This window comes from Eisenbergiella tayi (genome assembly GCF_001881565.1).
Taxonomy (GTDB): Bacteria; Bacillota; Clostridia; order Lachnospirales; family Lachnospiraceae; genus Eisenbergiella; species Eisenbergiella tayi.
In genome coordinates this window covers 183,637-241,307 of sequence record NZ_MPDJ01000001.1, presented here as the reverse complement: position 1 = coordinate 241,307, position 57,671 = coordinate 183,637, and the positions used below count along the sequence as shown (strand labels likewise).

Below are 57,671 nucleotides of genomic sequence, written 5' to 3'. Positions count from 1 at the left end.
ATCAACAGCCATCATCTGCCCGAAACAACATCATAAAAGCTGCTGCAATGTTACAAAGATTGTATAAAAACCACCTATTAACCCTAAAACAGTAAGAACAGCAAAGAATATCAATATATTTTTAATTGTATGAATATCACTGCAAAGAGCCAGAAACGCGCTGTCCTTATCCGGCATTACGCCCATCCCTGCTCCTTCCTTCCCATCCACTTTTTCTTTTTCCGCCTCGTTTTCCTCTCCCCGCTTTATACTTTGATAATAATCCGATCTATCTGACTGCAAAACAGCAGAAGCAGCCCTCATAGCCGTTTCAGTATACCCATTCTCCGGTTTAATAATTTCAGAAAGCTCTTCATCAGACTTTTTACTATATTGCTCAAACAAACGATTAAACTCCGCATTTGATCTATCTGCCTGTGACATACGACACCCTCCCTTTTTTATTTACTAACATTTTATCACAACACCAATAATATCCACAATTATTTTCAAACAACTATTCATTATCACGATCCCCCAGGTTGCTATTCCCAGTCCTTTTATGCCGCTGCCTTATTTGTACCGCGTGCCCGGCCTGGTGCCTTTCCCTTTCTGCGGGCGGCGGGGCTGTAAGGATTCCTGTAAGGACCGTCATAAGCACGCCGGTCCTTAGGCTGTGTCCTTTACAGCCTTAGTACCGCTGCGTGCTTATCCGAGCGAAAGCGTGTCCTGCAAGGAACCTTACAGCCCCGCCGCCCGCAGAGAGGGAAAGGCACCAGGCCGGGCACGCGGCACAAATAAGGCAGCCGGCATAAAAGGACTGGGAATAGCAACCGTCAGCTAAAAACCGTCAAGCTTGAAGGCTTTTAACCGATGTGCTATGATAAACAGGTAACACGCGGCACCCATATAGGAGACAGCTCCATGAATGATAAATTTTTTGATCTGAAGAAGGACAAGCAGGACAGGATTATTAATGCGGCGCTTCAGGTTTTTGCATTAAACGGTTACCGTCATGCCAGTACGGATGATATTGTGAAACTTGCTTCTATCAGTAAAGGGCTTCTGTTCCATTATTTTGAAAGCAAGCTGGGACTTTATGTTTTTTTGTACGAATACAGCAGCAGGTTTATGCTGTTAGAGTTCTCAAGGGAAATCAAGGAGACGGACAATGATTTGTTTCTGCTGATGAAGAAAATGGAAACCGGCCGTATGCGGGTATTGAAAATGTATCCTTATATGAGACGCTTTCTTGATATGGCCGAAAAGGAAGAGTGGCAGGCTGCGGTGGATGCCGTGGCGGAGGCGCACAAAAATTATGAGGATAAGATAAGAAATTATCTCGGCCAGGCGGATTACAGTGCGCTGTCACCCAAGGCAAGCAGAGAAAAAGTAATAAAATGTGTGGAGTATACGCTGAAGGGACTGACGGAGGATTTCAGCAGCCGGGTGGATTTTAAGCCGGAAAATCTGGAAACGGAAATCGACAGTTATCTGCAGATGTTTGCAGCTGTGTTCCAGTAAAGACAAATACATAGTTTAAAATGAAGGGCCGCTGCCTGACGGCCGGAGAGATCCGGTCTGAAAGGCAGCGGCCCTTTTTAAAAGGATCCGGTTCCCCGGATCCTTTTACTTTAATCGTCAGCCTATTTAACATCCGTCTGCGGAGAAACCGCTTTGACCGCAAGTTTCCCGTCTCTTTCTTCCATCTCATAAAAAGCCGGCCGTTCCAGCGGCGTTTCATTGGGAGAATGGAGGGTGAGCATGAGTTTACCATCCAGAGTTGCAAACAGCATGCCGTGGCCGCCGTCCCGCTCAAACAGCAGTTCTTCGTCAGGAACCCAGTTCCCTGTAATATCGTTATTGTCGGAACGAGAGATAGCTTCCACATAGCCATGCTCGCCGAAACTGGACCAGAGCATAAGAAGCTCCCCGCCTTTCAGCCGGTAAAGGAACGGACCATCAGTTACATAGTTATCTCCCGGAAACCGGTCATGTACGATTTTACGTACCCAGGGGCGGCCCTGGGAGGCGGTGAAAAGGGTACGGACATCACCTGCCGGACGTTTTAAATCCTTTGTCAGCTCCACACAGCAGACAGCTCCGTCGCCGATATCCTGCCATTCATGGCAGAATACCATGTAGGGAATGCCTTTCGGGGATACATATAAAGTGCCGTCCAGGCAGTTCCATGCATCAGGGGTGATTTTGCCTTCGCTGTGAAGGACAAAGGGGCCGAGCGGATTGTCCGCTTTCAGGATCATTGTTCCCTTTCTTTCAATAGCTTCGGAGTTAAAAGTAGCGAACATATAGAAGGCGCCTTCATAGAAATGAACCTCCGGAGCCCAGTAATTTTTGTCAGCCCAGAAGCCCTCCGGGCGGTGGAATACTTCAAAAGGCCCTTCCCAGTTTTCCAGATCAGTCCCGACGTAGCAGTCAAAACCATCTGCTTTTCCCCAGCACGTTTTGGCGCGGGTGCCATAGAGATAATAATGTCCGTCATGGACAAGGACAAAGGGATCCCTTATATTGATTTCCTTGTTTTTCATACATTCTCCTGTCTGTGCCAAACAGCACAAAATATAGTTGATGCCCTGCTGCTTGCGGCGGGGTATTTGACTTCTGCAGACAACGGAATGGATACATACTGGCGGACCGAAGGGTATCAGGACTTCAGGTCTGCGTAAGGATCCGGTACTCCGGGCCTGCTGTTTTGTGTATGGCTTTATACAAGGCGGCGTTAGATTTATGGTTGTAGTGTAGGTGATTGCAGGGAATATGTCAAGAAGGAAAGCTGGGCGGAGCCAACGAAAACACGCAACTGTAATTTTTGTTGACGAAAAAACTGCCATGCAGTAGAATTGCTTTTAATTTAACAGGGGAAAGAAGGGAGGAGCTGGGAATGAAGGAGCTTGTTTTTTCGGGGGCATGCCGGGGTATCGGCGTAAGCCATATTATCCGGGACTGCGATTTTACGGAAACGACAGGATATTACAGGAATGAGTACCAGATTCATTATATTTGTGAAGGAGAGAGGTTCTTTTTTATCAGTCAGAGGGGTTATAAGATGGTACGGGGAGCGATTGCCTTTATTGATAAAAGGCAGATTCCCACAACCAATGTGGTGGGCGGTAAGTTTCATAACCGCCTGCTCATTGAACTGGAAGAAAGCTGGCTTCTGTCGATGGGAGAGGCTGTTGGATTTGATCTTCTCCGGTTCTTTCAGGATTATCATGGGGTTTTTCTTTTGAACGAAGAGGAGCAGAAGTATATGCAGAAAAACATTTCTGTTCTGGAGAATTCCGTGGGAAAAGAAGGGGAGTTCTGTGAAGCCCAGGCCAAAATTGCGGTGATACAGATGATTCTGCGGGTATGCGCGGGCATGGGTGTAAGAGCTCCGGAATGCCGTTTCCCTCAGGAAAAAATGATGCGGTATATGAAGGTGCATGATATAACCGACTATATTGTGGGCCATTGTGAAGAAATCAGCTCCCTGGACGAGCTTGCCCGGCTTTTCTATATTGATAAGAGTTATCTGAGCAGGATTTTTAAAGAGGTAACGAACTTTACGGTTAATGAATTTATAAACTGCCAGAGGATTGGAAAGGCGAGGCTGCTTCTTGCGGAAACGGAGAAAACAATGGAGGAGGTGGCAAAAGAACTGGGATATGACAGCCTGGCGTATTTTGACCGTGTGTTTAAAAAATATACGGATATGACGCCGCTGCAATACCGGAAAATGAAGAAAAAGAGATAAATAAATGGGTCCCATATGGAAGAAGTATTTTCCATATGGGATTTTGTATTATGTATGGGCAGAACCTTTTCCGCCAGGCAGTCAATATAGTGCAAAAATGCACCGTATTTACTAATAATTGGCGAATTGCATAAAAATATTGATAATAAAGCGCTTACATAGTACAATGTGTACACAAGACGACGTAAGATTTATATTGCAGCTGCAAGCAAAAGGTCTGAACATGTAAGAAAAAGGAGGATGTTATGAAAGGAAAGAAGATTTTAGCACTGGTACTGACAGGAGTACTGGCACTGGGAATGACAGGCTGCGGGAGTAATTCCGCACAGACGGCACCGGCTTCTACCGCAGCCGCTGAAAATACTCCGGCGGAAGAAAGCAAGGCAGCAGATAATACAGACGGGGAGCAGGTAACCCTCAGGATGGCCTGGTGGGGCTCCCAACAGAGGCATGACGCCACACAGGCAGTGATTAAGATGTATGAAGAGCAGAACCCCAACGTAAAAATTGAAGCGGAATTTTACGATATGGATGGTTATCTCAATAAGCTGAATACATTGGTGGCAGCCAATGATGTATGGGATATCTTCCAGCTCGGCGGAAACTTTCCCACTTATCTGGAAAAAATCGTTCCCATAGATCCGTATATCGAAGACGGTACTATCGATGTATCCGATACGACCGAAGCCATGCTGCAGACAACGCGGTATGAGGGGCAGCAGGTAGGCCTTTCCAATGGTGTCAACACCTACGGCATTGCTTATGATCCGGCCATGTTTGCGGAAGCAGGCGTTGCGGAACCGGCAGATAACTGGACATGGGATGACTGGAAGGATGCATGTCTGACTATCCATGAAAAGCTGGGGATTTACGGAAGCTCCAAAATGAATGATTTTATGGCAGGCGCTTCTGTAAGATGCGGCCAGGTGGATTTTCATACCAGCTTTTTCAGCACGGATCTGAGCGGTCTTGGTTTTGATGATTATAAAATCCTGGAGCCCTATTTCGAGATAAAGAAGGAGCTTGTGGATGCAGGAGCTTATCCGGATCCGGGAGCTATCAGTGAAATTAAGGATATTGAGGGCGATTATCTGGTAACAGGCGAAGCGGCCATGACCTGGGTGGCAACAAACCAGCTTATTTCCCTGGCTAATGCGGCGGGAAGAGAGATTAAGCTCGCAGTCCTCCCCAGAATTGGTGCGGATGATCCTTCCGGTTCCGTAGTGCAGTCTTCCCAGATGCTGTGTATTTCCAAAGATTCCCAGTACCCGGAAGAAGCAGCTAAATTTATCAGTTTCTTTGCCAACGACGAAGAAGCCAACAAGATTCTGAATGGTGAGCGCGGTGTGCCGATTATGGGCAAAATCCGTGATATGATTCTGGAAAGTGCGGATGACATAACGAAAGTGACCTACAGCTTTGTGGATAAGGTAGGAACCTTTGAAACAGCGGATGAAATCAATGTTCTCAGCCCGCCTCAGCAGGTGGAAATAGAGGATAAGTACAATACGCTGATGGATCAGGTTATTTTCGGGGAAATCACACCGGATCAGGCGGCAAAGGAAGCCTATGATTTTGCGAAGGCTGCGTTTGAGTAAATATGCAGCAGTGAAATAAGTGCCCGGCAGCGGGGACTATTATGAAACAGGCAGCAGCCGGAGGAAGTTTACCTGGTATGCTGCCTGTTGCCGGATAAAGTGACAGGAGGCAGTATTTATGAAAAAAGGCAGTGGAAAGGGACGGTCGAAATGGAACCGGTTCCTGTATAATGACAATGTGGTGGGGTACGTGTTTTCGGCGCCCTTTGTCATAGGTTTTCTTGGGTTTACCATTATTCCCATGATTGTGTCCATGTATTATTCCATGACCGATTATAATCTGGTCAATAAGGAAAACTGGGTGGGACTGGCAAACTATGCCGCTCTGCTCACAGACGCTCGTTTTCAGAAATCGATTCTTGTAACCTTTAAGTATGTTCTCTTTTCCGTGCCTCTTAAGCTGGCCTTCGCTCTGTTTGTGGCCTATCTGCTTACAAGAAAAAGAAAGGGAATCAGCTTCTATCGTTCGCTGTATTACGTCCCCTCTCTCATAGGTGGCAGTATTGCGGTGGCTCTTGTATGGAAGGAGCTGTTTGCGAGGAAGGGACTGATAAATTCCATGCTGGGACAGCTGGGCGTGGAGCCAATCAGCTGGTTCGGCAATCAGAAAATGGCGTTGGTGCCGCTGATTATTATGTCGGCATGGCAGTTTGGATCGGCCATGATTATCTTTGCCGCAGGTCTGAAGGAGGTTCCCGTGACGTATTATGAGGCGGCGGATATTGACGGAGCCAGCAAGTGGCAGAGCTTTCGGAAGATCACGCTTCCCTGCCTGTCGCCCATTGTCTTATATAACCTGGTAATGCAGACGATTTCCGGCTTTATGATGTTCACGCAGGCTTTTGTCATCACTAAGGGAGGCCCTAATGACGCAACCCTTGTATATGCTCTGTATGTGTATAATACGGGCTTTAAATATTACAAAATGGGTTATGCCAGCGCCATGTCCTGGGTCATGCTGATAGTGATGAGTCTGATTACCCTTGTTATTTTCAAAACATCGAAGCTGTGGGTATTCAGTGAAGCGGATGAAGGATAGAGGTGAGCATAATGGGAATGAATGTGAAAAAAACAATGGGGACGATTTGCTATCATGTGTTTGTGTGTGCTTTCGGTCTGGTTATGATTTATCCGGTTTTATGGATGATTACCGGTTCGCTGAAAAATAATACGGAAATACTGAACGGCTCTTTGGGGCTGATTCCGCCTAACTGGCGGTGGGATAATTATGCGACAGGCTGGAGGGGCTTCGGCGGCGTGGGGTTCGGGAACTTTTTCAGGAACTCCTTTATCGTAACCGTGATATCCACAGCGGCGACAGTTATCAGCTCAGGCTGTGTTGCGTATGCGTTTGCCAGGATTAAGTACAAAGGAAGGAATATCTGGTTTGCCCTGATGCTTGCGACAATGATGCTGCCCGGGCAGATTATCATGATTCCTCAATATATCATTTACAATAAACTGGGGCTGGTGCCTTCCTTTGTTCCGTTGGTGCTCCCCCATTTCTTCGGGCAGGCATTTTTTATTTACCAGATGATGCAGTTTATGGCCAGTATCCCCAGAGAACTGGATGAGGCTGCAACGATTGACGGATGCAGCAAATATTCTATTTTTACAAGGATTATCCTGCCTCTTTTAAAGCCTTCCATAGTGACTACCATTATTATCCAGTTTTACTGGAAATGGGATGACTTTATGGGCCCCCTGCTTTATCTGAGCCAGCCTAAGACTTATACGGTATCCCTGGCCATCAAGCTGTTTGCGGATTCCACATCCACAACGGATTACGGAGCCATGTTTGCCATGTCAACGCTGTCATTGCTTCCGGTATTTTTGATTTTCCTGTTCTTTAACAAATACCTGGTAGAAGGAATCAGTACCAGCGGGCTGAAGGGCTGATTGTGATGAATGGAACCGCTGTGGAAAGGAGGATTTGAAAAATGGATTGGATACATGTAAGGCTGGACGGCCCCGGCGGAATCGCTGTGGAGCAGCAGCTGAAATCGGTGTACATATCGGGAATGGATTTTGAACCGGAGGAACGCAGGCAGAGGATTCTGCCGGATGGTATGCTGGAAATTTATAACCGGAAAAGTCCGTATATGGTACACGCCAAAATGAATCTGCCGCTGTATGGGAATATCTGGGTGATGGCCCATAATCAGGGAGAGGGATATACAGGGGATTTCGTTGATTTTGTTTCAGAAGCTGTGCGTACTTATCTATATGAGGCGGACCGCCTGTCACAGGGGCTGGAATTGTCAGCACAGGCCCGGGGGCATCTGGATGCGGCCCGGGAGTACGAACATCTTGCAGACAGAGGCGTTGATACACCGGAAAACAGGCTTTATGCCCTTTCCCATGCGGTTTATGCGGCGGAAATGGCATTGCTCGAAAGGTCACAGAAACAGCTTCGGGAAGCCCCTGGAAGGGATCTGAAGCTGGGATGTAATTTTTTCAAGTATTCATCGCCTAATGCCAGGTATGCCAAATATTTTAAGGAAGTGTTTGATTTTGCAACCCTTCCTTTTTATCCCCGGGACACGGTGCCGGAAAAGGGAAAATATGAGTATGGGTATATCGAACACGCCCTTTCTTTCCTGCAGGAAAACCATATTACGCCCAAGGGACATCCGTTATGGTTCGGGCATTCCGAGGTGAACCCGGAATGGCTGAAGAAGCTTTCCTATGAGGAGCTGAAGGAGCAGGCGAGGGAGATTGCCCTCCACCATGTATCTGCTTACCGGGGAAGAGTGTCCGTTTGGGATGCCATGAATGAAGCCCATGACTGGGCAAACTGTTTTGAACTGAATCAGGATCAGCTGACGGAGCTCACCAGGATATGCTGTGATGCCCTGAAGGAGGCGGATCCGAAGGCGGAATCGGTGGTGAATGTATGCCTGCCCTTTGCTGAATATGTGGCGGGAAGATATAACTGCTATGGCTCCCTGCCGGAAAAACTGACATCCCCTCTGGCCTATTTCCGGAATCTGGAGGAGAAAGAGATCGCTTTTGATACGGTGGGAATCCAGCTTTATTTTCCCGCAAGGGATATGGTGGCGCTCTCCCGGCTTCTTGACGCTTTCAAACAGCTGGGAAAGCCCATCCATATTACGGAAATGGGCGCGAACGGAGGAGTCAGGAGCCTGACGCAGGCCGGGGCGGGAAGCAGCTGGTCCCAGCTGAATATGTCAGAGGGGATCTGGCATGAAGGCTGGGGAGAAAGGACCCAGGCGGACTGGATGGAGTATATGTATACTATCCTGGCTGCACGGGATGAAATCAAAGCCCTTACCTGGTGGGATTTCATAGAGCCTTCCTTCTTCGGAAACGGTGCATTCCTGTATGAAAATGAAATACCCCGGGAAATCTTTTTCCGGCTGAAGGCGTTAAAAGCGAATATAACGGGCGCTTCCCGAAGGAGCCCGGACAGGGAGGCTGCAGATGGGCAGAATTGACAGAAAAAAGGTGGTAAAAAGGCACAATCCGATTCTTACCGCTATTGATTATGAATCTCCCCTGACAGTCGGAAATGGATTTTTTGCCTACACCTTTGACATTACCGGGATGCAGAGCCTGGGAAGGTATTATGCCCGGAACAGGAATCCCCTGTGTACCATGGCGGAATGGGGATGGCATACCACTCCCTTCGGCACCGATAAATTTGCCTGCAGCTTCGGCGAGGTAGAAATGACGGAGTATGATTTCTGCGGCAGGAAAGTGGCCTATGCGGCTGAAAAAAAAGAAGGCAATGAAGAGGTTTATGAATGGCTGCGCCATAATCCCCACAGGTATAGCCTGGCGGAAGTGGGACTGTTATATGACGGAAAGGAAATCATGCCGGAGGACATCGGCTCAGTCAGGCAGGAACTGGATTTGTATGAAGGAACCGCTGAAAGTGAATTTGAGGTGGGAAAAGAAGCCTGCAGCGTTCTGACCGCCTGCGGGGACGAGGATTGTGTGGGATTTTCCCTGCGCAGTCAGGCTTTGAAGGACGGAAAAATAAAAGTAAGGATCCGGCTGCCCTATCCTGGCACCAAGATTTGCGGCGCGGACTGGGAGGCGGGGGACAGGCACACCACGGAGCTTTTACAGCAGAAGGAAAACAGTGTGCTGCTCGTTCACAGGATGGACAGGGATGCCTGTGAAATCAGGATCGGCTGGGAAGGAAACGGTGTCCGGCTGGAGCGGGCAGGCAGCCATGAATTTCTTCTTTCTTCGGAAGAGGAGAGCCTTTGTTTTTCCCTGTGTTTCAGGAACAGAAGGAACAATCCATCCGTATATGGAAAGCGAAGCCAGGACGCTCAGTTATTGTCAGAAGAACTTACGATTGAGGAGATCTGTATGGAGAGCCGCAGGCGCTGGGGGCAGTTCTGGCAGAAGGGCGGGATGGTGGATTTTGAAGGGACAACGGATGTGAGAGGGATGGAGCTGGAGAGAAGGATTATCCTGTCCCTTTATCTCACCGGCCTGCAGTGCACCGGCTATATGCCGCCTCAGGAAACCGGGCTGACCTGTAACAGCTGGTACGGAAAATCCCATCTGGAAATGCATCTGTGGCATGCCGCCTATCTGCCTCTGTGGCATCGGGGAGAGCTTTTGGAACGCAGCATTCCCTGGTATACCGATATCCTGGATAAGGCAAAGGAAAATGCGGCAAGAAACGGTTATGCCGGAGCAAGGTGGCCCAAGATGGTGAGCTGTGACGGGATGGAAAGCCCGTCGGTAATCGCCACACTTTTGATCTGGCAGCAGCCGCATATCCTGTATATGCTGGAACTGCTGTACCAGGAGAAAAAAGAACAGGATGAAAATGAGGCGGAGGCCTTTCTGGAGAGGATGTTCGGCCTGGTAAAAGAGACGGCTGATTTTATGGCTGATTTTGCTGTGGAAAACAGAGAAAACGGAGAATACGACCTTCTTCCGCCCATCATACCGGCACAGGAACGGCATGCGCCCCAGGATACGGTGAATCCGGCGTTTGAAGTGGAGTACTGGAGATTCGGACTGAGCATTGCCGTGAATTGGGCAAAACGGAAAAAAGAGCCTCATGAAAACTATGCGCTATGGGAAAAGGTGGGAAGCCATATGGCAAAGCCGCCGGTAAGCGGAGGGCTTTACATTGCCCATCAGCATTGTCCGGATACCTTCCTGCATTACAATACGGATCATCCTTCCATGCTGGGGGCACTGGGGCTGCTGCCGGGAGAAGGCGTTGATTGTGAGGTGATGAAGGCGACACTTGACAGGGTGTTGGAGTGCTGGGATTTTGATTCCATGTGGGGCTGGGATTTCGCCATGATGGCTATGACCGCGGTCAGGCTGGACTGTCCGGAGCTTGCTGTAGATCTTCTTCTCATGGATAAGCCTAAGAATTCCTATGTGGCCAGCGGAAATAATTATCAGAAGACGAGTGATAAACTGCCTCTGTATCTTCCGGGGAACGGCTCCCTCCTTCTTGCTGTTCCGCTGATGCTGGAGGGAATACATGCGGCCGGAGAGGAAGCAGGTCAGGAAAAAGGAAGGAATACGGGACAGAAAACCAGGCAGGGAGAAAAGGGAGCCTGGCCCGGATTTCCGGGAGACGGAAGCTGGAAAATACGGTATGAGGATATCAGCGGGTTCCCGTATTGAACAGAAATGGACAAAAGGTGCAGAGAAGGCAGTCTTTTCTCTGTACCTTTTTTGCCCTTTTCGGAGGCGGCATGATATAATAGAACCGCAGCAGGAAAGGCCGGAAGGTGCTGCTGCAAATAAGAAAAGAGAGCTGGGAAAGCATATGGACAGGGAAGCCTTTCTTACATTATTTGATGAGGCAGAAGATATAGATTTATACCGAAAACTGTATTTTTGCTGTCCTGCGGCTTTTGAAGAGCCGGTGGCAAGCTGGGAAGAATTCTGTACACGTTTCCGTGAACTGGACGGAGAAGGGGACAGGGAGCTTCCTGACGCCCCGCCTACGCCGATTGCCGCTCTTTTTACGGAAGAGGAATATTTTTCCCGGGAGACCTGGGGAGAGGTGAATGTGATAACGAATGCAAGGTATTGTCCTGCATTTCTGCATAAGCTGGAATTCATCAAGATCATATATGTATTCCGGGGAAGCTGCCGGTTTTATATAGACGGAAAATGGCTGAGGATGACGGAAGGAAACGCTTGTATTGTGGCGCCGGAAGTGGAACAGACTGTTTTTTCCTGCGCTGACGAGGATATTGTTTTGAATCTGTTGATCCGAAGAAGTACGTTTGCCGAATCTTTCTGGGATCTGCTGGAAACGAAAGACGGCGGTGTGATTGCCGATTTTTTCTGGAAGATGCTTTATCATAAGCCGGGGGGAGAAGTGCTGCTGTTCAGCAGCCGTCCGGATGTACTGCTGGAAGAAAGTGTGATGGAGCTTTATGAGGAAGCTTTGCTGCAGCCGGTAAAAAGCCGTCTGGTGATGAAAAGTATGATGATGTCCATATTTGCCTATATTCTTCGCTGGGATGAGAAGGATGTGGTGCGGCTGAAAAAGAAAGGGGATAAAGGGGAATACCTTCTTGCCAAGTATTTGCTTTATATGAAGGCAAATCTGGAAAGTGTTTCCCTGGCATCCCTGGCGCGTGAATTCTATGTGAGCGAGGGATATTTAAGCCGTTATTTCCATCGGGAAACAGGCTCCACCTTCAGCCATTTGCTGATGGAAATGAAAATGAAGAGAGCGGCTGAACTGCTGCTTAAGACGGAATGCAGCATTGAAAAAATTGTGGCATTGATAGGTTATACGGATCAGAGCAATTTTTTCAGGAACTTCAAAGCAATATATGGAATGACTCCTCTTGTATACCGTAAAAAGCAGGGACAGGCTGATTTTATGAGGGTATTATAGAGTGGGACGGGGGACATGATGAAGCTCAGTGATGAATTGGGAAAGGAAGAACAATTATATAAAAGTCTGTATCAGCAATGCTGCGGGCTATGGGAGAAGCCGGTAACGGACTGGGACGAACTGGTACACAGATACCATAAGGCCGGAATCAGGAAGATACCGTCAGAACCGCCTTCCAAGATGGGAACCGTGCTGACGGAATCGGACTTTTTTACGGAGAATGTGAAAGAGGTGGTATGCTTCAATAATCTTCGTTATTGTCCTCCGTTTCTTCATAAGCTGGAGTTTATTAAAATTGTTTATATTTTCAGAGGAAGTGTGACACTGTATCTGGATGATGAAAAATATGAGCTTCAGACAGGAAATTTCTGCATTATTACTCCGGGAGTCCGGCATACGGTATTTTCCCGGCATGATGAGGATGTGATTATCAATATATTAATGAGGGTAAGTTCTTTCGCCAATGCTTTTTCGGGGATTTTGATGGAACAGAATATTCTGTCGGATTTTTTCTGGAAGATACTTTATACCAAACACAGCAACCGGGTTTTAGTGTTTGTATGCAGTAACGATGCGAAGCTGGATCGATGGGTGGAAAAAATGTTTGATGAGTCGGCGAGGCAGCAGAATGCCAGCAATCTTCTTATGAAGAGCTATGCTATGATTTTCCTCGGGATTGTCATGCGGGAGCATTTGAAGGAGCTGCATCTGAAGGAGGAGCTGACAGAGGAAGTATATGTGCTGCCGGCTATTATCCGGTTCATGCGCAAAAATATGAAGACCATTACGCTTGATGAACTGAGTCTGCAGTTCCATATGAGTGAAAGCGAATTAAAACGTTATATTGTGAGAGAAAGCGGTTATACCTACAGATACCTTCTTCGCGACCTGCGTCTTCGCAGGGCGGTGGAGCTTCTGCGGAATACAAAGCTGAGCATGGAACGAATTATGGAGGAGACGGGCTACAGTAATATGAATAATTTTTACCGGAGTTTCAAGGAGCATTTGGGGAAAACTCCGTCAGAGTTCCGTAAAAGCAGAGAAGAAATTCTGATTTGAAGGAAAATGGAGAGGAAGAAAAACCACTGCCGGCACAATCGATGGATTGTGCCGGTTTTATTTTGTATTGCGGTTTCTCAAATTAAAAAGAAAAGTCATATAAAGCAAGTTTTGTGTAGAGTGATATATTTGGACTGCAAATATATAATGTAAATACGCAAAACATACAAAGTGTATTTTATTAAAAGGGGATTGTATTGCAGAAATCACAAGGAGGAATGAAAATGGCTAAAAAGATGTCAGCAATTGTTTTGGCCGCAGTAATGTCGGTGACTTTACTGGCTGGCTGTGGGAGCAAGGGAACGGATACGGCGGCGCCGGCAGACAGTTCGGCAGCACAGATCACGGAAAATCAGGGGAGTACGGATGCAGGAACGGCCGGTGAGGAAGGGCTGATTCCCATCACTTTCAGCAGGGCGCAGGATTCCCTGATGGAAACGGATATTTTTGCAAGGATGGAAGGGGCAAGTTATGAGGACAATCTCTGGACAGATCTGATCGCGGAAAGGCTTGGCTATGATGTGAAATATCTGTGGATCGCCTCCAGTGCGGATCTTCAGACACAGAAATTCAATGCGGCTATGGCGGCAGGGACGATTCCGGATATTGTGTGTGTGAACAAGACGGATCTGAAGCAGCTCGTGGAAGCCGGACTTGTAGTGGACCTGAAACCTTATTTCGACGAATATGCCAGTGATTTTGTGAAGGATTTGATCGCGGCAGGCGGGGATGCAGCGATCCAGGCCTGTACCTATGATGGCGTGCAGTATGGAATCCCGTATGTGGACTGTGATATTGAAACAGCACAGATGCTTTGGCTGCGCCAGGACTGGATGGATGAGCTGGGACTGAAAGCTCCGGAAACACTGGATGAACTGAAAAGTATCCTGAAGGCTTTCCAGGATCATGCGGGCAGTGGCGGTACAGGTCTGGCTCTCAGCTCCGATATCTACGGAAACAACTTTGATATCAAGGGTTGGTGCAATGCCTATGGCGCATATCCCAAATATTGGATTGATGACGGCAGCGGAAATCTGGTATACGGAAGTACGACACCGGAGATGAAGGAAGCGCTGGGAAGCCTGGCGGCTCTTTTCCAGGAAGGATTGATAGATCCCGAGTTTTACGTAAATGATAACGATAAAGCAAAGGAAGCTCTCGTGAACGGAAAATGCGGAGCTATGTACGGCTATCATGCAGGTTCCCTGTGGCCGCTGCAGGATGTGGTGGATGCGGATCCGGAAGCGGACTGGCGGCCCTATGCACTGCCTGTAAAAAATGCAGGAGACACTATCCGGCCCGGTATCCATATGTGTACGGCAAACTGGTATGCAGTGAGCAAGGACTGTGCCCATCCGGAAGCTTTGATAGAGATGCTGAATTTATATTGTGAAAAGGTGCTGGATCCCGAACTGAATGAATATGCGGTATACGCCAATCCCGGGGACGGGCTGGAAGGTGTATGGAGACTGACACCGGTAACGATCAACAGTCCCAACAAGAACCAGGTGACGGCAAAGGCGATTGAGGAACCTTTAAAAACAGGAGATCCCGGTGATCTGACAGGAGAACAGTACAGTATGTGGGAATACAGCTATAAAGCACAGAACGGCGATACCCAGCTTTGGGGATGGAACCGGGTATTCGGTGCGGACGGTTCCCAGCAGCTGCTGATGTCCTACCAGAATGACAGTAATGTGGAATTAGTGTACGATCAGTTCTTCGGCGCTCCCGGCGAGGTTATGACCACCAAGAAAACCACGCTGGACGATATGCTGGATCAGGTATTTATTAAGATAATTGCCGGTCAGGAACCTCTGGAATCCTTTGATTCCGTTGTGGAACAGTGGAAAACTGCCGGCGGACAGGATATGACAGATGAAGTGAATGAATGGTACGCTTCCAGCAAGTAAGAAACCATATTAAGTGCGGTGTGGGAGGGATATACGTATTCCTCCCACTTTCCATGAATACGCAGGAGAAGAAATTTCCTGCGGATTTATGGAAAAGAGCGGAGATTATTATGAGGAGGAACCGAATGGCTTCAACAAATAAAAAAGGAAAAAGCAAGTATACGATTGCCGTATTTAAGCGGGAGCTGCCCCTGCATCTGATGCTCCTTCCGGGCCTTATACTGGTGGCTGTTTTCAGCTATACGCCTATGGCCGGGCTCATTATCGCTTTCCAGAAATTTATTCCCAGCAAGGGAATGTTCGGTGACCAGCAATGGGTGGGGCTGGGAAATTTCACATATGTGTTCAGCCTGCCGGGCTTTGATCAGGCGCTGAAAAATACAATAGTCATCGCGTTCTGGAAGATCGTTCTGGGGCTGATTGTGCCTATCGTTTTTGCATTGATGCTGAACGAAGTGAACCGGAACGGCTTTAAAAGAACCGTGCAGACTATCGTTTATCTGCCGTACTTTTTATCATGGGTGGTGCTGGGCGGTATTTTCCTGGACATGCTTTCGCCCAGTTCCGGGATTATTAACCAAATCATTACGGCGCTGGGAGGAAAGAGTATTTTCTTCCTCGGAGATAACCATTATTTCAAGCCTACTCTGATTGTGACGGATATATGGAAAAACTTCGGCTACGGAGCTATCGTCTATCTGGCGGCGATTCTGGGAATTGATACGGATTTGTATGAGGCGGCACAGATAGACGGAGCCAACCGATGGAAACAGGTATGGCATGTAACGCTTCCGGGCATGCGGATGATCATCGTACTGATGATGGTGCTCAGCCTGGGAAATGTTTTGAATGCGGGCTTTGACCAGATTTTCAACTTATACAGCAAAGCCGTGTATGAGTCCGGGGATATTCTGGATACCTTCGTATACCGCCTGGGACTGATAGATGCCCAGTATGGGCCGGCCACCGCTGTGGGGCTGTTTAAGTCGATCATATCCACCATGTTTATTTCGGTTTCCTATTGGCTGGCCTATCGGTTTGCGGATTACCGGATTTTTTAAGGGAGGGCATTACATTGAAAAAAATGACAAAGGGACGTCTTGTTTTTCAGATTATTAATTATACGGTTCTGATTTTTTTATCTCTCCTGTGCCTGTTTCCGCTGCTGAATATCCTGGCCATGTCTTTCTCCAGCGCCACGGCAGTTTCGGCAGGGAGGGTATCTGTCTGGCCGGTGGAGTTTAATACCTATGCATACAGCTATGTTATCGGTAAAAGGGATTTCTGGAATTCCCTGCTGAAATCTGTGGAAAGGGTATGTATCGGCGTGCCTTTTTCCATGCTGATAACCATTCTTGTTGCCTATCCGTTATCCAAGGAACGGACCCAGCTCAGATTAAGAAGCTTCTATTCCTGGATCTTCTTTTTTACCATGCTTTTTTCCGGAGGGCTGATTCCCGGATATCTGCTGATTCAGAATCTGCATCTGATGGATACCATCTGGGCGCTGATTCTCCCTATGGCTGTTCCTGTTTACAACATTGTACTTATGCTGAATTTTTTTCGGGGAATACCCCGTGAACTGGAGGAAGCGGCGCTTATTGACGGAGCCAACCAGTTCCAGACCTGCTTCCGGATTTATGTGCCCTGTGCTAAGCCGTCAATTGCAACGCTCACGTTATTCTGCTTCATTACCCATTGGAACAGCTATTTTGACGGATTGATTTTTTCCAATTTCCCGGAAAGCTATCCTCTGGCGTCTTTCCTTTATACCGTAGTGGTGCAGAGGGATATGAGCCTTTTGAGTATGGAACAAATCAGGGAGCTTTCGCTGGTGGATGACAGGACTATCCGCTGTGCACAGATTTTTATTGCGCTGATACCGATTATGCTGATATATCCCTTTGCCCAGAAATATTTCGTAAAGGGAATGACAGTCGGATCCGTCAAGGGATAGAGTACATATCACAGAAAGCCCGGAAATACGTTGAAAATAAGAAAGGATTTTGCCATGAAGCTCACAAACCTTATGACACAGAATATGCAGGATCCCATAGGCCTGGGACACGGAGTTCCTGCCTTCAGCTATTTGCTGCAGTCGGATCGGAGAGGGGATAAACAGACCGCCTATCAGATAATCGCCGCTTCATCGAGGGAACTGCTGGAAGAAAAGAAGGCGGATTTATGGGACAGCGGGAAAGTCAGGGATGAGCAAAATTATGCGATCGCCTACGGCGGCCTTCCTCTGCAATCCCGGCAGCAGGTTTTCTGGAAAGCGCGGGTATGGGATTCTAAGGATAATCCGTCACCCTGGAGTGAACCGGCATTTTATGAGATGGGGCTGCTGGAGGAAGAGGACTGGAAGGCTGTCTGGATCGGTCAGGGAGATGATTTTTACGGTGATAAATCGGCGGCTCCGGCCCTTGCGAAAGATTTCATTCTCAAAGGTAAAAATACAGTCACGAAGGCCCGGCTCTATATCAGCGGCCTGGGGCTTTTTACGGCATCTGTGAACGGAAAGCCTGTTTCGGAGAACCTGTACGAACCGGGTGAGAGTGAGTTTAACCGGCGGGTATATTATGTAACCTATGACATTACCTCGTTCCTGCAGGAGGGAAGAAATGTGATAGGGGTACTGCTGGGAAACGGCCAGTATGTGAATTTTGCAGTGGATCCTGTGATGAAAAAAGGGGATGGTACACTTTCCCCCAGGCATCGTTACCAGAAGGATGACACGATTTTTCTCAAGGACGGTATCTGCGGAGATAAAAAGCTGTTAGCCCAGATAGAGTTTACCAGAACGGACGGAACCGTTGAAATCGCTGCAGTGAGTGATGAGTCCTGGAAAATCGGGGAAAGTCCGGTGACCTTTCAGAATTGGTACGGAGGCGAAGATTTTGACGGGCAGAAGGCACAGCGTCTTAAGGGATGGGATACACCGGAGGCTGATTTTACCGGGTGGCGGAATGCGGTGCGGATGCAGCCTCCGAAAGGAAAGCTTTCCGCTAAGGAATTTCTTCCCATACGTATCTGGGAGCATTGGACGGCAGAAAGTGTGAAGGCGCTGCCCAATGGGAACTGGCTGGTGGATATGGGAAAAAACAGCGCCGGTTTTGTACGGCTCCGGCTTTGGAATACCGGGAAGTATGAGGGGCGAAAGGTGGAAATGTATCCGGCGGAGGTGCTGAAGGCGGATGGAAGCGGTGTGGATCAGGCATCCTGCACACAGAGCTGTGATACTTTGTGGCAGTGTGCGGTAAAGGATTCCTATATCATAGCCGGGACAGGAACGGAGGAGTGGCATCCTTCTTTTTGCTACCATGGATTTCAATATGTGGAGGTAGCCGGATTCCCGGGAATACCAACTGTCCGTAATTTTGAAGGCAGTGCGGTCCGGCTGATGAACGAAAAGCATTCGGACTTTGAAACGGATAATGAAATCTTAAATCAAATTAACCGGATAACCGATCGTTCCATTGAAAGCAATATGATGTGCAGCTTTACAGACTGTCCGCAGATTGAAAAGCTGGGATGGCTGGAAACTACTCAGCTGATGTTTTCGTCTGTGGCAGCAGGTTATGATATCCGCAGCTGGATACCCAAGATTATGGGAGACATGCGGGATGCCCAGGTAAGACCGGAGGATGCAGAGGGAGTATCTATGGAGGCGGACAGCCGGAAATATCCGGGCTTTGCCTTTGATAAATTCGAGAACAAAGAGACAGAGGATCCGGGATTTGTTCCGGGAATCGCGCCGGAATTTTTCCGTATCGGCGGACTGTTTAAAGATCCCAACTGGGGCGGCGCCTGTGTGATGACACCCTGGTATTATTACCAGGAGTATGGGGATGTGAATATCCTCCGCCAGAATTTCGGACTGATGCAAAGCTATGTGGATCATCTGGAACGCCGGTCCGTGAACGGTGTTTTGAAGGGATATGCCCAAATGGGGGAATGGGGACAGCTGAATGAAAATACTCCCGCCGCGCTTGTTGCCACCTGCGCTTTTTATCAGCAGGCCGTAACCCTGTCCGGGATTGCAGGTATCCTGGGAAATATACAGGAAGAGGAGCGCTACCGGGAAATGGGAAAGCGGATACGGGAGGGCTTCCATGCGGATGCTGAATGCTGGCAGCCGGAAAAAGAAATCTACGGAAACGGCAGCCAGGCCAGCTATGGATGTGTTCTGTTTTCCGGAATTGTAAGGCCTGAAAAAAAGGAAATGGCGCTTCAAAAGCTTCTGGCGGCGGTTGAAGAGCGCGGCTGTCACCTGTCCTCCGGTGAGGTCGGCCTGAAACAGGTATTTCATGCCCTGGCTTCCAATGGGGAAAACGATATGGTCTATCGCATGGTAATGAACCCCACGGCCCCCAGCTACCGCCATCATATTGAGCAGGGATTGACGACCCTTCCGGAATTCTGGAATTATACGGAGCTGTGGAATGGATTCGGCCGCTCCCGGAACCACGCCATGATGGGACATGTAAAGGAATGGCTCTGCCGTTTTGTATTGGGAATCCGGCCTCTGGAACCCGGTTACAAAAAGCTTCAGATCAAGCCTTATCTCCAAAAGGAGATCACCCGTATAAAAGGCTCTGTTTTTACTGTACATGGGACGGTAAGCCTGGATTGCAGCAGGCACGACGGAATCCTTGAAATGAAAACAGAGATTCCGGTAGGAACTGAAGCGGATATTTATCTGCCGTTTGCGGAGGGAAAATGCTGTTATCTGGACGGAGAGGAATATTCCCGGTATGAAAAAATACAACAGGGTTATATCAAACTTGCAGCGGTTTCATCAGGTACTTATCTGTGGTATATAAAATGATTTGTAATAATATTGGGTGTAGATAAAAAAACGTCCTACAGATGAAGGGGACAGGCTGAGGCGGTGTCAATGTTTTTATTTATATCCATATTTATATCCATACTTTTCGAAAGGTAGACGCAAGCCCTGTTTTATAGTATATTAAAAATAAAAAGGTAGGAGAGGAAACCATGGATTTACCAATAGGGATATTTTTGATAATTGTGGGACTGGTTGTTTTGTACCTGGATATTTTTAAATGGGGCTGGTTTTCTGAGAATCAGCACAGGAAGCCGATTAGCATGTATGATTGGATTGAAGATAAATGGGGAGAAAAGGGAGTGAGAATCACTATAGGCATTATTGCGGGTTTAGTAGCTTTTGCGGGAGTAATGGTGGCATTGGGGATGTAAAAGATGATAGGGTGTTTTTATAAAACAGATGATATAAAAACGGATAACTGTTTATATAATTCATCCGGAACTGCGGCATACGAAAAAATGTATGCCGCTTTTTAATTGTGAGCCTTATCATATAAGACTATTAATGTTTCAGGATGCGGGCTTTGAATCCCCTGCCATAATAAAAGATGACACAAAAAATATCGTATTGTCTTTTCACAGCTCTAAAGATATAATCAGAACCATAATTCCGGCTGGGAGCCAAAAGGAGAGTAAAGAACATGTCAAAACCAGAGAAATTTCTAAACATTGGAATCAGCATATTGGAAGCGCGGGGAGAAAAGCCCGGCTGCAGCGGAAAGCAGCTGTGGAGCATGATCCGGCAGGCACGGAACCTGCTGGAGGAGCAGGGTATTATTTATTCTGATGAGGAGCCGGGACAGAAGACGATGGGAACCCTTCGTGTGCTGGTTCTGGACGAGAACGGGAATCCCACACCCGCCCAGGTGAAGCTGTTTCCCTTAAAATCCGGGGAATCTGCCAAGACCTTTCACAGGGTCAACGGACGGATCGATATGATACGGGAGATGACCGGTGAAGACGGAAGCCTGGACAAACTTCTTCCCACAGGCGCCTATATGCTGGAAATTTCCAAAGGCAGTGAATATATCATCCTCATGGAGGAAGTGAGGGTGACTGAGACAGAGATGACAAAAAGCTTCCGGCTGGAGCGCTTCGTTCATCTGGGGGAACGGGGCTATTATGCCGGGGATCTGCATCATCACAGCATCTACAGTAGCCCGGTTTACGGAGGAGATGATGATGTGTGCGAAACCCCGGAGGAGGTGAGCTGCTCCATGCGGGCTATGGGGCTTTCCTATGGAGCTCTCAGCGATCACCATAACACACTGAATCACGACAGCTGGCGGGCACAGGAGAAAGAGGATTTTCTGCCGATCGTCTCCAAGGAAATATCGACTACCAATGGCCATGTAATGGCAATGGGAGTGGAGAAGGATGTCATTTACCATGCCCCTTTTGGGGAAGAGCGGACGGAAGAGGCGCTGCGTGCCGAGTTCAGGAGTGTTACCGAACAAATCCGCAGGGAAGGCGGTCTGCCTCAGCTGAATCATCCGAGGGATTACAGTGTTTCCACTTCTTTTAATCCGGCCTTTTACGACATGCTGGATATATTCCAGACCATGGAAATCTGGAACGGCTCCCATCCCATGTACTATGGCACCACCAATGCCGATGCGGCGAAGCTGTGGAGGGATTTGCTGGAGCAGGACAGGTATATTCCGGCTGTAACGGGTAGTGATACCCACAATATACGGGCGAATGATTACCATGAATTATTCCGTGAGATCATGTGGCTCTGCGAAATGCTGGAGGAACACAGGGAAATCAGGGAAAGTCTGGCTGAAGAATATCAAACAGAATGGGACTGTCTGGAGCTGCTGCACAAAAGCCTGCTTCCTGCCATGGAAAAATGGGCGGAGAGCAATCTGACCAGCAGCGGTGTAAGGACGTATGTGAAGCTGGAGGGGAAACCCACTGTACCAAAGGTATTGGATGCACTGCGCAAGGGGCAGAGCTTTCTGACCAATGGCCCAATTCTGTATGCGGAGCCGCGAAAGGAAGGGATGGCGCTTGCCATTCTTGGAAACCTTCCTCTGGAACAACTGTATATTTATGGCAGCGGCGGATATGAGAGAAAAATGGCGTTGACGGAACGGGAGGAAACCCGGGGGAAGAAATATTATGATTACAGCCTGATACTCCCCTGGAATGAGGAGATCAGGGAATGCAGATGGCTCTTTTTTGCAGCGGCATCTGATTTTACCAACCTGGCGATTACCAATCCAACGCAAAATATGCAATATTTTTGGTGATTTAAAAACAATTAATACATAGACTGGGAAACCATATATGGTTATACTAAAAACAATCAATGAAACGATCAGTGTCTTAAAGGTTTAGGACGTTCTACGAGAAGCCGGCCTGTTGATTGGCTCTTTCGGTATTCGGAAGGAGATTCGTTGCAGAACTTATGGAAAACCCGGTTAAACTGTGAAAAGCTGGTGAAGCCGCAGGCGGAAGAAATATCGGTTATCTTGTCTTCCGTATTCAGCAGCAGGAACTGGCAGTTGCGGATCCGGACCAGGTGGATATACTGGGTAATCGTATAGCCGGTGACCTCCCTGAACTGGTGGGAGAGGTAAAAGGGATCCATGTAAATGCTTTTCGCAAGCCCTTCCAGAGTGAGGTTATCCATATAATGGGTATGGATGTGGTTGGCTACGGTGTAGATACGTTCTGAAAGGCGGTCCTGCGGATTCTCTGTCTCATAAATATTGTAATCGTGGAAAGCTTTCAGGTAATACAGGAACTGGGTAAAAAGGCTGTGTACCATGAGTTCATAGGCGCCAGTCATTTCCTGGGCTCCGGCCTGACGGGACAGCGCCACGATTTCATTGAGAATCCGCACCAGAACCTCCTGCTGGGATTCCGGAAAACGGAAAATGGGCACCGTGTCATGAAAGGGAGTCAGGAGATTTTCATAGGTATCTTTAAAGCCGTAGCCGTCGTCGCGGTACATAAAGGTGATGACCAGCCTCTTGGAAGGGGTGTCACTGGGGTAAAAGGATTTATGAAGGCGGGAAGGCTCCAGAAGAACGAAATCGTTGGTCCGGATTCGGTAGGGGATTCCTTCGATGAAATGTGTGGCCATCGGGCTTAACAGGATATGAATTTCATAGTAGGAATGAAGATGCTCAAATTCCATGTTCTTTTCCGTAGAACGGACGTCAAAATCAAAAAAATAAAATAAAGAATTTTCAATATCATTGATAATGATAAAATGTTTTTCTTCATATTCAATTGTCTGAGGCATGGAGATAGTACCTTCTTTCTGCTGCGGCAGCATTAAGTCAATTTTTTCACTATTATATTATATCAGGGCAAATGCTAAAAGACAAGCAATATGGGAAAAGATATTCAGGAGGATAAAGGTATGTTACAAGAGGTAGACAGAAAGCTCCGGCTGTTGATAGGAGCCTTTACAGGGATCTTGTACGAGGATGACGATATATTCATGGAGAAGATGCGCAGGAAGAAAAATCTTCCTGAGGAAGAGCTGCAGAAATATGCGCACTGGGAATGGACCCAGGGAGTAGGGCTTTACGGTATCTGGAAATTGTTTGCTGCTTCCGGAGAAAAGGAATACCTGGAAATACTTACACGGTATTATGACAGACAGCAGCAGGTAGGCTTTCCTCAGTGCAATGTGAATACCATGACCCCTTATCTGACCATGTCCTATCTGGCGGAGTACCTGCAGAGTGAGGTTTATATGAAGCCCTGCCGGGAGGCGGCGGAATGGGTTATGTACCAAATGCCCAGAACCAGGGAGGGCGGGATACAGCATATGACTTCGGATGATGTCAATGAGCAGGAGCTTTGGGATGATACCCTGGTGATGACCGTACTTTTTCTGGCAAATATGGGAAGAATACTGGATCGGGAGGATTACCGGAATGAAGCCCAGTATCAGTTCATGGTTCATATGAAATATCTGCAGGATCCCAAAAGCGGCTTCTGGTACCATGGCTGGACCTTCCTGGAACGGAATCATTTTGCAGGAGCCTTCTGGGGACGGGGAAATTGCTGGATAACCATTGCGATTCCGGAACTGCTGAGCAGCATCCCCTGTTCTGAGCCTGTGGAGCGTATTTTAAAGGAAGCCCTGTGCAACCAGGTGGAGGCCCTGGCGGAGTGTCAGGCGGAAAGCGGTATGTGGCACACGCTGCTGGATGATCCGGAGTCTTATGAGGAGGCCAGCGCCACCTGTGGTTTTGCTTATGGAATCCTGAGAGGCGTACACTGCGGGCTTCTGGAAGAAAAATGGCTGGAGGTGGCGGAACGGGTGCTGAAGCCGGTTCTGGCCCTGATATCGGAGGAAGGCGTCCTGGGACAGGTATCCTATGGAACCCCTATGGGCAGAGAAAACAGGGATTTCTACAAAGAAATTCCGCTGAGGCCCATGCCCTATGGACAGGCGCTTGCCATTTTGTTCCTGGTGGAATGGATGAAGGGACATACATAAATTCGACGGAAGGATTGGATTTATCAAATCAACAGGAGGACATATGAAAGGGAAGAACACACCGTCCGGAGCGGACTGGAAAAAAACAAACGGAAAGCTTTACCTCAGAAATAACTGGCAGCTGTATGCTATGCTGCTGATTCCCGTCATCTACATGATTTTGTTTAAGTACAAACCTATGTTGGGCGTAGTCGTAGCATTTAAAAAGTTTAATATCTACCAGGGTATCTGGGACAGTCCATGGATTGGGCTGACACATTTTAAGGAAGCCTTCACGTCCGGGGATTTCTGGGATGCATTGAAAAATACGCTGATCCTGAACATAGGGGATTTGATTATCGGCTTTCCCATTCCCATCTTCCTGGCCATTTTTCTGAATGAACTGCGCAGCGGGAAAGTGCGTAAGGTGACGCAGACACTGCTTTATCTGCCGAATTTCCTGTCCTGGGTTATTATTTCCGGCATTGCCACCCAGCTGTTAGCCAATTCCGGCATGGTGAACAATATTGTGAATGCCTTGGGCGGTGAGAGTATTCCGTTTCTGAGCAGCAGCGGGATATGGCGGTTTGTATACTGGTTTTCCGGGGTATGGCAGGGAGCCGGTTATTCTCTTATCGTATATCTGGCGGCCCTGATGGCTACGGACGCTTCCCTGGGAGAGGCTGCCTATATAGACGGCGCCACACGGCTGCAGCGCATCTGGCATGTGACTCTGCCGCAGATTTCTTCCACCATTACCGTACTGCTGATTATGCAGATTGGCAAGCTGGTGTCCATCAGCTTTGACAGGCCTTATCTGATGGGCAATACCATGGTGCGTAATGCATCCAACGTAATCAGCACCTATGTATATTCCATTGGTCTGGCATCCGGCCGCTTTGACTTTGCTACGGCGGTAGGCCTTTTCCAGACGGTAGTGGGCGTCGTGCTGGTTCTGCTGGCCAACTGGGTGATTAAGAGAATAGGACAGGAGGGTATTGTATAATGAACAGCGGAATTAACAGCAAAACAGAAAAAATATTCCAGTTCTTCTGGACGGCATTCTTTATACTGATAACGGTGATCGCAATGGTTCCGATTCTGCGTGTTATCTCCGTATCCTTCAGCTCCAAAGATGCGATTACGGCAGGCAGGGTGTTTGTATTCCCTGTGGGCTTCAACACGGAAGCCTATAGCAGGGCGCTGCAGAGCGGAAGCTTCGTACGGGCCTTCGGTTATTCCATCGTGCTGATGCTGGGTTCCACCGCAGTGAATCTTCTGATGACCGTACTCGCGGCATATCCGCTTTCCAAAAAGGGATTGAAAGGCGGCGGCATCATTATGACTCTGTTTGTGCTTACCATGTATCTGAATCCCGGCATCATCCCGGAATATTTGAATGTAAGGGACTTCGGCATGATTGATACGGTGTGGGCTTTGATCATTCCCGGTGCGCTGAGTGCCTACAATATGATTATCATGTGCAATGCTTTCCGCGGGATTGATTCCGCAATCTATGACGCGGCCAAGATAGACGGCTGCAGCCAGGTTACCACACTGACCAGAGTGGCGCTCCCCTTGGTGTACCCCACCATGGCGACCCTGGGCCTGTTCTATGCGGTAGGCCGCTGGAACGGTATCAGTGATGTCCTGTACTATATTAACACCTCATCACTTTACACGGTACAGATGGTTTTGAAGCAGTTTGTGGAGGCGGTGAATGTATCCGTAGAGGAGGGTATGACTACAAATCTGATAGCGGAAAATATCAAAGCGGCAAGTATTGTGATTTCTATGCTCCCGATGCTCATTGTTTATCCGTTCGTACAGAAATTTTTCACCAAGGGTATCATGATTGGCGCTGTAAAAGGCTGAGAGGTATGGTTTACGTTAAACGATATCCGGCAAAAACCTGGATATTTTTAATAAATGGAAGCATTAATAAATTTAAGATGGAGGAATAGCTATGAAGAGAAAAGGTATTTTCAGGAAGACACTGGCAGTTGCCCTTGCCGCTGCAATGACTTTGGCGGCAGCAGGATGCGGCGGAAAAGACACAGGCTCCGGCACCACAGGCGGAGGAACGGCTCAGACGGCTGATGCCGGCACGGAATCTTCGGCTGCAGCCGGAACAGAAGCTGCGGAAAAAGGGAAAGAGGTAACCATCCGTGTGATGGCATGGGACAGAGGAAATGCGGCTCCCGGAACCACAACGGAGAATAATACGCTGACAAAGTGGATTCAGGAACAGGTGAAGGAGCTGTATAATATCAATGTGGAATATGTATCCGTTCCCCGTTCGGAGTCCGATGACAAGCTGAATATCATGATGTCCGGCGGAACGGCACCGGATATTGTATTTACCTATGATCAGTCCTTGTTCTACAGCTATGCAAGCAGCGGCGCGCTTAATGAACTGACGGATGCTTATAACCAGTATGGCTCCAATATCCAGACCTACTGCGGCGAAGCCCAGGATATCAGTATGGTGGGGGATCAGAAGTATGCGGTGATGAAGCAGAGAGGTACGGAAGAACCCCGCCACATGGCATATATCAGAAAAGACTGGCTGGATGAGCTTGGAATGGAAATGCCCACTACAAAAGAAGAACTGGGCGAATACCTCTATGCCGTAAAGGAAAAGAATCTGGGCGGCAGCACCACCATTCCCTGGGCTATGAGCGGACGTAATGATACCGAGAAGATGTATTTGAATTTCCTGGGTTCCTATGTGGATCTGCCGGATGACCGTACCGCCTATACTTACAGTGAAACCTTCATGGCAGTGGCTCCCGGTGCGGAGGAAGGCCTGAAGCAGCTGAACCAGTGGTACAATGACGGCCTGATAACCAAAGATTTCCCTACCGATACGGCAGAGGATGTTTTCATGGCGGCCATTTCCAACGGCAGCGTGGGCTTCCTGCTGGATGATCCTTATCATCCCCATGCAAGCTTTGAAATACTGAATAACGCGGTGGGACATGAGACCTTTGTACCCGTACAGTGCTTTGATCTGCCTGACGGCAGCTACAGGACCCCTTTTGAATATCGTTATGCCATGTTTGTCATGATTCCCTCCAGCGCAAACGAGGAGAAGGTGGCAGCCTGTATGAAGTATCTGAACTGGATGGCGGATCCCGAGGTTGCCCTCAATATCCGTTATACTCCGGAACATAAGGTAGATGATCTGGGCGTAGCTGTAGAGCCGACCGAAGCGGAAAAGAATGAAAAAGGCTATCCCGGAACCTGTGACGATCTGTGCATCATGAACTTGAACTTTGAATGGGCCAACGATCCCGAGATACTGGCTCAGACCTCTTTCAACAATCAGGCAACCGAGTGGGCAAGCCTTGAATGGTATCAGGATTTCCAGACAGTGAAGGAGATAGGGAAGTTCCGCTTCCCGGTATATTCCTATATCACTGAGGATGAGCAGACCTATGGTACGGATGTGAAGACCCGTATGGTTGAGTTCGTATACCGCTGTATCGTAGCTCCCGCAGATCAGTTTGATGCAACCTATGAATCCGGTTATAATGAATTGGTAAATGCAGGCCTGCAGAAGATTCTGGACGGAAGAATGGAATATTTCGACAGCATGAACTAATGTGCGGCAATACGGGAAGCGGATTCCCGGTGCAGCGATAGTTATAATCACTGATAGCAGAATAAGCCTGTTACTCCGGTAGCAGGCTTTTCTCAGGCAGTCAGGGCAAAGGCAGTGCCTGGCAACAGGAAAGGAATGGACAAAATTTATGGAAAAACATTATAAGAAAATATTGAAGGACACCGAGGATCGGGTATTCAGCCGTCTGCGGATCCAGGAACTGGATGAGAAGAGCCCCTGGTACGGAGGCTTTTATGACAGGGACCGGATCGTTCAGGCCAAGTATGCCATTATCTGCGTGGAACCCATGATTACTCTGTACTGCAATCCGGACAGCCGGTATTACCGCAGCTCCCTGCTGGCACAGCGGGCGGAGCTGGGCCTTTCTTATATCCGCAGTGTACAGCATGAAAACGGCCTCTTTGATTATGTTACCTGCAATTTTTTCTCCGCGCCGGATACGGCTTTCTGCATCGGCTTTTTTATCCCGCTGTATGAGTATCTGTGCAAGAAGGAGGATCGTACCGGACAGGAAGAGGATTTCCTTCGGAAGGTGGGGGAAATTGTGCATGACGGTGCATATGGCCTGCTGGAGGGCGGCTTCCATACCCCCAACCACCGTTGGGCCATCGCCTCCGCGCTGGCAAAATGCGGGGTGCTTTTCGGAGATAAAAAACTGGCGGAATCCGCTGAAATCTATCTGAAAGAAGGGAGCGACTGTAATCAAGACGGGGAATTCGCGGAGAAATCCGCCGGTAATTATAACAGTGTAAATAACGATGCCATGCTGATGCTTTCCGATGCCTTCGGAGATGCCCAATACGAGCAGCATACCATCCGGAACCTGCATATGATGCTCACCTACTGGGAGCCGGACGGAAGTATTTTTACTGCCAATTCCACCCGTTTTGACAAGGACCGGCTGGTGTATCCGCTGAGTTATTATATGGAGTACCTGGCTATGGGCATGAAATATGACATCCCTGAATTCCTGGGGATGTGCAATACGATTTTTGATATCATAGAGGAAAAGAAGATACCATCCCCGGAGTGCCTGATTTATCTGATGCTGCACCCCGAATACCGCAGCTTTGAATACGAGGGTCGTTACGAACAGCCGGATTTTGCCAGGTTTTACGAAGATTCCGGAATCCTGCGGGCCAGGAAGGGGCATTACAGCTACACGGTAATGCGGGAGAAATCCAATTTCCTTTATTTCCATAACGGAACCAGCAAGCTGGAGATGAAGGTCGCGGGAAGCTTCTGTGAGCATCGGGCGTTTAAGGCGGAGACGATGGAAATCCTGGCCGACGGGACGGCTCATCTGCACCAGACCATGAAGGGCTGGTATTATCTGCCGTTCGAAGAGAAGCCGGAAACCAGCGATTGGTGGAAGATGGATCAGAGCAGCCGGAAGAAAAAACTGGGGCCGGATATGGAGATCGATGTGTACGTGCAGCCCGCGGAGGGCGGCATTGATGTGCGTGTGGTGACTGACGGTGTGTCCGGGGCGCCCTGGAGGGTGGAATTGGCTTTTTCCGGCATTGAATTCATGGCAAGCGAACATGTGATGCTCCCTGTGAACGGCAGTGAAGTGCTGGTAATCAAGGATCCGGAGCTGGAGGCTTACAATGAAAAGGACAGCCTGCTGATCGGGCCGGGCTTTGGAGAGCATCGCTTTACGGAAGGAAAAGAAGACAGCGAGGCCAAGACGCCGGGAGCCGTTACGGTATATTTCACGGATTACACGGCCTTCGATCATACCATCCGGATCCGCAACCGCAGGGATTTGGAGGAAAAAATGTTTTATACAAGCTGAAGGTCATAGAGCTTTTTATACAGCCCGTTTTTGGAAAGAAGCTCCTGGTGGGAGCCGGATTCCTCAATCCGTCCCTTGTGCATGACAATGATTTTATCCGCATGCTGGATGGTGGACAGGCGGTGGGCAACCATTATGGTGGTACGGCCCTCCATCAGCCTGGAAAGCGCCTGGGTTATCAGGGCCTCGGTTTCCGTATCGATATTGGCCGTGGCTTCGTCCAGCACCAGGATGGCGGGCTTATAGGCCAGCGTCCGGGCAAAGGAAAGGAGCTGCCGCTGCCCGGCGGAAAGGGTGCTGCCCCGTTCCGTGACCGGTGCGTCATAGCCTCCGGGGATTTTGCTGATAAAAGGATCCGCATGGACGATACGGGCGGCCTCCTTTACATCCTCCAGGCTTATGGCTTCATTGTTCAGCGATATGTTGCTTTTGATATCCCCGGTGAAAATAAACACATCCTGCTGTACCTGGCCGATGGCCGCACGCAGCACGTCGGTATCAATATCCCGTATGTTAACGCCGTCAATGAGGATTTCTCCTTTCTGGATATCGAAATAGCGGCCTATCAGGTTAAGGATGGAGGATTTCCCGGCGCCGGTTGCACCTACAAATGCGATTTTTTCTCCGGGACGGATCGTAAAGCTGACATCCTTCAGGATATAGTCGTCCTTCTCATAGGCGAACCAGACATGGCGGAATTCGATCCGGCCCTGGATCTGTACGTTTACAGGCCTGGCGGGCTTCACGATTTCCGGCTTCTCATCCAATATGGAGAAGATTTTCTCTGCGGAGGCCAGGGAGGACTGCAGGGTTCCGAACTGCTCCGCCAGTTCCTGGATGGGTTCAAAAAAGGAGCTTATGTAGCTGATAAAAATGAACAGGGTGCCCAGGGAGAGAGTGCCCTTAAGCACATAGGAGCTTCCCGTCCCAATGACGATAATCATAGCCAGGATGGAGAGCATGTAAATGGAAGGGCGGAAGATGGCAAAGGTCATGACCTCTCTCCAGTTTGCCTTGTACAGCTCCTGGGATTTCGTTTCGAAGGCTTTGTATTTTTCCTCCTCTTTGGCGAAAACCTGAATCAGCTTCATGCCGGAAAGGTGTTCGGACAGGAAGGTGTTAAGCTCGGTAATTTTGTTTCGGGTCAGCTGATAAGCCTTGCGGGACAGAGAACGGAAAAAGAAGGTTAAAACAGTAACCACCGGCAGCAGAAGAAAGGATACCAGAGCCATGGCGGCATTGATGGAAAGCATGACTACGGCATAACCTATGATTTTCACCACGTTCTTAAACAGCTTTACCAGGATGGAGGAGAACAGCTCGTTGACGGCTTCCGTATCGTTGGAGACCCTGGTGACCAGCTTTCCCACAGGCGTGGTGTTGAAAAAATTCAGGGAAAGGCTGTGGATGTGGCCGAAAACCTCCTCGCGCATCCGGTAAATAATGCTTTGTCCCATTTTCTGCAGCATCCAGGTATCCGCGGCATTGAGGACAAAACCCAGAAGAAGCATGAGAAGATAAAGGGCTGCCGCCATCAGGATTCCGTTAAAATCGGAGTGCCGCAGTATTTTTAAATCATCAGGGGCAAGAGGCTGCGCCCCGTCCTTCACGTAGGTTTCCAGTATTGCATTATCCGCCCCTTCCAGCTGGCGGCACTGTTCCCGGGAGAGGCCTTCCGCCATATAATAGGTGTCCTGATACAGGAACAGCTGATACCAGGACGAAGGGTTTCCCTGTCCGGCAGAACGCTCCGCCGCCGCTTTTGTGAGCCATAGATCCTTGTAGGGAACGGCGCCCGGCGCGTCCTGTGAGGAGACCTCATAGGGATGGTAGTAGCCGTTAATATAGTCGTCTATGGCATCACCGATGATGATGGGGCGGTAAAGCTCCACTACGATGATGAAAAGCACCAGGAGTGTGGCCGCCGCCATGGTCCATTTATGCGGTTTCAGGTAAGCAAGCAGTCGCTTCATCCGTTCATTCCCCCTCTTTCTGTATCATCTGCGCCGTTCTTCCAGACGGCCTGTTCTTCCCCCATGGCAGCTTCCAGCTGCTGCTTTTCGAACATATCCCGGTAAATGCCGTTCTGTGCCATCAGGCTTTCGTGATTCCCGATTTCCTTTGCCTCCCCGTCCTCCAGCACCATAATAACATCCGCGTTCTGGATGGTGGATATCCGGTGGGCGATGAGCAGGGTTGTTTTCCCCCTGCGGTTTTCTTTCAGATTCTTAAGGATACGTTCCTCCGTGTCCGTATCCACGGCGGAAAGCGAGTCGTCCAGTATAAGGATGGGCGAATCTTTCATCAGCGCCCGGGCGATGGAGCTGCGCTGCTTCTGCCCGCCGGAAAGGGTTACGCCCCGTTCACCCACAATGGTTTCATAGCCGTCGGGGAAGGAAACGATGTTTTCATGGATACAGGCCACCGAGGTGGCGCAGGTTATGGCATCCATGTCTTCCTCACCGGTACCGAAGGCGATATTGGCCTTCAGGGTATCGGAAAAAAGAAAATTGTCCTGGGGCACGTAGGCGATATTTTCCCGGAGGGCCTTCAGCGGGATGGTATTGATATCCCGCCCGTCAATGAGGATCATGCCGGGCTTGGTATTGTAAAGGCGGAGAAGCAGGTTTACCAGCGTTGACTTGCCGTTACCGGTGCGGCCGATAATGGCAAGGGTGGTGCCTGCAGGGATCTCCAGATTGATATCCTTCAGAGTGGGCTCGCTGTGTCCGCGGTGGATAAAGGTCAGATGGGAAAAGGTGATATCCCCCCGTATCTCATCCGGCGGCTGCACATCCTTCCGGTCATATATTTCCGGCTTCTCATCAAAGATTTCCTGGATACGGCGGGTGGAAGCGGAGCCCTGGGAGAACATGTTGATGGCGTCCCCGCAGGCCAGCATGGGCCAGACCAGCATATTGATATACTGGTTGAAGGCTACAAAACGGCCCAGGGTTATTTCTCCCACGAGAGCCAGATAGCCGCCGTAAACAAGCGTGATGAGGCTGCTCAGTCCGATGATGACGTCAAGAAGCGGCATGACCACCGCCTGCAGGCGTACCACATTCAGGTTTTTATCCATGGTGTGCCGGTTTGCCCGGGCAAAGGCGCGCATCTGGGAGCGTTCTCTTACAAAGGCCTTGATGACGCGGACGCCGGAAAAGCTTTCCTGCACAAAGTCCGTCAGATCGGAAACGGCCTCCTGGCGCTCCCGGAACCTGGCGTGCATGATTTTGCCGTAGTAAATTTCCCCGGCGCAGATGAGCAGCATGGGGATGATTGCCAAAAGCGTAAGACGGATATTGACATAGTACATCATCTGGCATATGACCATTATTGTCATGACACTGGCATCGAACACACAGATGACAGCGGGGCCGATTGCCATCCGGATCGCATTCAGATCACTTGTGAAGCGGGTCATCAGATCCCCGGTTTTATGTTCGTTATAATATTCCACGCTCATTTTTTCCAGATGGCGGAACATATCGTTGCGAAGCTCTTTTTCAATGGAACGGGATGCCCCGAACAGGAAAAAACGCCAGAGAAACCGTCCCAGCGCCAGCGTCAGGCCCAGTCCGAAAATGGCCAGAAGGCACAGCCTGATGCCATTCCAGTCCAGTGAATGGGCGGTGAGCCCGTCTGTGATCGTTCCGGTAAGCCTGGGAATGAAAAGATTGGCGAAGTCCACCACAAAGAGGGTGATAATACCAGCTGTGTACTGGTATTTATGCCGCTTTATATATTGGAAGAGAAAGGTAAAGGAATTCAAGAGAGTACCTCCTTGTTTCTGATGCAGGAATGAATAGCGGGGACAGCCCCTTAATCAAAAAGCGGCAGCATAATGGATTCGGCCTCGCGGATACCGCCGGTGATGAGCTTTTCTTTTCCGGCCTTAAATATATCAAGGGCCAGGCACTGCAGCTGTGACGCAAACAGCCCCGCATCCTTTTCTTCCAGGCTTTTCAGCAGCATGGAGGTTGACCGGGAATCAAATCGGAAAGCATAGGGCTTCATATCATTCAGAGGATATCCCAGATACTGAAAGTACATCAGCCCGCCCAGTATCTGCCTTAAGGCCGGCGACTGTGCCTTCTCGTTCAGCAGGCCGAAGCAGACGCCGAAGGTCATGTAATAGTCCCCTGAAATTTGAATACTCTGCAGCCAGGATATCGTTTCCTGAATGGAACGGTCGGGCAGCCCGGGAAAAACGGACAGGGCTACGTCTTTGCAGATGATCAGGATGATCTGCATGCTCTGCAAATACTGAAACAGCGCTTTTTTTAAATTGGGGGAAGTGAATTTGGAAAGCGGCGCCGGGTTATCCAAACCTACCAGCACCCGCGTCCCTTTCCCGGGTATGGCCTCCACAATTCCAAGATCACTGAGTATTTTCACGGCGCGGCGCACGGTAATTAACGGCATGGAATACTGTTTGGCCAGGGTCCCGTACGATGGAAGAAACTCCTGGTTCCCGTAGGAAGAATAGATTTTCCGGAGAAGCTTCATTGCCAGATTAAAATTGACCAGCGGGCGTTCCGAAAAATAATTCCACTCATAGGAAATTGGTTCAACCGGACAATCGGGCACAGGCAGCGAATGGTGATACAGGCGTATCTCCTCAATCTGTTTTTGGTAAAGGCTGATCAGCAGAGCTTTCAACGGACCGTAATCGGATGCCTTACAAAGGGAAAGTATCTGTGCTGTGGCCCTTTTTAAATAAGTCATATAGCCATAGACGTATGCCTTATCCCCCAAATGCATAATCGAAGGGTGCCCAAAGAAAATGGTGCTTTGATACAGGTTGACAAACAGAGGGTTTCCCAGGGCTTTCAGGATATGAAGAAAAAATTCGTAGTACGGATATTCAGTATAAGGCGACATCCGGCCATAGATTTCGTTGAGCTTTTTTAAATCATCATCCCCGCATAATTTCAGCCCCTGCAGCATGACCTCCGGCCAAATCAGCAGCATTGTGCCGCACAGATCCAGAAGCGCATCTTTTGCAGCATAACTGTAAAGCCTGTATTTCCTCTGACACTCCTCTTCAGTGATATCATAAGTGACAATCGCACTCCGTCCCTGGCTCAGGGAGATATAATTATCTTCCTGCAGACGCCTCAGGGCACTGTGGATTGTGGAGCTTGACACATTAAAGGCCCTGCATAGCTCCGGTATTGTAGGAAGGCTGGAGCCTGTGGGATACAAGCCGAAATGAATACAGTTAAACAGATATTTATAAGCAATATTATATAATTTTATTTGATCCAAGTTTTTCATCCTCCCCAAGACAGCGTTACTTTAATTTTATCATTTTAAAGCCATTCTGGGTACTATTTTCTTGTATTGTTTTTGAACTTAGCTTATAATTAAAAAATACTAAATGAGCATAATAAATTTAATAATGAGCAGTTTTACAGTATGTTTGCGGAAGCTTTTATTCCCAAACATAGGAGGAAGCGGTATGGGAGGTGCCCGTATGTCCTTGTTTGATATCAATCCTGACCGGGAGGAAGCGTTTTTATACAAAGCAGTTTCGTCAGTCTGCAGTGACTATTTATATATCTGGGATCTGGAGGAGGACATTCTTCTGGCATCTCCCAATATGGTTTCTGACCTGGGGCTTGATGGAAACCGTATGACCAACTGTTTTCATTCGGGAATTAAGTGGATTCATCCCCATGACCGGGAACGAGTGCGGGAACTGTATCGGACGTTTATAAGGTCCGATGAGGACAGCCAGAATTTGGAATACCAGGCTTTGACGGCAGACGGAAACTATATCTGGTTAAGCGGACGGGAAAAAATAAAACGTGACGATACGGGAAAAGCACTGTTGATAGTAGGAATACTGCGGAATTTGGAGCAATATGAGGGTGTGGATCAGGTGACCGGGCTCCTGAGGCACGGCTCCGCCCGTGAAAGATTTGAAAATACGACGGAGGGCCGGGCAGGTTCTCATGGAGAGGTTCTTCTTCTGGGGATCGACGGGTTCAAAAACATCAATATACTCAACAGCCACAGCTTTGGTGATTTTGTGCTGCGTACGACCGCCCAGGATATCCTTAAGCTGATTCCGGAGCAGGTGAAGCTTTACCGGTACGATGGAGATCAGTTCCTGCTTTACGGAAATAATGTCCGGCGGGAGGAGATGCTTCGGATTTACGAGGACATCCGGAAATATGCCTCCGGGTCCCATCGGGTAAACGGCTGTTCCTATCGGTTCACGGTGTCCGGAGGCATAATTGCCTATCCGGAGGAAGCGCACAGCTGGGGGGAACTGGAGAAAGGGGCCTGCGCCGCTCTGAGACAGGCAAAGACGAATGGAAAAGACCAGTGTGTGGAATTCACGGCTGAACTGCTCGAAGAGCTGCAGCTTTCCCATTGCCTGGCGCGGAGCGTGGACAATGGCTATGAGGGGTTCCGGCTGGTATTCCAGCCAATCTGTGATGCCGGCACCCTGAAGGTGCGGGGAGCGGAGGCCCTGCTGCGGTATACGATGCCGGATGGCAGGGAAATTTCACCGACAGAGTTCATTCCCCTGCTGGAGGGCAGCCGTCTGATTCTCCCTGTGGGGCTGTGGGTGCTTGAGCAGGCAGTCATTGCCTGTAAAGTCTGGAGCAGGCAAAACCCGGATTTTATCATGGATGTCAACGTGTCCTTTGTGCAGCTGCAGGATTCCGGGTTCTGCGGCAAGGTGGACGCGCTGCTGCAGAAATATGACCTGCCCGCGCAGAATCTGGCGCTGGAATTAACAGAGAGTTACTTTATAACCAATGATTCCATTGTCAATGAATCTCTGGAATGCTTAAATGAAATGCATATCGAGTTATCCATGGATGACTTTGGAATCGGATATTCCTCATTGGGCCGTCTGTCTGAAATCGATATGGATGTTGTTAAGGTTGACCGCTATTTTGTCAAAGCCCTGCATATCAGCCAGTATAACCATGATTTTGTGGAGTCCGTCATTCGCCTGTGCCACAATCTAAACAAAGAGGTTTGCATGGAGGGAGTTGAGACAAAGGAAGAATGGGAGACCATCAGTCTGCTCAATGCGGATTTAGTGCAGGGCTTTTACATTTCCAGGCCTGTGGAGCCGGAGGTGTTTTACCGGAAATATCTCACCTCGTCTTATGACAGTAAGAGTCTGGTGAGTCCCATAGATAAGGAAAAGATCCAGAAAAAGCTGGTAAATAATAAAGAGCTTTTATTTGCCATGATGAATGCAACGCCCCTGTGTCTCATACTCTGGAACCGCCAGTTTGAAATCATGGCCTGCAATGAGAAGGCGGTGCAGCTGTTCCGGGCGGATGGGAAAAAAGATATTACTGAACATTTCTACCGGTTTTCTCCTCCGTGCCAGGAGGATGGACGTTCTTCTGTGGAAACAGTACATGAAAGAATCACAGAGGCCTTTGCGTCCGGATATTCAGAATTCAGATGGATGCATTGTGATAAAGAGGGGAACAGCATTCCGGCGGAGGTTATCTCGGTACGGATCCCATATCTGGATGATTTTGTTGTGGCCAGCTATACACGGGATCTGCGCGCGGAAATTGAATTGTCGGAAAAACGCTGGAAGTTCCGGATGCGGCTCAAGGCGCTGCTGGATGCGACGCCTCTCTGCCTCAATCTCTGGGACAAAGAATTTCACAACATTATGTGCAACCGTGAGGCAGTGAAGCTCTTTGAACTGGACAGTGAACAGGATTATCTTGAGCATTTTAATCTGCTGTCCCCTGAACGGCAGCCGGACGGCAGTCTGAGCACGGAAGGGGCAAGAGAGAAAATAAAGGAGGCCATGCAGAAAGGACGCATTCAGTTTAACTGGCTGCACCAAAAACTGGATGGAGAATTGATTCCCGCTGAAATCACGTTGGTGCGCATTGAGGGCCTGGAGGAAGACGGCAGTGCCATGGTGGCCGGCTATACAAGGGACCTTCGTGACCAGCTCAGGGCGGAGAAGGCTGAGCGCCTGATGGCCAGACGTGTCCGGGCGGTGGTGGATTCCTCGCCTCTTGCCTGTGTCCTCTGGAATATGCGACAGGAAGCCCTGGACTGCAATCAAATCGCCGTTGAAATGCTGGGAGCCAGAGACAAGGAGGAAGTTCTGCATGATTTTGACAGCTTTCTGCCTCTCTATCAGCCGGATGGTTCCGTCAGTGTGGAGAAGAGAATAAAGACAATGAACGAGGTTCAAAAAAACAGGCGCTGTGTTTTTGAATGGGTCTATGTGAACCGGAATGGAGAGAGCATCCCCTGCGAGGTCACTTTGGTGAAGGCGGTTATCGGAAAGGATGATGAAGATATCATTATCGCCTACAGCCGGGATCTGCGTGAACTTAAGCGTACCCTGGAAATCATTGACCGGCTTAAGCGGCAGGCCTGCTATGACGCTTTGACAGGCTGTTTAACCCGTGAATACTTCATAGAAAATCTTACCGTTCAGTTTCAGAACGAAAAGACGGATGCTCCTGTTATGCTGGGACTCCTCGATTTGGACGGGTTCAAGAATGTCAATGATACATATGGCCATGAGGCGGGTGATATGACCCTGAAGCGTGTCATTAAAAGGGTTGGGGAGCTGCTGCCGGAAGGGACATTGATTGGACGGTTCGGCGGAGATGAATTTCTGTTTCTGCTGCAGGGGAGGGAGCAGGGGAGTGTTTCCCGGATGCTGTGCAGTATCGTGGAGCAGATTCCACAGATGCAGCTGGAATATAAGGGGAATATTTTTACAAGCTCCATCAGTATCGGCGCTGTTTTCCGGACACCGGAGGATACCTGTCCGGAGGATCTGATCCGCCGGGCGGATGATGCACTCTATCAGGCGAAACGGAACGGCCGCAACAGAAGTGTGCTGGTTTAGGAATAATAATTTACGCTGATTGATACAACGGAGGAAAGCCAGGTGGAAATCAATTTAAGCTATGACCAACTGAATAACGAATACAGCATGCTGATGGGGGTTTTAGGAGCCAGTGTCAGCAAGCACCTTATAGATGAGCATCTTACATGCATCTGGGCCAACAGCTATTATTATGAGCTGATTGGCTACACAAAGGCTGCGTATGAAGCGCATTTCCAAAACCAATGTGACAGATATTTTGAAACGAATCCGGAAGGGTGGAAGCTGCTTACGGAAAAGATAGAATCCAGTCTGGCAAAAGGCGAAAAGGGATATTCTGTTTATCTGCCGATGGTCTATCCGGATGGCTCCAAATTCTGGATCAAGCTGCAGGCTGTCTTTACGGATGAATATATCGGCGGATACAGAGTCGCCTATACCACTATGATTGATGTGACGGATATGATGCAGGCGCAGAAAGAGCAGATGCGTGCGCAGCAAAATTATGAAACGATGACGCGTGAACAGGAAATGCTCATGAGCGCGCTCAATGTCAGTGTCAGCTCACATCTGGTGGATGAGCATTATACCTGTATCTGGGCCAATGAATTTTACTACAAATTAATAGGCTACCCCAAGCCTAAGTATGAGGCTCTTTTTCACAATCATGCGGATGAATATTACGGCAATAACCCGGAAGGCTGGGAATTGCTTACCCAAAAGGTCACTTCTGTACTGGAGCAGGGAGGCGATAAATATGAACTGATTGTCCCTATGAAATATGAGGATGGTTCCAGTTATTGGGTAAAGCTTGTCAGCTTTTTTACAGATCAGTATGTAGACGGCTACCGTACCTCTTATACGGTTATGACAGATGTGACAGAGCTTGTACAAACCAGGAATGAATTGGAAATGATGATGCAGGCAATGAAGGTCAGCGTCAGCAAGCACAAGGTGGACGAGCATTTCACTGTGGTCTGGGCCAATGATTTTTATTATCAGCTTATCGGGTATCCCAAGCCTGAATATGAGGAACGATTCCATAATCATTGTGATGAATATTTCATGGACAATCCGGAAACATGGGATATTCTCTGCAATAAAATAGATAACATGTGCGCGGCGGGAGAGGACAGCTTCGGGGCATACCTTCCGATGAAGCTCCCGGACGGTTCCTCGCGGTGGGTGAAGCTGGTGGGTTTCTTTACCAATGAATATCAGGACGGAAAACAGCTGGCTTACACCACCATGATTGACGTCACCGAACTGCTGCAGGCCCAGCGCGATAAAAGTGTGGCTTATGAGCATGTCCCCGGATTTATTGTTAAGTACCGGATCCTTCCGGACCGGATTATGATGATTGATGCAAGCAGCCGTATAAAGGATTTTTTTGATGTGGATCTTGACAATCTGACCGACGCTGATTTCATGAGGGTTTTACAGCCTGAGAGCCGCAGGCTCATTGAAGACAGGCTTCCGGAATTACGGAGGAGAGAAGCTCTGGAGCTGGACGAATCCATCCGTGTCAAGGATAAATATGGCAGGGACTGCTGGCTTCAGCTCCACGGCACCTGTATTGATTCCATTGCCGACGATCCGGTTTATCTGGTGGTGTATATTGACATTACCGATATTACCGAGCTCAGAAAGCTCCAGCATCAGCTGGAGGAACGAACGGAGATGCTCAATACGGCGCTGGAGGCTGCCAAGCTGGCGAATGCGGCCAAGTCGGATTTCCTCTCCCGGATGAGTCATGATATCCGTACGCCCATGAACGCGATTGCAGGGATGACGGAGATTGCAGATGCCCACATCCGGGAACCGGAACGTGTAAGGGACTGCCTGCAGAAAATCCGTCTCTACAGCAATCACCTTCTGGGCCTGATTAATGACGTGCTGGATATGTCACAGATAGAAAGCGGAAAGGTTTCCATTCATGAGTCCTCTCTTTCGCTGCCGGAGTTAATCCGGGAGATTATCATGATTACGCTTCCCAATGTCAGAACAAAGCAGCAGATTTTCAAGGTTCATCTGCGCAATATCAGCCAGGAGCATTTTTACAGCGACGAGCTGCGCCTGCGCCAGATACTGCTGAATCTTTTGTCCAATGCCTCCAAATTTACGCCGGAAAAGGGACAGATTATTTTTGAGGTGGAGCAGCTGCCGGGAGACTCCGGGCTTTCGTTTACCATAGCGGATACTGGCCCGGGCATAAAGAAGGACTTTCAGGAGCATCTGTTTGAGACATTTACCCGGGAACGTGACAGCCGTACAGACCGGATTGAAGGCAGCGGCCTTGGCCTTGCCATAGTCAAACGGCTCACTGAGCTGATGGGAGGCGATATCAGGCTGGACAGCGAACCGGGACAGGGCTCCGCATTTTGTGTGACACTGCCCATACGTCCCATCCCGGCGCCTGCAGACGGGAGCATTGATGATGCCGGAAGAATTCTGCTTGTGGATACAGACCCGGTTGTACTGACGGAAGGGCGGCAGGCCCTGGAGCGTCTCGGAACGGAGGCTTACTGTGCGGAAAGCGTCGGTGAGGCAGTGGCTTATATCCGTGACCGGTATCAGGCCGGGGAAAGCTGCCGTATGATAATTATGGATTGGGAAATGCTCCGGCCGGATGCTGAGGAGGTATTGGAGCAGATCCGGAGAGAAACTGCCGGGGAACCGCCGCTGTTGATCATATCCGCTTATGATTGGAGTGAAATCAAGGACGGGGTGGCTGGCGGCATTGCCGGATATATAGAAAAACCATTTTTCCGCTCCACCTTCAGAGCTTGTATGCTTAAATACCTGAAAGGCGAAGAAACATCGGGTCATAAAGCTGTGACCTATGATTTCCATGATAAAATCTTCCTGCTTGCAGAGGATAATGAACTGAACCGGGAAATTGCCGCGGAACTGCTGGGCAATTTTGGTGCCAGGCTGGATACGGCGGTAAACGGCGAGGAAGCGCTCCGGCTCTTTCAGGCGAGCGCCCCCGGCTACTATTCTCTGATATTAATGGATATTCAGATGCCGGTGATGAATGGATATGAGGCGGCCCGGGAAATAAGGTCGCTTAACCGTGCGGATGCCATGACGATACCGATTATTGCCATGACGGCCGATGCTTTTGTTGAGGATATCCGTAATGCGGAGAATGCGGGAATGAACGGCCATATGGCCAAGCCTTTGAGTTTTGACACCCTTGCCCTGGAAATCGAAAAATATCTAACCTCTGCAGAAAGTTAATATGGGAATCCATACAGCGGACAGAGGCAGAGGGATGATATTTGGGAGGTATACTGTGAGAGAAGCTTTTTTTGAACGATTTATGATTAACCAGCAGAAACTGGTGGCGTATGCTACGGATACGGCCACCAATGAAATACTGTATATGACTCAGGCAGCAGCCACCCTGTACGGGTTTGAGGATGTGCGGGACACCTATGGGAAAAAATGTTACGAGTTGATTCAGGGCCTGGACGATGTCTGCCCCTTCTGTACAAACAGCAAATTGAAACCTGGCAGGCCATATCAATGGGAGCACTATAATAGGAAGCTTCAGATGTGGTTTGATATTACAGATATCCTGGTTATGTTCGAGGGGAAGAACTGCCGGCTCGAAATTGCGCGCGATGTCACAGCCCAGAAAGAAAAATTCGACCGCGTTTCCAACCGTCTTACCATGGAGGAAACCCTGGTGGAGTGCATTCAGACACTTTCCGGTGAAGCGGACGTTAATGCGGCAGTGAACCGTTTCCTGGAGATTATCGGCCATTTTTATGCGGCTGACCGGGCATATATCTTTGAATATAATACAAAACACATAAAAAACACCTTTGAGTGGTGTAGTTCCGATGTCCCGCATCAAATAGGGGTACTGCAGGAAATTCCAATAGAATACATAAGGGATTGGAACCATAAATTCGAACTGGACGGAGAATTTTTTATTTCTTCACTGGACAAGGATCTGGTCATTGATTCACCTGATTACCGTATTTTAAAAGCGCAGGGAATTAAAAGCCTTGCCGCCGCCCCACTTAAGAAAAACGGCCGGATTATTGGTTTCCTTGGTGTCGACAATCCTGTGGAAAGTACAGAGGACTTATCCTTGCTCCGCAGCGTATGCAGCTTCGTGCTGGAGGAGATGGAACGGCGCAGGCTAATCCAGGATTTGGAGTTATTCAGCTATACGGATTTGCTCACCGGCCTGCAGAACCGGAACTGCTACATAAAAATGCTGGACAGGCTTTCTAACCAAACCCTGCGATCATTGGGTGTTATCTACATTGATATCAACGGAATGAAGAAAATCAACGACAGCAACGGCCATGAATATGGGGACAGAGTGATTAAAAGGGTGGCGGATATCCTGAAGCTGCGTGTTGGATGCGATGCATACCGGGTGGGCGGAGATGAGTTTACGGTGCTTTGTGTGGATATAGAGGAGCAGGACTTCCATGTGCTGACAGAGAAGCTGATCAGGGATTTTCAGAAAAACAAAGAGTATGACGTTTCCATCGGCCATACATGGAAGGAAGGCAATGTATCTGTGGAAGAGGAGATCCTCAAGGCCGATGATTTAATGTATGCAGAAAAACAGCAGTATTATCACGCAATTCTGCAGGGGGACAGAAGGGCACGCACCGGTATTGCAACAGAGCTTCTGGAGGATATTGCCGACCACCGCTTCGAGGTCTATTATCAGCCGCAGATCTCCCTTAAGTCCGGACGGATTATCGGTGCGGAGGCTTTGGTACGAAAAAGGAATAAACGGGGAAGCCTGATCCTGCCGGATCGTTTTATCCCCCACTATGAAAGGGAGCGTGTAATCTGCCATTTGGATTTATTCGTGTTCCAGACAGTCTGCGCCGATTGGCAGAAATGGAAAAGGCAGGGGATGGAAACCCATATCTCTTCCAATTTTTCCCGTGTTACGCTGATGGCTCCGGATATTGTGATGCAGATCAAGGAGATCTGCCGGGAATATGAAGTCCCTGCGGATAAGATTACGATAGAGGTGACAGAAAGTATCAGTAAATTGGAGCCGCAGCAGCTGATTGACCTGATGGGCCAGTTTGCTGCGGAAGGCTTTTCTGTGTCACTGGACGATTTTGGTTCGAAATATTCCAATCTGTCTATTCTTGCCACGCTGGAATTCAGCGAGATTAAATTTGACAAATCACTGGTGGATAAACTGAGCAGTGATGTAAAGAGCCGTATTATCATGAAAAACACCATGCAGATCTGCCGTGAGCTTCCAATGACACGTTCGCTGGCGGAGGGGATTGAGACGAAGGAGCAGCTGAATTTACTGTATAAATACCATTGCGACTATGGACAGGGTTATTACTTTGCCAGGCCTATGGGTGCGGAAGAATTTTTTGAACTGATAAAGAAGGAGGATATGCTTGGGGAGGCTGTTTTAATCCGGCCCGATCCGTGCGTACAGGAGAAGAGGGAATGACTCAGGCCGGAGAATAAAATCTTATCAGGGGGAACACCAATGAAAAAACAAATGAGAATACTGACTCCGCTGCTGCTGGGGCTGATTGTGGCCATAAGCGTAATCTCTATCCGGCGGATTTCAGATATTCGTGATTACTCGAAACTGATTAATTATGTGGGGATTGTAAGGGGAGCCTCCCAGCGGGTGGTGAAGCTGGAAATGAACGGTCATCCGGATGATGAGCTGGTTGGTTATGTGGAAGAGATCCTGAATGAACTGCTGACCGGACAGGGCCGGTACGGCCTGGTTTTGGCTGACAGTGAGATATACCGGAATAATCTGGATTTACTGAAGGAACAGTGGGAAACAGTAAGGGAAGAGATCGATGGCGTGAGACAGGGAGATGACAGCAGCAGCCTGCTGGCTTCCAGTGAGAAATTATTTGAAATTGCCAATGATACGGTTTTTTCCATTGAACAGTATTCTATGGAAATGGCGGAAAAGACGGCGGGGATGGTTTCTGTTACCGCGCTGGTCAGCGCCGCTGCGTTTGCAGCCGCCGTTTATTTTTATATCCGTAAATTCTTCCAGCTGAAGGTTACCAATGAAAGGCTGGAGGGGCTGGCATACCGGGACGAACTGACGGGAGCATACCATATGGAGAGGTTCTATGAAGAGGTGAACCGTATCATGGCTCAGAATCCCGATGAAAAATTTGCCGTTTTATATGTTGATTTCGAGAATTTCAAATATGTCAACGATGTATTCGGGTACTCCTATGGGGATGAGCTGCTGAAGGGCTATGCCCATTTTGCCATGAGCCGCCTGAGAGAAAAAGAGCTGCTGGGCCGCGATATGGCGGACAGGTTCGTGATACTGCGCCGTTATGAGAGCCGTGATGAGCTGCTGAAGACTCAGGAGCAGGTGGACGAAGAATTCTTAAATTCCAGTCTTGTCAAATCAAACCGCCATATGATGACAATTGCGGGGGGTATCTGCTGTGCGGAGGATATGGTGGAGGAGCCTGAGGCGGTAAGGATGGTTAACCGGGCCAATTTTGCCCAGAAGGAGGTAAAGAATAAACCGGGGAAACGTTATGCGTTTTATGGGGAAGAGATCAGACGGAAGCTGATCGCCGAGATGTCGGTGAAGGACAGGATGCAGGAGGGGCTGGATAATGAAGAGTTCGTGGTCTATATGCAGCCCAAAATAGGGGTAAAGGACGGCACTGTAAAAGCTGCGGAGGCGCTGGTGAGATGGGAGGTTCCCGGGGAAGGGCTGCTTTCACCGGGGTTCTTTATCCCGGTGCTGGAAAAGAACCATTTTATCGGGAAGGTGGACAGATACGTCTTTGAGAAGGTATGTATCTGGTTCCGTGAGCGCATGGAAAAGGGAGAGACTGTGGTGCCGGTTTCCGTCAATGTGTCAAAAATCCAGTTCTATAGCCCGGATTTTATCCCCGTGTACGCGGGAATTAAGAAAAAATATGAAATACCGGACCAAATGCTGGAAATCGAGCTTACGGAATCCGTGGCGTTTGAGCATGAGGAATATTTACTGCAGATAGTCAGAGAACTGCATGAAAATGGGTTCTTATGCTCTCTTGACGATTTCGGCACGGGATATTCTTCTCTGGGGCTTTTGAAGTACCTTCCGATTGATGTGCTTAAGCTTGATGGTGTGTTTTTCCGGGTGAGTGTGGATGTGAACCGGGAGCAGACTATTTTGAAATATATTATCAACATGGTGAAACAGCTGCATATCAGCACGGTTGCCGAGGGCGTGGAGCGGGAGGAGCAGGTGGAGTTCCTGAAATCCGTGGACTGCGATCTGATTCAGGGATTTGTTTTCTACAGGCCGATGCCGATCAGGGAGTTTGAAAAGGTTCTCGCCGCTAACAGGAAGGAAAAAAGACAGATATGAAAAATTTGAAGGTCAGTAAAAAACTGATTATCTCATACGCTTTTGTGCTGATTTTATTGGTCGTCATTATTGCTGTGAGCATAGGAAACCTGATAAGCATAAGGGCAAGAGTGGAGGCCTTTTATAATGGCCCTTTTAAGGTCCTGAATGCCGCGAATACGGTGAATTCCAGTTTTGAGGCGATGCAGAAATCCGTATTTCGCGCCATTTCCAACACTGACCCGGTGATTGCTGAGCGGGCGCTGGAGGATTCTAAGGTATACGCTGGAAAAATTCAGGAGCAGATTCCCATCATACAGAAGGATTTTCTGGGAGACCAGGCAATTGTTGAACGTCTTCGGGCGGCGCTGGATGAACTTGCGCCGCAGCGCGAACACGTCCTGGAGCTTGCACTGCAGAATCAGAAGGAGGAAGCCGCTGCTTATATGGAGGCGAACAATGTGAAAACCATCCATAAGGCACAGGCAGAGCTGGATGAACTCATCGATACTGCAGACAGGAAGGCGGATGAGCTGATTGTCAGCCTGCGCTCTGAACAGATGGAATTCATTGTGATGCTGTCCGTGTTGGGGACAGCCAGCGTACTTATAAGCATCCTTTTCGGCATTTATATTACCCGCAGCATTACCAGGCCGATTAAGGAGCTGGAGACTGCGGCCAGGCAGATGGAGCAGGGGCATTTGAAAGTCGATGTTACATACCGCTCAAAGGATGAATTGGGAAGCCTCTCGAACAGTATGCGGCAGATGTCGGAAAAGATTTCCTATTACATGGATGAGATTTCCCGGGCCATGCAGCAGCTGGCCGACGGGAACCTGGATATACCGGGCTGTGATGGGTTCCAGGGAGATTTTCTGCCTGTTCAGGAGGCTCTTTTTATTGTGATCGATTCCCTGAATGAAACAATGGCGGAAATAAATACGTTTTCTGACCAGGTCGCCAGCGGTTCCGATCAGGTCGCCGGCGGGGCACAGGTACTTTCCCAGGGAGTCATTGCCCAGGCCGGCTCAGTGGAAGAACTGGCTTCGACAATGTCGGAAATATCCCGGCAGGTGAATGAGAATGCGGAAACCTCGCAGGCGGTGAAAACGGCGGCAGGTGAAATGGGTACCAATATTCTCGCCTGTAATCAGCAGATGCAGGAGATGAAGGCAGCGATGGGGGAAATCAATTCCTGTTCCACGCAAATCCGAAAGATCATCAAGACGATTAATGATATCGCATCCCAGACTAATATTTTGGCGCTCAATGCCGCGGTGGAGGCGGCCCGGGTGGGTGCAGAGAGCAAGGGATTTTCCGTAGTGGCCCAGGAAGTGCGTAATCTGGCCGGCAAGTCCTCTGCTGCCTCCAAAAGCACGGAGGCGCTGATTGAGCAGACCCTCGACGCGGTTGCCCATGGAACGAAATTAGCGGAAGAAACGGCCGCCTCACTCATGAATATAGTTGGCGGCACCGATGATATGGTATCTAAAATAAATCAGATTGCGGAGGCTACTCAAAAGCAGGCGGAAGCGACGGAAATGGTCTCCATAGGAATCGGACAGATATCCGATATCGTGCAGACTAACTCAGCCACGGCAGAGGAGTCGGCCGCCGCGTCTGAAGAACTCTACGGAGAATCTCAGCTTTTAAAAAGCAAAATCAGCCGCTTTAAGCTGCATATGTAGATTTGCTGGTGACATGACAGGAATAATTTAGTAGAATAAGGAAAACGGTTATTCTGAAGCAGGAAGCGTAAGAGTAATCCGGCACCCTTCTCCCGGGACAGATTCGGCGGAGACATTTCCCTGATGCTCCTGAGCGATAGTTTTTACAAGGAAAAGCCCCAGACCGTTGCCTCCCTCCTCCTTTCTTGTGCTGAAGGAGCGTTCAAAAATATGGGGAAGAGTATCCTCGTCAATGCCGCATCCGGTATCACTGACGGATAACAGATAATTTCCATTTTCCATGGAAAGGGACAGCACGATTTTTCCCTCGGGCGGTGTGAAATCCATAGAGTTGAATACCATATTTTCGATGGCTCTGGCGATGGATTCAGGATTCCCCTGCATCGGGCAGGGGAAAGGCGGGAGAGAAAGAAGAAACAGGGGGCCGAAGACCTCCACATCCTGCCTGTTTCTGAGGTAGTAGGTCTCCGCCAGCTGCCGAAGGTCGAATTTTTCCCGGCGGGACACAGGAGAAATCCCTGCGTTAAAATCCTGGATGGAACGAATTTGTACGGAAAGCTCTTCGTAATTCTTTTCTATCATATCTATTTTTTCCTGGGTTTTTTCGTCCACATGGATATCATTCTCCTTTACCAGCTGCAGATAGGCGGAAATACAGGCAATGGGAGATTTCAGATCATGTAGGAATTCCGACAGGATTTTTTGACGTTCTGAGAGCAGCAGGGTTACTTCCTTTGTCCGTTCTTCGACCATATCCTGCAGATGCTCTGTCAGCTGAAGGTTTTGTGCAGCCATCATGAAATGCAGCTTCAGCATGAAGCCTGAAAAAAAGAGAATCAGAAAAAAGGTGCCATATTCATCGGGCCAGCCGGTATAGGCAGGCTCCCAGCGGTTGAGGGTCAGCACAGAGGAAAGAAGACCCGCGCTGTACATGGCTGTGCCTGCAGCCAGCCATCCGGTATGTTTTCCGGAGGTACCCTTCAGGGATAAAAGAAGCAGAAGCAATGATATTGCCAGTTTATACCAGGAAATAATCTGGCCGTAATACGGAATAAAATAAGGAAATAAAGACAGCAGAAATAAAGGCAGAAATACGCTGATCAGCAGCATGGACAGGGCGATCAGCTCTATGGGGGCAGCTATTTCTTTTTTTACGGAATCCGACAGGGCGAATACAATTTTCAGAGCACATAGTATTATGAGCATGGAGCTGCCGTCTTCCAGGGCATACAGGATGCGGGGAAACGGAAGGCTTATGGTATGGAAAAAGGGATAAAAGGAGTGCAGAGAAAAGGTCAGGGCCAGGATACCGAGCCAGAAATAAACCCTGCGGCCGGGCTGCTTTCTGCTTCCCAGCCATACGGCAGCAGACAGCAGCGCTATAGACAGAGAAAAAAAGCATAGAAGACTGTAAAATACCATACGGACAGAGGTCTGCAGGTGGATGGCCTGAGCGCTGCCCAATACCGGAGGATATATAATTCCGCTGTAATAATGGCTGTAGTTGGCTGTCTGGATAATAATATCCGCGGCCGTACCGTCAGGAACCGAAAGGATAAGATCGCGGACCATGGGGGAATACGGATGTAAGCTCCCCTGGCTGACCGCTTCTGTACCATTGATATAAACCCGGCATGCCGAAAAGATTTCGGGCAGATACAGCACCAGACCGTCCAACTGCCGGGAAGAGGCGAATCTGAGCCGGTAGGTGGCGGTACCGTATGGAGAATGCCCCTGATGGAAGCCTGCAAAATTCATATATTCTCCAATACGCGTTGTAAGACCGCTTTCGGAAACGGAAGAAGAAAGAAAATCCTGGGGAGAGAGCAGCCTGTCAGGATAGATTTCCCACCCTTCAGTCAGATAAAGGAGCTTATCATGATTCAATGCCTGTGCATCAGCGAGAAGGACGCCGTCCCGGATTTCATAATAATCTTTGCTGTATTTGTTATCAATTACCGTAAGCAGATGAAAACCTGCCAGGGCCAGAAGGAATAAAAGAATGCACAGCAGCTGTGTTTTTACGGTGTTATTTTTGTTCTTAGCTTGTTTTTTGGAGTTCATGGATACCTCGGAGGATGGAGCATGTACAAAATGAAAAAATCAGTAAGGTTCTTCTTATTTCATGCGGCAGCAGTGGCTTTTATATTCTGCTGGATTCCGTCAGAAGCTTCTTCCGTACCGGGTAAGATCATATCGGAGGGAGCAGCTGAGGTGTCAGGAGATTCAGCTGTGGAGCCGGGGAATATGGTACCGGAAGAATCAGCAGCAGTGCCGGAGAATACAATACCGGAAGAATCAACTTCGGTACCTGAGAATACGGTACCGGAAGATTCAGTAGCAGTGCCGGAGAATACGGTGCCGGAAGAAACAACTGCAGTGCCGGAGAATACCGTACCGGGAGAATCAACTTCAGTGCCGGAGAATACGGTGCCGGGAGATTCAACCGCGGTGTCGGAGAATAATATATCGGAAGAAATATCTGCGGTATCGGGAAATACGATATTAAAGGATGCATTGTCCGTGTCATATAATTCCATATCGGCAGAAGCTGCGGATTGGATTGAAATAGCTGATTTTAAGGAGCTGCGCAGAATAATAAACAGCAGCATAAGGCCGCAGACAAGACATGTCCGTCTGACCTCGGATATAACCATAACGGGGACAGATGCTGATACTTATTATATCATATCTCCCCCAACTGCGCCAATTTATATTGATACGGGCGAATATACGATCTATGTGGAGGGACAGCTGGTGGTAATGGGAAGCGTCTCTGTTTTCGGCAAAGGAGGGGATGGGGGACTTATCCATATCAACAAAGGAGGGTACGCCACATTCGAAGGGGGCAGCCTCAGGGCGGATCAAGGTTATGCTTTATGGCAGGAGGACGGCGCTTTTTTCACTGCATCGGATCTGGATGATAAGAGCTATGCATTTGTTCCCTATTCCTGCGAAGGGGAATGCAGATATCCGGATAAACCCGTAGTATGGGATTCCTATGAAAAGGACAGGGAAGAAACGACATATCGTATTATTCCTACGGAAAATGATTTTGACCCGGAGGTTCTTCCGGCAGAATTTTATTCCACCTGGTGTGATAAAGGGAAAAAATACAAGGGAAAGCTTCCTGTTTTCTGGGAAGTGGATGAAAACACACAGGCTTCTTTAAAGGAACGAAAAAGAACGCTTATAAACGGAAATTATGGACCGGATTACGATATGGGACGCCGCCCGGAATGTATGGCTCTTTTCCAGAATAAAAATGCAGCGGTAATTATTAATGGAATGCTGACAGTTTATTCCCCTAGCCAGTCTGTCATGGAAATCCGTTTTGCTCTGGAGAATCCGAAAGAGGAGGATGGCAGCTTTTATGTGGAATTTTCCCGGGACGGAAAGCAGTGGCAGCGCTCTGAACAGGGAAAATACCGATTAAAAAATGGGATTACTTTCTTTTATGAGAATTATGAAGACAGGAATCCCGCGGTCTATTATTGTGTCTGCGTTCAAAAAGACGGGAGGAACTATTATTCGGATATTGTGATGATTTCAGAAGACAATACTCTGGTTATCGGTGACATCCATGGAGGCAGAGGAGGAGGAACTCCCATATTGTCAGGTATGCAGGAAACGGATAAGGTATCAGGAAATAAGGAGGGGGAAGGGAATACTGTTGGGATATCCCCGGAAACAGAGACTCCTTATTCGGATGAGGAAGGGGAAACAGAGCAGACGGAAGCCGCAGCAGAGAAACCGAAAACGGAAGAGGAGAAAACGGATCCATACCGGAAGGAAGTATTTTCTTATGGTGAAGGGAAGGAGGAGTCCAGGAACGCATCATTTGCGGCCGATGAAGAAAAACGGGAAGAAACGCAGGAATATAATGCTTCCGGACAGAGTCAGGAAAACTTCAGTCCGACGCAGGAGTCTTCAGAGGAAACGGCCGAATCGATTGCGGCGATAACGGAAGAAGACACAGGCGTTGCCGAAGAGCGCAGGAAACAGATTTTTATGGGCTTTGGTTCGGTAGGCATCATTCTGGCGGCAGTATTTTGCGGGAATGCACTGGTGCGTAAATTCAAATAAACTATGTCCTGTAAAGCAGGCCTATATCTTATCAGCATGAAAGCCAGGAGAATCCTGCCCGAAGCTTCCGGGCATCACTTCCGGTTCAGGGGACAAACAGGTAGCCTTTGTGGCGTATGGTACGGATATACTCTTTTTCCGGACAGATGTCACAGAGTTTTTTCCTGACCTTGCCTATGCGTGCCTGAAGATTATGCCTGCTTTCATTTATGGGCTGTTTCCATATATTGTCATAAAGCTGTTCGTAGGTAAACAACTGATTGGGATGGTGGGCAAAAAAGGAAAGGATGTCGAATTCCAACCGGGGAAAAGTACATTCAACTCCGTGACAGATGGCTGTGAGCCTGCCTGTATCAATGATCAGATCACCGAATGTAAGCAGCTCCGGCGGCTGGTTTTCATAACGGCGCAGGATTCGTACATTAACACGCAGCTCCAGCTCTTTCAGGGAAAATGGTTTGGGGACATAATCGTCTGCGCCGGACAGAAAGCCTTTGATTTTATCATCATTTTCAGTATAGCATGATAAAAATATGATCGGTACGGAGGAAAACTGCCGGATGGAGGTACATAACTCAAAACCGTTCATATCCGGCAGATTAACATCAAGGATCACGCAGTCAATACTGGCGCTTTTCAGATAGCTTACCGCCTTATCCGCTGATGCTGTACAAATGATATCATATTGCCGTTCTTTAAAGTATTGATATACCACATTCCGCAGGGCAGCATCATCGTCCACGAAAAGAATCTTATACATATTACATTCCTCTTATACATAAATATTATCTGTTATTCCATATCTGTGACCCGTCTATACAGCAAGTATATCATAAAATTCACACCGAAAAGTCGCCCCAATGTCGCTTTTTATAAATATATGCTAAACGAGAATAATATCTGTTATAATTCATACGTAATCCAATAGGGAAAGGTAACGGAGTATTACGATGAAGGAAAGCAATTTTAAAAAGGCAGTTAATGAAATTCTGAGTTTTGATTTTTCAGGAGAGGGACAGAAGGCAAAAATTTCAGAGGTGACCTCAAAAAAATCAGGGAAAAAAGAGGAGCCGGATAGAGCAGCAGGAGAAGGAATGAAGGAAGAAAGAATACCGCACGGAGAAGGACAGGCAGTTACTGTTGAAGCATCGGTACCCGTTCAGGCCGGAGCGGATATGGCCGCAGTAGGAAATACAGTGCCGGCCCTGAAAAATGAATCCATCATTACGGAGGATATGGTAATTGACGGAAGCGTAAGGACAAAATCAAATCTGCGCGTTCTTGGGCAGATTTCAGGTGATGTGAAATGCGAGGGCTCTCTGCTGCTGGCAGGTAAGGTAATCGGCGATATTTACGCAGACAGCATGCGTGTCCAGTCGGGTAATATCACCGGCAATATTCAGGTGACCGATGAAATGGTAGTGGATAATAATTCATGGATTAAGGGTGACATCACGTCAGGACGGCTGATGTTCAACGGACATAGCGAAGGCAATATGATGGTAAAGGAAAGTGTTGAGTTCCGCGAGTCTGCAAGGGTGAAAGGAAATGTTTCATCGGAATGCATCTCCATGTACAATGGGGCACACGTGAAGGGGATGATCGATATCGGCGGCATTGAAGAAATTAAAGAGGAGTAACAGGAGGAAAAGGTATGGATTTTTCCACTGTGGGCGGAGAGCTTTGTACGGAAACAGCGGGAGGATACGGTAAATCTTCTGTTAAGCTTGTCGCTGCTGACAGAAATCGGCATAAGGGAAAAAGCAGGTACTGGGGAAGTGTACTTTTTTATAAGCATATAATTTTGGGAACGACGGTTCTTTTAATCCTAATCCCTTTATTGGGCCTCGGCGGGATGATTTATAAGTATTCCCGTCTGATGGAAGATTATCAGGGGCTTCTGCATCGGACATACTCTTTGTATGAGGCGGAGGCAGTGGAAAACAGAAGGAAAATTTCAGAGGCAGGCAGAAAAATCAGCCTGGAGATTTCCGGCTGGAATGACAGGGTCGGAAAAATCCCGTTTAAAGTAAATACAGATGACTGGAATTACATATTGGTAAACGACTGGAATCCGCTGCCGGCCGCTTTTAAGCCTCAGTTAGATGTATTGGACGACGGGCATCAGGTAGACTACCGTATCGTGGATGATCTCGTAAAAATGCTTTCAGATGCGAAAGAAGAAGGTATGGATTTGCTGGTATGTTCAGCGTACCGCAGCTATGAGAGACAGGCTGATTTGTTCGGCAGTTCGATAGAGGAACTGATGGATCAGGGATTGACGTACATAGACGCCTATTATAAAACCCGTGAGCAATACGCGGTTGTCAGCTACAGCGAACATCATACCGGACTGGCTGTGGATATTGTGGGGAAGAGCCATCAGATGCTGGACGAACGTCAGGGGCGTACGAAAGAGGCAATGTGGCTTGCCGAAAATTGTGCCCGCTATGGTTTTATTCTGCGTTATCCCAAGGGAAAGAAAAATATTACGGGAATTGAGTATGAGTCCTGGCATTTCAGATATGTAGGAAAAGAAGCAGCGGAATTTATTGACGAAAATGATTTAACGTTTGAGGAATTTCTGAAAACTGCGGAAGCGGATCAGAAGAATATGGCACACCCCGTTCCTGATTAACTCATTAAAAAGCCCCGCAGAAGGCGCGCAGGATATCCATCCATGCCAGGCAGTCTGCGGGGCTTTTTGCTCTATTTATTCATTTTATAAACCGGATCTGCCGGATACCCGCCCTTCAGCTTCTGCATCCCGCGCTGAACCGCGTCCTTGGAAGTCTTCCAGTCGGCATCCTTGTTCCGGTAATCGAATTTTTCAATAAGCCAGTCCACATCACCGGAAACACGTTCCATATTTTCTTCCATCAATTTGAATACCAGAGGATAAAAATCCTTCTTCTCCGCGTCATTCAGATGGGAGTCCGCCTGATTGCATAAGTCACCGAAATGATGGAGGCAGAAGCCCTTGCTCTTTTTCAGTTTTTCGCGGAAAGCCTCATCATTTTTATACAGATAGAAAAAGGTATCCATATAGCGGGCGTATTCCTTGGTGAAAAAATCACAGATATAGCAGGTTCTTTCCTTCTCCGCAACCCAGGAAGCGATAGCGTTGGATTCGGAGGGCTTTCCCTTCAGCTTGTCCATGAGTGAGGTTTTTCCCGGGGTAAAATGAGAAAACTGATCCTTCATTTCCGCAATCAGCTTTTTGTAGTGGGTTTTCAGTATCCAGCCGTTTCCCAGGGTATTGCCGTAGTCAAACATTTTCTTGTAATGCATCCGGCAGAAGCCGGCCTTGTCCGTGGCCTCCCTTGTGTCGCTTTCCATATAGGAAGCGCAGGAACCGAGCACGTAATCCATGATATCCTGCTCCACATTCCGTTCAATGAAACAGAAGGGGCATTCATCCTCCGCGTTCATGGCGTCATTTAAAGGGATGGTATATAATTTTTCTTTCATTCTTAATCTTCCTCCGGAATCCATGTCATGTATCTATTGTATCGGATCAGGGGCGAGATTACAATCAGAGTATGACAGATAAAAATTCTGAGTGAGCAGCTCCGTCTGCCCGGGCTCATCTCCCGGTTCCTCCGGATGGCCGGCAGCTCGGTAAGGTTCCTTATAGGGCGCGCTTTCGCTCGGACAAACACGCAGCGGTACTAAGGTTGCAAAGTACGCAACCTAAGGACCGGCGTGTTTATACGGCCCTTACAGGAATCCTTACCGAGCTGCAGGCCATCCGGAGGAACCGGGAGAGGAGCCCGGGCAGACGGAGCCGCTCTCTCAGATTTTTTATCTGCCTCCACATTTTTTACTGTAGCTCAAGATATTTACATTGGTGCAGTATGATTTTTCTGATTTGGGCCATCTCGTCCGGCGGCGGTAATATGTGATAGCTTACAAAATAAGCCACTAATCCGTCTATTTGTGACCACCACAATCGGGAAAAGGCGGCAGCGATTCCAGGCTCGATGTCCGGTTTGGTTTTATAAATAATCTCTTCCACGATGCTTAAGCTGTTCTTGGCCTTTTCTTTCATTTTTTCTCTGAGAGCTTCATTTTTGGAAGACTCCAGCCAGAATTCAAATTTAATCCCGGCGAAATCCAGATTTTCGGCAGTCCATTGGTTTACCGTTTCATCCCAGACACAGATCAGTTTTTCCGATAAAGACATATCTTCGTAAATGACCCGGTTCAGGGCATCTTCAAAAGAAGGATTATTCATAAACTCATTCCAATGTTCTGCCAATTCAAAAAAAATCTCCTCTTTACTCTTGAAATAGTTGTATATTAACCCCTTACTGATTCCCGCTTCTCTCGTGATATCATCTATTGATGTGGCATAATAGCCTTTTTGGGAAAAGAGTTTTAAAGCGGTCTTTAAAATATCTGTTTGGCGCTGTTTCTTTTTTTCATCCGATATTTTAGGCACTGGGAACCCTCCGCATCCATTTCCTGTTTTTTTTACTATAAACCAATATCAGGATTGAAAGCAAGCTAATAATGCCGCCGGAGATAAGATACAGGTTATTGATATTGAATTTATCAAGCAGTACTCCGGTTATCATGTACGAAACCGGCTGAAGGCCTGTGGAGCATAGAAATTGAATGCTCATGACTCTGCCGACAAGAAAGGCAGGAGTAAGCTGCTGGATTGTGGTCAGAAATAATACGTTTATGATTCCCAAAAGCAGTCCGGCTGTGAATATGGAAACCATGATCACCAGCCTGGAAGTACTGTAACTGAAAATGCTCCATATCATTCCAAGTATGAGTACGCACCATAGGATCAGATGAATGGACTGTGTGCTGTCCCTCCGTTTCATATTTCCGATGAAAACAGCGCTTATCAATGCTCCCAGGCCGGTCACAGACAATAACCGCGTATACCCGTCCACCCCTTCGGACAAACAATTCATGGCGATTACAGGAAAACCGACCTGCTGGGGGCCAATGATGCACAGATTAAGAATCGCTGTAAAAAGCAATAACAATATTAAAATAGGCTGTTCCAATAAATCCTTAAAGGCTCCCTGTTGGGATGTCCCGCTTTCGTGAGCCTTGTCTTTTTCTTGTCTGTTTTCCCTGCAGCCCACCCCGCAGAACAGAAAGAATGCAGTGACGGCGGAGACAGCCATGATCGGATACGCTTTATCACTCGTTTTTTCCACAAGGAATCCGGCTAAAAGGGGACCGATCAGGGTTGCCCCCTGGTTGATGAACTGCATCACGGAATTTGCCTTCTGCAGATGCTCCCCGCCCATTAATACGGGGATGGCAGAATAGAGCGCCGGCAATATGGCGGCGCTTATCCCTCCGAACAAAACGGCAAATATAAAAATGATGTTTTCATTCACAAGGCTGCCCTGATTCACAAGAAAGAGGGAAATCAATAGTAAGCCTAATAATCCGGTTCCGATAATAAGTGTTTTGAAAATCCCCAGCTTATCTGTGAAAAGTCCGCTGACAGGCAGAATAAAAATCCTGGGGATAACCATGGCTGTCATAACGGAGCTTAACAATAAAATGGAACCGGTGCTTTTCATGATCAATGAAACCTGCAATACACTATACAGCTGATTGATAAGAAACAAAATGATACATGCGCTGAAAAAGAATACAGAATCAGCGGAGAGAAACTTCGATTTTTTGTTTATAAGCATATTATCATATCCTCCTGATATATAAAATAAACTGACTGTTCAGTTTATTTTACCATAACTATTAATTTCTGCAAGTGTTTTATCTGTTTTTTTCGTTTTATTAAGATATCAGGGAGTATGTCAATATCTGC

Annotated in this window: 39 protein-coding genes; 28 read left to right on the top strand and 11 right to left on the bottom strand. The window is 48.4% G+C overall.

Translation table 11 applies throughout. From position 1 onward, the window contains the following. Positions 1-30 precede the first annotated feature (30 nt). A complete protein-coding gene (locus BLA28_RS00965; RefSeq protein WP_069155687.1) occupies positions 31-423 on the bottom strand; it encodes a hypothetical protein in 393 nt (130 codons plus the stop codon). 480 nt (positions 424-903) lie between these two features. On the opposite strand from BLA28_RS00965, the gene BLA28_RS00960 reads away from it, so the two are divergent. Beyond that, the gene (locus tag BLA28_RS00960) at positions 904-1,503 is read left to right on the top strand and encodes a TetR/AcrR family transcriptional regulator (RefSeq protein ID WP_169897190.1); all 600 of its coding nucleotides are present in this window, start codon (positions 904-906) and stop codon (positions 1,501-1,503) included. Positions 1,504-1,625: 122 nt separating this feature from the next. On the opposite strand, the gene BLA28_RS00955 is transcribed toward BLA28_RS00960, so the two are convergent. Next, the gene (locus BLA28_RS00955; RefSeq protein ID WP_069155685.1) at positions 1,626-2,528 is read right to left on the bottom strand and encodes a glycoside hydrolase family 43 protein; all 903 of its coding nucleotides are present in this window, start codon (positions 2,526-2,528) and stop codon (positions 1,626-1,628) included. Between the two features lie 353 nt (positions 2,529-2,881). Between BLA28_RS00955 and BLA28_RS00950 the strand changes: the two genes are divergently transcribed. The 14 genes from BLA28_RS00950 to BLA28_RS00885 all read left to right on the top strand — a co-directional run bounded on the left by BLA28_RS00950 (position 2,882) and on the right by BLA28_RS00885 (position 22,277). Further along, positions 2,882-3,736 carry a helix-turn-helix domain-containing protein gene (locus tag BLA28_RS00950; RefSeq protein ID WP_069155684.1) on the top strand — a complete coding sequence of 285 codons (855 nt, stop codon included), beginning with the start codon at positions 2,882-2,884 and terminating at the stop codon, positions 3,734-3,736. Between the two features lie 245 nt (positions 3,737-3,981). Further along, positions 3,982-5,334: an ABC transporter substrate-binding protein gene (locus BLA28_RS00945; RefSeq protein WP_069155683.1), complete on the top strand. Its 1,353-nt coding sequence runs from the start codon at positions 3,982-3,984 to the stop codon at positions 5,332-5,334. Positions 5,335-5,452: 118 nt separating this feature from the next. Next, on the top strand, positions 5,453-6,373 hold the full coding sequence (locus BLA28_RS00940) for a carbohydrate ABC transporter permease (RefSeq protein ID WP_009254363.1): 921 nt from the start codon (positions 5,453-5,455) through the stop codon (positions 6,371-6,373). 17 nt (positions 6,374-6,390) lie between these two features. Next, positions 6,391-7,233: a carbohydrate ABC transporter permease gene (locus tag BLA28_RS00935; RefSeq protein ID WP_044971108.1), complete on the top strand. Its 843-nt coding sequence runs from the start codon at positions 6,391-6,393 to the stop codon at positions 7,231-7,233. Between the two features lie 41 nt (positions 7,234-7,274). Further along, positions 7,275-8,792 carry an endo-1,4-beta-xylanase gene (locus BLA28_RS00930; protein ID WP_069155682.1) on the top strand — a complete coding sequence of 506 codons (1,518 nt, stop codon included), beginning with the start codon at positions 7,275-7,277 and terminating at the stop codon, positions 8,790-8,792. Further along, on the top strand, positions 8,779-10,968 hold the full coding sequence (locus BLA28_RS33625; protein ID WP_069155681.1) for a hypothetical protein: 2,190 nt from the start codon (positions 8,779-8,781) through the stop codon (positions 10,966-10,968). The genes BLA28_RS00930 and BLA28_RS33625 overlap by 14 nt, the downstream gene beginning before the upstream one ends. Further along, the gene (locus BLA28_RS00920; protein ID WP_069155680.1) at positions 10,940-12,202 is read left to right on the top strand and encodes an AraC family transcriptional regulator; all 1,263 of its coding nucleotides are present in this window, start codon (positions 10,940-10,942) and stop codon (positions 12,200-12,202) included. Before BLA28_RS33625 ends, BLA28_RS00920 begins: the two co-directional genes overlap by 29 nt. Positions 12,203-12,217: 15 nt before the next feature. Beyond that, positions 12,218-13,261 carry an AraC family transcriptional regulator gene (locus tag BLA28_RS00915; RefSeq protein WP_081329787.1) on the top strand — a complete coding sequence of 348 codons (1,044 nt, stop codon included), beginning with the start codon at positions 12,218-12,220 and terminating at the stop codon, positions 13,259-13,261. 224 nt (positions 13,262-13,485) lie between these two features. Further along, positions 13,486-15,174: an extracellular solute-binding protein gene (locus BLA28_RS00910; RefSeq protein WP_069155678.1), complete on the top strand. Its 1,689-nt coding sequence runs from the start codon at positions 13,486-13,488 to the stop codon at positions 15,172-15,174. A 125-nt stretch (positions 15,175-15,299) separates the two neighbouring features. Continuing rightward, positions 15,300-16,235: an ABC transporter permease gene (locus tag BLA28_RS00905; protein WP_069156551.1), complete on the top strand. Its 936-nt coding sequence runs from the start codon at positions 15,300-15,302 to the stop codon at positions 16,233-16,235. A 23-nt stretch (positions 16,236-16,258) separates the two neighbouring features. Next, positions 16,259-17,131: a carbohydrate ABC transporter permease gene (locus BLA28_RS00900; RefSeq protein ID WP_035655197.1), complete on the top strand. Its 873-nt coding sequence runs from the start codon at positions 16,259-16,261 to the stop codon at positions 17,129-17,131. Positions 17,132-17,161: 30 nt separating this feature from the next. Further along, the gene (locus BLA28_RS00895) at positions 17,162-20,002 is read left to right on the top strand and encodes an alpha-L-rhamnosidase (protein ID WP_141702849.1); all 2,841 of its coding nucleotides are present in this window, start codon (positions 17,162-17,164) and stop codon (positions 20,000-20,002) included. 170 nt (positions 20,003-20,172) lie between these two features. Next, entirely contained in the window at positions 20,173-20,394 is a 222-nt protein-coding gene (locus tag BLA28_RS00890; RefSeq protein WP_069155676.1) for an Imm17 family immunity protein, read from the top strand. A 269-nt stretch (positions 20,395-20,663) separates the two neighbouring features. After that, entirely contained in the window at positions 20,664-22,277 is a 1,614-nt protein-coding gene (locus BLA28_RS00885; RefSeq protein WP_071698862.1) for a CehA/McbA family metallohydrolase, read from the top strand. 68 nt (positions 22,278-22,345) lie between these two features. Here BLA28_RS00885 and BLA28_RS00880 read toward each other — a convergent pair whose 3' ends face one another. Beyond that, positions 22,346-23,278 (bottom strand): helix-turn-helix transcriptional regulator, encoded by a 933-nt coding sequence (locus tag BLA28_RS00880; protein ID WP_044971494.1) that lies wholly within the window; start codon positions 23,276-23,278, stop codon positions 22,346-22,348. Between the two features lie 120 nt (positions 23,279-23,398). Here BLA28_RS00880 and bglB point away from each other — a divergent pair, with 120 nt between their 5' ends. The 5 genes from bglB to BLA28_RS00855 all read left to right on the top strand — a co-directional run bounded on the left by bglB (position 23,399) and on the right by BLA28_RS00855 (position 29,895). Further along, positions 23,399-24,490, top strand: a complete 1,092-nt coding sequence (bglB, locus tag BLA28_RS00875) for a beta-galactosidase BglB (protein ID WP_071698985.1) — start codon at positions 23,399-23,401, stop codon at positions 24,488-24,490. Positions 24,491-24,533: 43 nt separating this feature from the next. After that, complete coding sequence (locus BLA28_RS00870) at positions 24,534-25,475, top strand: ABC transporter permease (RefSeq protein WP_069155673.1); 942 nt, start codon at positions 24,534-24,536, stop codon at positions 25,473-25,475. Next, the gene (locus BLA28_RS00865; RefSeq protein ID WP_009254349.1) at positions 25,475-26,344 is read left to right on the top strand and encodes a carbohydrate ABC transporter permease; all 870 of its coding nucleotides are present in this window, start codon (positions 25,475-25,477) and stop codon (positions 26,342-26,344) included. The genes BLA28_RS00870 and BLA28_RS00865 overlap by 1 nt, the downstream gene beginning before the upstream one ends. A gap of 91 nt (positions 26,345-26,435) precedes the next feature. Then, the gene (locus BLA28_RS00860) at positions 26,436-28,076 is read left to right on the top strand and encodes an extracellular solute-binding protein (protein WP_069155672.1); all 1,641 of its coding nucleotides are present in this window, start codon (positions 26,436-26,438) and stop codon (positions 28,074-28,076) included. Positions 28,077-28,224: 148 nt separating this feature from the next. Beyond that, a complete protein-coding gene (locus BLA28_RS00855) occupies positions 28,225-29,895 on the top strand; it encodes a hypothetical protein (RefSeq protein ID WP_069155671.1) in 1,671 nt (556 codons plus the stop codon). Here BLA28_RS00855 and BLA28_RS00850 read toward each other — a convergent pair. Genes BLA28_RS00850 through BLA28_RS00840 form a run of 3 tightly spaced genes read right to left on the bottom strand, consistent with a single transcriptional unit; the run spans position 29,883 to position 35,175 of the window. Then, on the bottom strand, positions 29,883-31,868 hold the full coding sequence (locus BLA28_RS00850) for an ABC transporter ATP-binding protein (RefSeq protein ID WP_069155670.1): 1,986 nt from the start codon (positions 31,866-31,868) through the stop codon (positions 29,883-29,885). The two genes, BLA28_RS00855 and BLA28_RS00850, sit on opposite strands and share 13 nt — an antisense overlap. Further along, positions 31,865-33,667 carry an ABC transporter ATP-binding protein gene (locus BLA28_RS00845; protein WP_069155669.1) on the bottom strand — a complete coding sequence of 601 codons (1,803 nt, stop codon included), beginning with the start codon at positions 33,665-33,667 and terminating at the stop codon, positions 31,865-31,867. The genes BLA28_RS00850 and BLA28_RS00845 overlap by 4 nt, the downstream gene beginning before the upstream one ends. A gap of 50 nt (positions 33,668-33,717) precedes the next feature. Further along, entirely contained in the window at positions 33,718-35,175 is a 1,458-nt protein-coding gene (locus BLA28_RS00840) for a GntR family transcriptional regulator (protein WP_242880543.1), read from the bottom strand. 184 nt (positions 35,176-35,359) lie between these two features. On the opposite strand from BLA28_RS00840, the gene BLA28_RS00835 reads away from it, so the two are divergent. From BLA28_RS00835 to BLA28_RS00815, 5 genes are read left to right on the top strand one after another with little or no spacing between them, the layout of a single operon-like run. Then, a complete protein-coding gene (locus BLA28_RS00835) occupies positions 35,360-38,767 on the top strand; it encodes an EAL domain-containing protein (RefSeq protein WP_069155668.1) in 3,408 nt (1,135 codons plus the stop codon). Between the two features lie 42 nt (positions 38,768-38,809). After that, positions 38,810-41,989 (top strand): PAS domain-containing hybrid sensor histidine kinase/response regulator, encoded by a 3,180-nt coding sequence (locus tag BLA28_RS00830; RefSeq protein ID WP_069155667.1) that lies wholly within the window; start codon positions 38,810-38,812, stop codon positions 41,987-41,989. A gap of 55 nt (positions 41,990-42,044) precedes the next feature. After that, entirely contained in the window at positions 42,045-44,207 is a 2,163-nt protein-coding gene (locus BLA28_RS00825; protein WP_071698984.1) for a putative bifunctional diguanylate cyclase/phosphodiesterase, read from the top strand. Positions 44,208-44,246: 39 nt separating this feature from the next. Continuing rightward, a complete protein-coding gene (locus BLA28_RS00820) occupies positions 44,247-46,112 on the top strand; it encodes a putative bifunctional diguanylate cyclase/phosphodiesterase (RefSeq protein ID WP_069155666.1) in 1,866 nt (621 codons plus the stop codon). Further along, entirely contained in the window at positions 46,109-47,779 is a 1,671-nt protein-coding gene (locus BLA28_RS00815) for a methyl-accepting chemotaxis protein (protein WP_069155665.1), read from the top strand. The genes BLA28_RS00820 and BLA28_RS00815 overlap by 4 nt, the downstream gene beginning before the upstream one ends. 48 nt (positions 47,780-47,827) lie before the next feature. On the opposite strand, the gene BLA28_RS00810 is transcribed toward BLA28_RS00815, so the two are convergent. Beyond that, entirely contained in the window at positions 47,828-49,843 is a 2,016-nt protein-coding gene (locus tag BLA28_RS00810; protein WP_069155664.1) for a sensor histidine kinase, read from the bottom strand. 21 nt (positions 49,844-49,864) lie between these two features. Here BLA28_RS00810 and BLA28_RS00805 point away from each other — a divergent pair, with 21 nt between their 5' ends. Beyond that, positions 49,865-51,865: a hypothetical protein gene (locus BLA28_RS00805; RefSeq protein ID WP_069155663.1), complete on the top strand. Its 2,001-nt coding sequence runs from the start codon at positions 49,865-49,867 to the stop codon at positions 51,863-51,865. 85 nt (positions 51,866-51,950) lie between these two features. On the opposite strand, the gene BLA28_RS00800 is transcribed toward BLA28_RS00805, so the two are convergent. Continuing rightward, positions 51,951-52,625 (bottom strand): response regulator transcription factor, encoded by a 675-nt coding sequence (locus tag BLA28_RS00800; protein ID WP_069152154.1) that lies wholly within the window; start codon positions 52,623-52,625, stop codon positions 51,951-51,953. Between the two features lie 190 nt (positions 52,626-52,815). On the opposite strand from BLA28_RS00800, the gene BLA28_RS00795 reads away from it, so the two are divergent. After that, entirely contained in the window at positions 52,816-53,505 is a 690-nt protein-coding gene (locus tag BLA28_RS00795) for a bactofilin family protein (protein WP_069152155.1), read from the top strand. Between the two features lie 14 nt (positions 53,506-53,519). Further along, a complete protein-coding gene (locus BLA28_RS00790; protein ID WP_069155662.1) occupies positions 53,520-54,503 on the top strand; it encodes a M15 family metallopeptidase in 984 nt (327 codons plus the stop codon). Positions 54,504-54,574: 71 nt separating this feature from the next. On the opposite strand, the gene BLA28_RS00785 is transcribed toward BLA28_RS00790, so the two are convergent. The 3 genes from BLA28_RS00785 to BLA28_RS00775 all read right to left on the bottom strand — a co-directional run bounded on the left by BLA28_RS00785 (position 54,575) and on the right by BLA28_RS00775 (position 57,540). Beyond that, a complete protein-coding gene (locus BLA28_RS00785) occupies positions 54,575-55,336 on the bottom strand; it encodes a DUF6062 family protein (protein ID WP_069155661.1) in 762 nt (253 codons plus the stop codon). Positions 55,337-55,688: 352 nt separating this feature from the next. Continuing rightward, a complete protein-coding gene (locus BLA28_RS00780) occupies positions 55,689-56,309 on the bottom strand; it encodes a TetR/AcrR family transcriptional regulator (protein WP_069155660.1) in 621 nt (206 codons plus the stop codon). Continuing rightward, a complete protein-coding gene (locus BLA28_RS00775) occupies positions 56,302-57,540 on the bottom strand; it encodes an MFS transporter (RefSeq protein ID WP_069155659.1) in 1,239 nt (412 codons plus the stop codon). The genes BLA28_RS00780 and BLA28_RS00775 overlap by 8 nt, the downstream gene beginning before the upstream one ends. Between the last annotated feature and the right edge of the window lie 131 nt (positions 57,541-57,671).

Bases quoted from the DNA above. Each gene is read 5' to 3' on its own strand.
- BLA28_RS00965 (WP_069155687.1), bottom strand. From the start codon at position 423: ATGTCACAGGCAGATAGATCAAATGCGGAGTTTAATCGTTTGTTTGAG.
- BLA28_RS00960 (WP_169897190.1), top strand. From the start codon at position 904: ATGAATGATAAATTTTTTGATCTGAAGAAGGACAAGCAGGACAGGATT.
- BLA28_RS00955 (WP_069155685.1), bottom strand. From the start codon at position 2,528: ATGAAAAACAAGGAAATCAATATAAGGGATCCCTTTGTCCTTGTCCAT.
- BLA28_RS00950 (WP_069155684.1), top strand. From the start codon at position 2,882: ATGAAGGAGCTTGTTTTTTCGGGGGCATGCCGGGGTATCGGCGTAAGC.
- BLA28_RS00945 (WP_069155683.1), top strand. From the start codon at position 3,982: ATGAAAGGAAAGAAGATTTTAGCACTGGTACTGACAGGAGTACTGGCA.
- BLA28_RS00940 (WP_009254363.1), top strand. From the start codon at position 5,453: ATGAAAAAAGGCAGTGGAAAGGGACGGTCGAAATGGAACCGGTTCCTG.
- BLA28_RS00935 (WP_044971108.1), top strand. From the start codon at position 6,391: ATGAATGTGAAAAAAACAATGGGGACGATTTGCTATCATGTGTTTGTG.
- BLA28_RS00930 (WP_069155682.1), top strand. From the start codon at position 7,275: ATGGATTGGATACATGTAAGGCTGGACGGCCCCGGCGGAATCGCTGTG.
- BLA28_RS33625 (WP_069155681.1), top strand. From the start codon at position 8,779: ATGGGCAGAATTGACAGAAAAAAGGTGGTAAAAAGGCACAATCCGATT.
- BLA28_RS00920 (WP_069155680.1), top strand. From the start codon at position 10,940: ATGAGGATATCAGCGGGTTCCCGTATTGAACAGAAATGGACAAAAGGT.
- BLA28_RS00915 (WP_081329787.1), top strand. From the start codon at position 12,218: ATGATGAAGCTCAGTGATGAATTGGGAAAGGAAGAACAATTATATAAA.
- BLA28_RS00910 (WP_069155678.1), top strand. From the start codon at position 13,486: ATGGCTAAAAAGATGTCAGCAATTGTTTTGGCCGCAGTAATGTCGGTG.
- BLA28_RS00905 (WP_069156551.1), top strand. From the start codon at position 15,300: ATGGCTTCAACAAATAAAAAAGGAAAAAGCAAGTATACGATTGCCGTA.
- BLA28_RS00900 (WP_035655197.1), top strand. From the start codon at position 16,259: ATGACAAAGGGACGTCTTGTTTTTCAGATTATTAATTATACGGTTCTG.
- BLA28_RS00890 (WP_069155676.1), top strand. From the start codon at position 20,173: ATGGATTTACCAATAGGGATATTTTTGATAATTGTGGGACTGGTTGTT.
- BLA28_RS00885 (WP_071698862.1), top strand. From the start codon at position 20,664: ATGTCAAAACCAGAGAAATTTCTAAACATTGGAATCAGCATATTGGAA.
- BLA28_RS00880 (WP_044971494.1), bottom strand. From the start codon at position 23,278: ATGCCTCAGACAATTGAATATGAAGAAAAACATTTTATCATTATCAAT.
- bglB (WP_071698985.1), top strand. From the start codon at position 23,399: ATGTTACAAGAGGTAGACAGAAAGCTCCGGCTGTTGATAGGAGCCTTT.
- BLA28_RS00870 (WP_069155673.1), top strand. From the start codon at position 24,534: ATGAAAGGGAAGAACACACCGTCCGGAGCGGACTGGAAAAAAACAAAC.
- BLA28_RS00865 (WP_009254349.1), top strand. From the start codon at position 25,475: ATGAACAGCGGAATTAACAGCAAAACAGAAAAAATATTCCAGTTCTTC.
- BLA28_RS00860 (WP_069155672.1), top strand. From the start codon at position 26,436: ATGAAGAGAAAAGGTATTTTCAGGAAGACACTGGCAGTTGCCCTTGCC.
- BLA28_RS00855 (WP_069155671.1), top strand. From the start codon at position 28,225: ATGGAAAAACATTATAAGAAAATATTGAAGGACACCGAGGATCGGGTA.
- BLA28_RS00850 (WP_069155670.1), bottom strand. From the start codon at position 31,868: ATGAAGCGACTGCTTGCTTACCTGAAACCGCATAAATGGACCATGGCG.
- BLA28_RS00840 (WP_242880543.1), bottom strand. From the start codon at position 35,175: ATGAAAAACTTGGATCAAATAAAATTATATAATATTGCTTATAAATAT.
- BLA28_RS00835 (WP_069155668.1), top strand. From the start codon at position 35,360: ATGGGAGGTGCCCGTATGTCCTTGTTTGATATCAATCCTGACCGGGAG.
- BLA28_RS00820 (WP_069155666.1), top strand. From the start codon at position 44,247: ATGAAAAAACAAATGAGAATACTGACTCCGCTGCTGCTGGGGCTGATT.
- BLA28_RS00815 (WP_069155665.1), top strand. From the start codon at position 46,109: ATGAAAAATTTGAAGGTCAGTAAAAAACTGATTATCTCATACGCTTTT.
- BLA28_RS00810 (WP_069155664.1), bottom strand. From the start codon at position 49,843: ATGAACTCCAAAAAACAAGCTAAGAACAAAAATAACACCGTAAAAACA.
- BLA28_RS00805 (WP_069155663.1), top strand. From the start codon at position 49,865: ATGTACAAAATGAAAAAATCAGTAAGGTTCTTCTTATTTCATGCGGCA.
- BLA28_RS00800 (WP_069152154.1), bottom strand. From the start codon at position 52,625: ATGTATAAGATTCTTTTCGTGGACGATGATGCTGCCCTGCGGAATGTG.
- BLA28_RS00795 (WP_069152155.1), top strand. From the start codon at position 52,816: ATGAAGGAAAGCAATTTTAAAAAGGCAGTTAATGAAATTCTGAGTTTT.
- BLA28_RS00790 (WP_069155662.1), top strand. From the start codon at position 53,520: ATGGATTTTTCCACTGTGGGCGGAGAGCTTTGTACGGAAACAGCGGGA.
- BLA28_RS00785 (WP_069155661.1), bottom strand. From the start codon at position 55,336: ATGAAAGAAAAATTATATACCATCCCTTTAAATGACGCCATGAACGCG.
- BLA28_RS00775 (WP_069155659.1), bottom strand. From the start codon at position 57,540: ATGCTTATAAACAAAAAATCGAAGTTTCTCTCCGCTGATTCTGTATTC.